At 72.0% G+C, this 57,671-nt stretch carries 45 protein-coding genes (1 of these 45 running past the window's edge); 22 read left to right on the forward strand and 23 right to left on the reverse strand.

The genetic code is table 11. The annotated features are described in order from the left end of the window. The first annotated feature begins 424 nt into the window (after positions 1–424). Complete coding sequence (locus RAN62_RS35735; protein ID WP_305789282.1) at positions 425–1,057, forward strand: DUF3043 domain-containing protein; 633 nt, start codon at positions 425–427, stop codon at positions 1,055–1,057. Between the two features lie 239 nt (positions 1,058–1,296). Here RAN62_RS35735 and RAN62_RS35740 read toward each other — a convergent pair whose 3' ends face one another. Both RAN62_RS35740 and RAN62_RS35745 read right to left on the reverse strand, forming a co-directional pair. Next, positions 1,297–1,602, reverse strand: coding sequence for an AzlD domain-containing protein (locus RAN62_RS35740; protein ID WP_305789455.1), 306 nt, complete (start codon positions 1,600–1,602; stop codon positions 1,297–1,299). A 2-nt stretch (positions 1,603–1,604) separates the two neighbouring features. Beyond that, positions 1,605–2,306: an AzlC family ABC transporter permease gene (locus RAN62_RS35745; protein WP_305789283.1), complete on the reverse strand. Its 702-nt coding sequence runs from the start codon at positions 2,304–2,306 to the stop codon at positions 1,605–1,607. Positions 2,307–2,372: 66 nt separating this feature from the next. Here RAN62_RS35745 and RAN62_RS35750 point away from each other — a divergent pair, with 66 nt between their 5' ends. After that, a complete protein-coding gene (locus RAN62_RS35750) occupies positions 2,373–2,930 on the forward strand; it encodes a helix-turn-helix domain-containing protein (RefSeq protein WP_305789284.1) in 558 nt (185 codons plus the stop codon). Here the strand turns inward: RAN62_RS35750 and RAN62_RS35755 are convergent. Genes RAN62_RS35755 through RAN62_RS35765 form a run of 3 tightly spaced genes read right to left on the reverse strand, consistent with a single transcriptional unit; the run spans position 2,876 to position 5,429 of the window. Then, positions 2,876–3,853: an ABC transporter ATP-binding protein gene (locus RAN62_RS35755; protein WP_305789456.1), complete on the reverse strand. Its 978-nt coding sequence runs from the start codon at positions 3,851–3,853 to the stop codon at positions 2,876–2,878. The genes RAN62_RS35750 and RAN62_RS35755 overlap by 55 nt on opposite strands. A 27-nt stretch (positions 3,854–3,880) precedes the next feature. Then, the gene (locus RAN62_RS35760) at positions 3,881–4,681 is read right to left on the reverse strand and encodes an ABC transporter permease (protein WP_305789285.1); all 801 of its coding nucleotides are present in this window, start codon (positions 4,679–4,681) and stop codon (positions 3,881–3,883) included. Then, positions 4,674–5,429 carry an ABC transporter permease gene (locus RAN62_RS35765; protein ID WP_305789286.1) on the reverse strand — a complete coding sequence of 252 codons (756 nt, stop codon included), beginning with the start codon at positions 5,427–5,429 and terminating at the stop codon, positions 4,674–4,676. Before RAN62_RS35765 ends, RAN62_RS35760 begins: the two co-directional genes overlap by 8 nt. Positions 5,430–5,674: 245 nt before the next feature. On the opposite strand from RAN62_RS35765, the gene RAN62_RS35770 reads away from it, so the two are divergent. Continuing rightward, positions 5,675–10,825 (forward strand): WG repeat-containing protein, encoded by a 5,151-nt coding sequence (locus RAN62_RS35770; protein WP_305789287.1) that lies wholly within the window; start codon positions 5,675–5,677, stop codon positions 10,823–10,825. Between the two features lie 91 nt (positions 10,826–10,916). After that, positions 10,917–11,906: an aldo/keto reductase family protein gene (locus RAN62_RS35775; protein ID WP_305789288.1), complete on the forward strand. Its 990-nt coding sequence runs from the start codon at positions 10,917–10,919 to the stop codon at positions 11,904–11,906. Positions 11,907–11,946: 40 nt separating this feature from the next. Here the strand turns inward: RAN62_RS35775 and RAN62_RS35780 are convergent, their stop codons facing one another. Both RAN62_RS35780 and RAN62_RS35785 read right to left on the reverse strand, forming a co-directional pair. Further along, positions 11,947–12,765, reverse strand: a complete 819-nt coding sequence (locus RAN62_RS35780) for a site-2 protease family protein (protein WP_305789289.1) — start codon at positions 12,763–12,765, stop codon at positions 11,947–11,949. After that, positions 12,762–12,959, reverse strand: coding sequence for a hypothetical protein (locus tag RAN62_RS35785; protein ID WP_305789290.1), 198 nt, complete (start codon positions 12,957–12,959; stop codon positions 12,762–12,764). Before RAN62_RS35785 ends, RAN62_RS35780 begins: the two co-directional genes overlap by 4 nt. A 123-nt stretch (positions 12,960–13,082) precedes the next feature. On the opposite strand from RAN62_RS35785, the gene RAN62_RS35790 reads away from it, so the two are divergent. Together RAN62_RS35790 and RAN62_RS35795 are read left to right on the forward strand one after the other, a co-directional pair. Beyond that, entirely contained in the window at positions 13,083–14,897 is a 1,815-nt protein-coding gene (locus RAN62_RS35790) for a bifunctional adenosylcobinamide kinase/adenosylcobinamide-phosphate guanylyltransferase (RefSeq protein WP_305789291.1), read from the forward strand. After that, positions 14,890–15,618 carry an adenosylcobinamide-GDP ribazoletransferase gene (locus RAN62_RS35795; RefSeq protein ID WP_305789292.1) on the forward strand — a complete coding sequence of 243 codons (729 nt, stop codon included), beginning with the start codon at positions 14,890–14,892 and terminating at the stop codon, positions 15,616–15,618. The genes RAN62_RS35790 and RAN62_RS35795 overlap by 8 nt, the downstream gene beginning before the upstream one ends. Here RAN62_RS35795 and RAN62_RS35800 read toward each other — a convergent pair. Together RAN62_RS35800 and gcvT are read right to left on the reverse strand one after the other, a co-directional pair. Further along, on the reverse strand, positions 15,612–18,497 hold the full coding sequence (locus tag RAN62_RS35800) for a fibronectin type III domain-containing protein (RefSeq protein WP_305789293.1): 2,886 nt from the start codon (positions 18,495–18,497) through the stop codon (positions 15,612–15,614). The genes RAN62_RS35795 and RAN62_RS35800 overlap by 7 nt on opposite strands. 48 nt (positions 18,498–18,545) lie before the next feature. After that, entirely contained in the window at positions 18,546–19,640 is a 1,095-nt protein-coding gene (gcvT, locus tag RAN62_RS35805; protein ID WP_305789294.1) for a glycine cleavage system aminomethyltransferase GcvT, read from the reverse strand. Positions 19,641–19,781: 141 nt separating this feature from the next. Here gcvT and RAN62_RS35810 point away from each other — a divergent pair, with 141 nt between their 5' ends. Next, positions 19,782–21,332, forward strand: coding sequence for a leucyl aminopeptidase (locus RAN62_RS35810; protein WP_305789295.1), 1,551 nt, complete (start codon positions 19,782–19,784; stop codon positions 21,330–21,332). Positions 21,333–21,603: 271 nt separating this feature from the next. On the opposite strand, the gene RAN62_RS35815 is transcribed toward RAN62_RS35810, so the two are convergent. After that, positions 21,604–21,924 (reverse strand): hypothetical protein, encoded by a 321-nt coding sequence (locus RAN62_RS35815; protein ID WP_305789296.1) that lies wholly within the window; start codon positions 21,922–21,924, stop codon positions 21,604–21,606. Positions 21,925–22,075: 151 nt separating this feature from the next. On the opposite strand from RAN62_RS35815, the gene lpdA reads away from it, so the two are divergent. The 7 genes from lpdA (at position 22,076) to RAN62_RS35850 (ending at position 31,346) form a co-directional block, all read left to right on the forward strand. Beyond that, on the forward strand, positions 22,076–23,491 hold the full coding sequence (lpdA, locus tag RAN62_RS35820) for a dihydrolipoyl dehydrogenase (protein ID WP_305789297.1): 1,416 nt from the start codon (positions 22,076–22,078) through the stop codon (positions 23,489–23,491). A 40-nt stretch (positions 23,492–23,531) separates the two neighbouring features. Beyond that, positions 23,532–25,415, forward strand: coding sequence for a 2-oxoglutarate dehydrogenase, E2 component, dihydrolipoamide succinyltransferase (gene sucB, locus RAN62_RS35825; protein ID WP_305789298.1), 1,884 nt, complete (start codon positions 23,532–23,534; stop codon positions 25,413–25,415). Positions 25,416–25,664: 249 nt separating this feature from the next. Further along, the gene (locus RAN62_RS35830; RefSeq protein ID WP_305789299.1) at positions 25,665–26,582 is read left to right on the forward strand and encodes a TIGR01777 family oxidoreductase; all 918 of its coding nucleotides are present in this window, start codon (positions 25,665–25,667) and stop codon (positions 26,580–26,582) included. Positions 26,583–26,658: 76 nt separating this feature from the next. Beyond that, positions 26,659–28,521, forward strand: a complete 1,863-nt coding sequence (locus RAN62_RS35835; protein ID WP_305789300.1) for a DUF6311 domain-containing protein — start codon at positions 26,659–26,661, stop codon at positions 28,519–28,521. Positions 28,522–28,607: 86 nt separating this feature from the next. Beyond that, positions 28,608–30,494 carry a DUF6311 domain-containing protein gene (locus RAN62_RS35840; protein WP_305789301.1) on the forward strand — a complete coding sequence of 629 codons (1,887 nt, stop codon included), beginning with the start codon at positions 28,608–28,610 and terminating at the stop codon, positions 30,492–30,494. Between the two features lie 61 nt (positions 30,495–30,555). After that, complete coding sequence (lipB, locus tag RAN62_RS35845) at positions 30,556–31,185, forward strand: lipoyl(octanoyl) transferase LipB (protein WP_305789302.1); 630 nt, start codon at positions 30,556–30,558, stop codon at positions 31,183–31,185. Further along, positions 31,182–31,346 carry a peptide ABC transporter substrate-binding protein gene (locus tag RAN62_RS35850; RefSeq protein WP_305789303.1) on the forward strand — a complete coding sequence of 55 codons (165 nt, stop codon included), beginning with the start codon at positions 31,182–31,184 and terminating at the stop codon, positions 31,344–31,346. Before lipB ends, RAN62_RS35850 begins: the two co-directional genes overlap by 4 nt. Before the next feature lie 101 nt (positions 31,347–31,447). Here RAN62_RS35850 and aspS read toward each other — a convergent pair whose 3' ends face one another. Beyond that, the gene (gene aspS, locus RAN62_RS35855) at positions 31,448–32,704 is read right to left on the reverse strand and encodes an aspartate--tRNA(Asn) ligase (protein WP_305789304.1); all 1,257 of its coding nucleotides are present in this window, start codon (positions 32,702–32,704) and stop codon (positions 31,448–31,450) included. Between the two features lie 383 nt (positions 32,705–33,087). Between aspS and lipA the strand changes: the two genes are divergently transcribed. Continuing rightward, positions 33,088–33,984, forward strand: a complete 897-nt coding sequence (lipA, locus tag RAN62_RS35860; RefSeq protein WP_305789457.1) for a lipoyl synthase — start codon at positions 33,088–33,090, stop codon at positions 33,982–33,984. 181 nt (positions 33,985–34,165) lie between these two features. Here the strand turns inward: lipA and RAN62_RS35865 are convergent, their stop codons facing one another. Further along, positions 34,166–34,567, reverse strand: coding sequence for a hypothetical protein (locus tag RAN62_RS35865; protein ID WP_305789305.1), 402 nt, complete (start codon positions 34,565–34,567; stop codon positions 34,166–34,168). A gap of 153 nt (positions 34,568–34,720) precedes the next feature. Here RAN62_RS35865 and RAN62_RS35870 point away from each other — a divergent pair, with 153 nt between their 5' ends. The 4 genes from RAN62_RS35870 to RAN62_RS35885 all read left to right on the forward strand — a co-directional run bounded on the left by RAN62_RS35870 (position 34,721) and on the right by RAN62_RS35885 (position 41,350). After that, complete coding sequence (locus RAN62_RS35870; RefSeq protein WP_305789306.1) at positions 34,721–35,413, forward strand: DUF4191 domain-containing protein; 693 nt, start codon at positions 34,721–34,723, stop codon at positions 35,411–35,413. Between the two features lie 166 nt (positions 35,414–35,579). Then, complete coding sequence (locus tag RAN62_RS35875) at positions 35,580–35,957, forward strand: hypothetical protein (protein WP_305789307.1); 378 nt, start codon at positions 35,580–35,582, stop codon at positions 35,955–35,957. Beyond that, positions 35,947–36,837, forward strand: a complete 891-nt coding sequence (locus tag RAN62_RS35880) for a pentapeptide repeat-containing protein (protein ID WP_305789308.1) — start codon at positions 35,947–35,949, stop codon at positions 36,835–36,837. Before RAN62_RS35875 ends, RAN62_RS35880 begins: the two co-directional genes overlap by 11 nt. A gap of 112 nt (positions 36,838–36,949) precedes the next feature. Beyond that, complete coding sequence (locus tag RAN62_RS35885) at positions 36,950–41,350, forward strand: hypothetical protein (RefSeq protein WP_305789309.1); 4,401 nt, start codon at positions 36,950–36,952, stop codon at positions 41,348–41,350. A gap of 16 nt (positions 41,351–41,366) precedes the next feature. On the opposite strand, the gene RAN62_RS35890 is transcribed toward RAN62_RS35885, so the two are convergent. Further along, a complete protein-coding gene (locus RAN62_RS35890; RefSeq protein WP_305789310.1) occupies positions 41,367–41,750 on the reverse strand; it encodes an RDD family protein in 384 nt (127 codons plus the stop codon). 223 nt (positions 41,751–41,973) lie between these two features. Here RAN62_RS35890 and glnA point away from each other — a divergent pair, with 223 nt between their 5' ends. Together glnA and RAN62_RS35900 are read left to right on the forward strand one after the other, a co-directional pair. Continuing rightward, entirely contained in the window at positions 41,974–43,398 is a 1,425-nt protein-coding gene (gene glnA, locus RAN62_RS35895; RefSeq protein WP_305789311.1) for a type I glutamate--ammonia ligase, read from the forward strand. 667 nt (positions 43,399–44,065) lie between these two features. After that, on the forward strand, positions 44,066–44,593 hold the full coding sequence (locus RAN62_RS35900; RefSeq protein WP_305789312.1) for a hypothetical protein: 528 nt from the start codon (positions 44,066–44,068) through the stop codon (positions 44,591–44,593). Between the two features lie 37 nt (positions 44,594–44,630). Here the strand turns inward: RAN62_RS35900 and RAN62_RS35905 are convergent, their stop codons facing one another. Genes RAN62_RS35905 through RAN62_RS35940 form a run of 8 tightly spaced genes read right to left on the reverse strand, consistent with a single transcriptional unit; the run spans position 44,631 to position 53,690 of the window. Next, the gene (locus RAN62_RS35905; RefSeq protein ID WP_305789313.1) at positions 44,631–45,029 is read right to left on the reverse strand and encodes a VOC family protein; all 399 of its coding nucleotides are present in this window, start codon (positions 45,027–45,029) and stop codon (positions 44,631–44,633) included. A 26-nt stretch (positions 45,030–45,055) separates the two neighbouring features. Then, positions 45,056–45,541, reverse strand: coding sequence for an ASCH domain-containing protein (locus RAN62_RS35910; RefSeq protein ID WP_305789314.1), 486 nt, complete (start codon positions 45,539–45,541; stop codon positions 45,056–45,058). A 9-nt stretch (positions 45,542–45,550) separates the two neighbouring features. After that, on the reverse strand, positions 45,551–47,635 hold the full coding sequence (locus tag RAN62_RS35915; protein ID WP_305789315.1) for an esterase-like activity of phytase family protein: 2,085 nt from the start codon (positions 47,633–47,635) through the stop codon (positions 45,551–45,553). A gap of 29 nt (positions 47,636–47,664) precedes the next feature. Next, a complete protein-coding gene (locus RAN62_RS35920) occupies positions 47,665–48,825 on the reverse strand; it encodes a glycosyltransferase 87 family protein (protein ID WP_305789316.1) in 1,161 nt (386 codons plus the stop codon). Further along, the gene (gene mptB, locus RAN62_RS35925; protein ID WP_305789317.1) at positions 48,822–50,156 is read right to left on the reverse strand and encodes a polyprenol phosphomannose-dependent alpha 1,6 mannosyltransferase MptB; all 1,335 of its coding nucleotides are present in this window, start codon (positions 50,154–50,156) and stop codon (positions 48,822–48,824) included. The genes RAN62_RS35920 and mptB (RAN62_RS35925) overlap by 4 nt, the downstream gene beginning before the upstream one ends. Then, positions 50,153–51,589, reverse strand: a complete 1,437-nt coding sequence (mptB, locus tag RAN62_RS35930) for a polyprenol phosphomannose-dependent alpha 1,6 mannosyltransferase MptB (RefSeq protein WP_305789318.1) — start codon at positions 51,587–51,589, stop codon at positions 50,153–50,155. The genes mptB (RAN62_RS35925) and mptB (RAN62_RS35930) overlap by 4 nt, the downstream gene beginning before the upstream one ends. After that, the gene (locus RAN62_RS35935) at positions 51,586–53,055 is read right to left on the reverse strand and encodes a hypothetical protein (protein ID WP_305789319.1); all 1,470 of its coding nucleotides are present in this window, start codon (positions 53,053–53,055) and stop codon (positions 51,586–51,588) included. Before RAN62_RS35935 ends, mptB (RAN62_RS35930) begins: the two co-directional genes overlap by 4 nt. Before the next feature lie 38 nt (positions 53,056–53,093). Beyond that, on the reverse strand, positions 53,094–53,690 hold the full coding sequence (locus RAN62_RS35940; protein ID WP_305789320.1) for a TetR/AcrR family transcriptional regulator: 597 nt from the start codon (positions 53,688–53,690) through the stop codon (positions 53,094–53,096). A 101-nt stretch (positions 53,691–53,791) separates the two neighbouring features. On the opposite strand from RAN62_RS35940, the gene RAN62_RS35945 reads away from it, so the two are divergent. Then, the gene (locus tag RAN62_RS35945) at positions 53,792–54,475 is read left to right on the forward strand and encodes an SDR family NAD(P)-dependent oxidoreductase (RefSeq protein WP_305789321.1); all 684 of its coding nucleotides are present in this window, start codon (positions 53,792–53,794) and stop codon (positions 54,473–54,475) included. A gap of 126 nt (positions 54,476–54,601) precedes the next feature. Here the strand turns inward: RAN62_RS35945 and RAN62_RS35950 are convergent, their stop codons facing one another. Together RAN62_RS35950 and RAN62_RS35955 are read right to left on the reverse strand one after the other, a co-directional pair. After that, on the reverse strand, positions 54,602–57,613 hold the full coding sequence (locus RAN62_RS35950; protein ID WP_305789322.1) for a bifunctional [glutamine synthetase] adenylyltransferase/[glutamine synthetase]-adenylyl-L-tyrosine phosphorylase: 3,012 nt from the start codon (positions 57,611–57,613) through the stop codon (positions 54,602–54,604). 1 nt (position 57,614) lies between these two features. After that, positions 57,615–57,671, reverse strand: partial view of a type 1 glutamine amidotransferase gene (locus RAN62_RS35955; protein ID WP_305789323.1) — the 3' portion only. 729 nt of this gene lie beyond the right edge of the window; the window shows 57 of its 786 coding nt (coding positions 730–786); its start codon lies beyond the right edge, outside the window — the gene reads right to left on this strand; its stop codon occupies positions 57,615–57,617.

The following is a 57,671-nucleotide window of genomic DNA, read 5'->3' on the forward strand; positions in this document are numbered from 1 at the left end:
GGGGGCGCCCCCCCCGCGCCCCCCCCCCCCCCCCCCCCCCCCCGGGCGGGGCGGGGGGGCCACCCCCCCCCCCCCCCCCCCCGCCGCGTTTTCCGGGGCGAGCGTTGTCCATGCGCTCAGGCAGCGAGTTGCCGGGGTTTCGTCCACCCGCCCGGCCGAAGATCGCCGGCGTTGTCCACAGCTGGGAGTTGTCCACAGGGCGCCCGCACGAGTGCCCGCCTCTCCGTCACACTGTCCAGCGGGGGAGCCCCCAAGGGCGGGCGGGTCAGGGAGAAGTAGGGCGACGGGCCGACTTGTGCGATGCGAGTGCGGACCTCGCCTCGGCGCCGCTTGATCGGCAGGACAGACTCCGGGGCGGGCGGCCCGGGGCACCACGAGGCGGCGCGGTTTCGGATTTGTGACCTGACTTGGCTACGCTGCGGGGGTGTCCTCGCTGTTTCGCCGCAAGTCCGCCGATCTCGTCGCCGACTCCACCGCCACGGTGACCGAGCCCGACCGTGCCTCCGAGCCGGTGCGCAAGGGTTACACGCCCTCGAAGGAGGAACTCGGCCAGCAGACGCCCAAGCGGCAGAGCAGCCAGCGCCGCCACGACACCGCCGCCGCGCCGGCCAACCGTCGCGAGGCGTACAAGTCGATGCGCGAGCGCCAGCGGGTCGAGCGGGCCGAGGCCCAGGCCGGCATGCGGGCCGGTGACGAGCGTTACCTGCTCGCCCGCGACCGCGGCCCCGAGCGCAAGCTGGTGCGGGACATCGTCGATTCCCGGCGTACGGCCGGCACCTGGTTCTTCGGCGGCGCGATCCTCGTGTTCATCGGCTCGCTCGGCAACATGCCGATCCAGGTGCAGCTGGCCGCCAACCTGCTGTGGGCGCTGCTCGCGATCAGCGTCATCGTCGACAGTTTCCTCATCTCGCGCCGGATCAAGAAGCTCGTGACCGAGCGCTTCCCGGACTCGAAGGAGCGGATGGGGTCGCTCTACCTCTACGGGATCATGCGCGGCATCTCGTTCCGCCGGATGCGCGTGCCCAAGCCGCAGGTGGAGTTCGGCGCCAAGATCTGACCCGGCGCCGCGCACGAGCCGAGCCGAGCGCCACGCACCGCCGGACCGACCGCCGCGCCGCGCCGCGCACGAGTCGAGCTGAGCGCCGCGCCGAGCCGCGCACCGCCGAGCCGAGCGCGCCGCCGACACAGGCTGCGACGCACCGGCCGAGCGTGGACGGCGCGGCCTTGAGGCGAACCCGCTGCTACAGGACTTTGGCCAAGCGGAGCAGAGCCAAGCGTGAACGGCGCCCCCAGCCGCTACTGGACTCCGGCCAGGCGGAGCAGGGCGGCGGTCGCCGCAGCGGCCACGACCACCACGACGAAGGGCGCACGGCGGGCGGCCAGCACCGCCCCCACGAGTACGCCCAGAGGCCGCGCCAGCCCCGCGAAAGCCGCACTCTCCATGAGCGCCGCCGTGGTGGCCAGCGCCGCGAGCAGCGTGGTCGCCGCCATGGGCAGCAGGCGCTGGACCGGCTCCGACAGCTCCAGCCGGTCGCGCAGCAGCACGCCGCTCAGCCGCATCGTGTAAGTCCCGGCGCCCAGCACGAGAATCGCCACCAGCAGTGTCACGAGTCACTCCCACCTTGGACGCCGGCGAAGCGCGGCAGGAACAGCACCAGCAGCCCGAGCAGCGCGCACAACACCGGCAACCCCGCGGGCAGCACCGGCGTCAGTACGACCGCGAGCCCCGCCCCGGTCAGCGCCGCCGCCCGCGTGGCCCGGTCCTGCAGCGACGGCAGGATCAGCGCGATCAGCCCGGCCGGGAACGCCGCGTCCAGCCCCAGCACGTCCGGATCCCCCGCCGCCGTGCCGATGAGGACGCCCAGCGCGGTGCCGATGTTCCACGAGGTGAAGAGCGTCAGGCCGATCATCCAGTACGTGCGGCGGCGCCGGCCGGGGTCCTCTTCGCGCAGCGTGAAGGCCACCGTCTCGTCGGTCATCAGGTGACTGCCGAGCAGCCGGTCGCGCCAGCGGGGGCCGATCGTGGACGCGACCGCCATGCCGAACGGCAGGTGCCGGGCGTTGAGCAGCAGACCCGCGAGCACGGCCGCCACGGGGTTGCCCGCCGCCAGCAGACCAGCCGCGAGGAACTGGGCGCCTCCGGCGAAGACGAGGGTCGACATGGCGAAAGGCACCCACAGCGGGAGCCCGTACGCCACAGCGATCGCCCCGAACGAGCCGCCGACCGCGATCATGGCGGCGGCGATGGCGGCCGCGTCGCGGAGCAGGGCGCTGTCCCGAGGCGGTGTTCGCTTGGACGTACGCATGGTTCAAAATAATGAACGGAGCCGCCGCCGTTCGTCAAACCGAACGACCCGACCGACGGAGTGAACATGGATCAGTCCGCGCCGCCGCTCGCCACCATCGCCACGGCCCTGCGCCGCGAGCGGGAACGCGCGGGCATCTCGCTCGCCGAGCTGGCCCGGCGCGCGGGCATCGCCAAGTCCACGCTCTCCCAGCTCGAGAACGCCACGGGCAACCCGAGCATCGAGACGCTGTGGTCACTCGGGGTGGCTCTGGGCGTACCCTTCAGCAAGCTGGTCGAACCGCCCACGCCGGCCGTGCGGGTGATCCGCGCGGCCGAGCAGACGCGGCTGCACGCCGACCGCGCCGACTTCGTGGCCCGGGTGCTGGCGACGGGGGCTCCGCAGGCGCGGCGTGACCTCTATGTCCTCGAGCTCGAGCCGGGATCGCCCCGGGAGGCCGAGGCACACATCCCGGGCACGGTCGAGCACATCGTCGTCGCGGCCGGCCTGCTCCGGACGGGCCCGGCCGGCGAGACCGCCGAGCTGGCCCCGGGCGACTACGCGTCGTTCCCGGGTGATGTGCCGCACCACTACGAGGCGCTGGCCCCGGGGACGTGGGCGGTGCTGGTCGAGGAGTACCGGTAGAGGCGGGCCACCACGTCCTCGATGTCCGGCTCCTGGAGCGACAGGTCGCGCAGGCCCACGGCGGCGAGCGCGGCGGCGACCGCCCCGGCCGACGAGGAGACCAGGTCGAAGGTGACCCGATGCCCGTCCGCCGCGGTGGTCACCAGGTCGGCGCCCGGGACGGCAAATCCGGACGGCAACGGCGCGTCGAGGTCCGCGACCAGGCGGCGGCGGGAGCCGTACCGGGAATGCAGGTCCTCGATCGTCCCGTCGTGCACCACGTGACCGTGATCGATCACCACCAGGCGGCGGCAGAGGCGCTCGATGTCGGCCAGGTCATGCGTGGTGAGGACCAGCGTGACGTCGCCGCCCGCGCCCAGCTCGGCGAGGAAGCCACGGACCGCCTGCTTGCTCACCACGTCCAGCCCGATGGTCGGCTCGTCGAGAAACAGCACTTCGGGGCCGTGCAGCAGCGCCGCGGTCAGCTCGCCGCGCATCCGCTGCCCCAGGGACAGCTGGCGAACCGGGGTGTCCAGGAACTCGTCCAGGCCGAGCAGATCCCGGCAGCGCCGCAGGCGGGCGGCGTGATCAGCGGCCGGAACGCGGTAGATGTGCCGCAGCAGCGTGAACGACTCGCGCAGCGGCAGGTCCCACCACAGCTGCGAGCGCTGGCCGAAAACGACCCCGATCCGCAGGGCGAGGCGGGTGCGCTGCGGCACCGGCGTGAGGCCGCAGACCGACACCTCGCCCGCGGACGGGGTCAGGACGCCGGTCAGCATCTTGAGCGTGGTCGACTTGCCGGCGCCGTTCGGGCCGATGTAACCGACCATCTCGCCCCGGGCGATGCTCAGGTCGACGCCGTCCACGGCCGCCACCGTGCGTTTCTCGCGACGGAGGGCACCCTTGCGGACGCGTACCGTGAAGTCCTTGCGCAGGCCCCGCATGTCGATGACGCTGGTCACGCTTCCCCCTCAGGATCCCGTACTCCGGTAGTGCTTGATGCCGGCCCGCCACACCAGGGCCGCCACGCCGGTCATGAGCAGCGCGAGCAGCGGCGACAGGAAGCCCGCCCAGGCGGGCAGACCGAGCGGGTCCGCGCGGCCCAGCAGCGTCACCGCCGGCTGGTAGGCCACAAAACCGAAGCCCAGCGCGTACGCGAACAGCGCCCGGAACCAACCGGAGTAGACCGGCACGGGGTACGACGTGAAGTCCCGCCCGCCGTACGTGAACGCGCTTCCGACCTCGCCCGAGTCGATCCACCAGAACGCGGTACTCGCACTGATCACGAAGATCGCCCCGAAAAGCACGGCGCCGGCAGCGGGAGCGGTGACGACGAGCACGACGCGTGACGTGTCCCACGGGATGTCGTTCAGGTTGAGCGCCACGATCAATGCGCCGAGGCCGACGAGCAGTCGCAGCGCCTTGCGGATCGGCAAGTCCATGAGCAGCAGCTGAGGCAGCGCGCGCAGGGGCCGGACGAGGACAGCGTCCAGGGTGCCGTTCCGCACGTAGGTCTTGAGGTGATCGACGTTACCCACTACGAAGTCGGCCAGCGCGAACGACAGCGACGAGAGGCTGACAACCAACAGCCCCTCCGGAAGGGTGAATCCGCCGACGGTCCGGGTGGCGCGGAACAATACGAGCACGGTCAGCACGTCGAGCGCCGACGAGAGGATGTTGCTCACCAGGTCGACCACGAAGGAGGTCCGATAGGAGAAGACCGACCGCCACTGCGCGCGGGCCAGGGCGACGTACGGGTTCGTGTCAGCCACCCTGTGCCACCAGTCGCCGCTGCGCCCGGTGCTGGACCAGCCGCGCCAGCCCGAGCAGCAGGAACACCCAGATCAACTGCAACCCCACGAGACCCCACTGCAGCGGTACGGGGTCCCGCTCGACGAGCACGTCCGCCGGCGTCTGCATGAGCCCGGGGAACGGGGTCGCCACGTAGAGGACAACGGTCAGCCAATCGGGGAGAAAACGGAGCGGGAAGTAGAGGCCGACCAGCACACCGGACGAGAGTGTCCAGAACGTCATCGGTCCGCGCGCGTCGTGCAGCCAGTAGGCACTGGCGTTGACCAGGAAACGCAGCAGGAACGACGCGACGGTCGCCAGGACGATCGAGACGGCGAAGAGGGGGACGGTGAACCAGCGCTGGGGGACGTACAGATCGAAGAAAAGCGCACCCGCCGCGAGGGGCGGCAGGAAGCGGAAGATCAGCGCGTGCAGGGCCCGGCCCAGGTCAGCGGCGAGATAGCTGGTCACGGGGTGGACCGGCCGGAGCAGGTCGGCCGTCACCTCGCCGGTGCGGATCCGCTCGGCCAGCTCGGTCCAGCCCCACAGCAGGATCACGGCGAAAAGACCCTGACCCACCCAGACGTACGACACCAGCTGTCGCGCGTCGTACCCGGCCGCCTGCTGCCCCGCCGCGCCGGCCGCCACCGCGAGCAACACGTAACACCGGAGGAACCCGAAGACGATATTGGTGAACGATCCGGCTATGGTCGCCTGCCGGTAGGACATGTAACGCCGGAAACCCGACCACGAGAGGGCACCGAACGTAGTGACCCACTCGCGTAACGGTTGGACTCGTGAGAGCAGGGGCACCCTGGCGTCGGGCAGGTCCACGCCGTTAATCTCCTTTCACGCACCCCGCAGCGGAGCCCGGCGACACTACCCGGCGCTCCGCGACGCCACCATGCAATTTCGACAAGGCGGATCGTCGTGACGCTCAGTAGCCTCCTGTCCGGTACCTGCCCAGGTGCCCGATGAACGGCTGGAGCTCGCAGGGCGGCTATCCGTACGGCGGCTGGGAGGACGAGCCCGCCTGGGTCTACGAGATCACCTGGGAATGGGAACCCCTCCCGGGCCAGCGCTACCCGGGCGACCCGGGCCGCCGCCGCGCCGTCCACCACCCGGTCTACGACGCCTCGGCCGCCGCGTCGGCCGCGGCTGCCTGGGACGCCGACTTCAAGACCATCGCCCAGGCCTCGTCCCCACCGTCTTTCGGCGCCCCGACGTCCGGCGCCCCGTCCTATGGCGCCTCCTTCGGCGCCCCCACCTCGGGCGCACCTTACGAAGGCATGCCGATCTCCGGCCCGCCCGCCTCGGGCCGCGCCGTCCCGCCGGTCTCGGGCGCCGGATACGCCGGCGGCCCTGTCTCGGGCGCGCCGGGCCGTGGCGCCCGCCCGGTGTCCCCCGCGTCGGGCCGAGCCTCGGTCGGCCGTCCCCCGCAGCCGCCGCCCTCGTGGGAGGGCCCGGGCCGGGGCGGCCAGGGCTTCGGCGGCCCGGCCGGCGGTGGGCAGCCCTCGTGGAACCGGCCTGTGCCGCTGCCGGACCGGCTGCCCGAGCCGCCCTACCGCCAGGCCGGTGGACCGGGCTCAGCGCAGCCCGGTCCCCAGCAGCCTGGTCCCTACCCGCCGGGCCCGCAGCAGCCCGGGACCTATCCGCCGGTTTCCCAGCCGCCGGGGTCCTATCCGCCCGGTTCGCAGCAGCCGGGTCCCTACCCGCCGGGTGGCTCCACGTCCGGGATTCCCGGGCCGGGGGCTGCCGCGCCCTACCAGCAGCCGCGCCCGCCGCAGTCGCGCCCGGGTTACGAGCAGCAGCGCCCGTCTTACGGCCGTCCGCCTGCTCATGAGCAGTCTGCTCCCCCGGCCTGGGACCAGCCGCAGCCCACTTCCTGGGAGCAGTCCGGGCGGTCGTCGCAGGCTTCCCGCTGGGACGAACCGCAGGGACAGTGGGACCAGCCCCGGACCCAGCAGCCGCCCTGGGGCCAGCAGCGACCCCAGTCCCCGCCGCACCAGCCCGGCCCGATCGACTCGCGGCCGCTCCGACCCGGCCCGACCGACCCGCAACAGGGTCGGCAGGGCCCGATCGACCCGCAACAGGGTCGGCAGGGCCCGATCGACTCCCGCCACGGCCAGCCGGGCTCCCGGCCCGCGCCGCAGGACCACCGTCAGCCTGCCCAGCCCGGCTGGCAGCAGGGCCCGGACACCCGCCACAACGCACCGGACCCGCGCCACGCCGGACCCGACCCCCGCCTCGCCGGCCCGGATCCCCGTGTCGCCGGCCCCGAGTCACGCCCCGTGAGCCCGGATCCGCGCCACGCCGGCCCGGAGTTCCGCCGCCCGCCGCAGCCGTTCGCCCAGCAGGCGCCGACAGCACCGCCGGTCACGCAGCAGGGCCCGGCGGCCACGCCGTTCGCGTCCCAAGGCCCGGCGGCCACGCAGCAGGTCCCGGCCGCCACGCCGTTCGCGTCCCAAGGCCCGGCGGCCACGCAGCAGGCCCCGGCCGCCACGCCGTTCGCGCCGCAGGGTCCGGTCACACCGCCGTTCGCGCCGCAGGGTCCGGTCACACCGCCGTTCGCGCAGCAGCGACCGGAGGGTTCACCCGCATCGTTCGCGCCGCAGGCAGGAGTCGGCGCACCCCGAGCACGCGACATCGAGCCGCCGACCGAGACCCGCCTGCCCGCGCCGCCCCAGGAAGTCCCGACCTCCTCCGCGCCTGCCCCCACGTCAGCGGCCGCCGCTCCCGCTCCGCCGTCGGTCAGCCCGATCGCGCCTGCGTCCGCGTCGCCTGCCTCTCCCGCCTCGGCGCCTGTGTCGGCCACTCCCCCGGCAACCGGCGAGCGGCAGACGCCTGCGGCTGGTGGCCCCTTGTATCCGGGTTCGCCGGCTGCGGGGACCGGACATCATGGTGCTGTGTCCGAGGTGGCCGGTTCGTCCGGTGCGCCGGTGGGCGGAGACGGTTCTTCGCTCGAGGACACCGCCGTCACGGAGCTGCCCGAGGACACAGCGGCCAGGCTGCCGGACAGCTCGACGGCTGACTCTCCCGAAACTGCGACGGACGCGGACCCGCGGCGAAGCACGACGGCCGGGCCGGTGGGGAACGCGGGCACCGGATCGCTGGAGGACACGGCGATCACCGAGCTTCCGAGCGAAATGCCCTCGGCCGGCCAAGAGCCGTCGGCTGGTGCGGCGAAGGCAGTCGAGCCCGTCGGCAGTGCAGCGGAGGCCGGTGAGCCCGTCGGCAGTGCGGCGCAGGCGGGTCAGCCCGCCGGCAGTGCGGCGCAGGCGGGTCAGCCCGCCGGCAGTGCGGCGCAGGCGGGTCAGCCCGCCGGCGGCGCTGCGGAGGAGAATGCCGGGGACGAGGAGGAGCGCGGGCTCGGGTGGCTGCTCAAGATGAGTGGGCTGGGGGCGGCTACGGCTGATCCCGACTCGTTGCCCGTTTCGCCGGCGCCGGAGGCTGTGCTGCCGGTTGCGCCGGTCAGTCCGGATGTGCCCAAGCGGGTCGACTGGTTCTTCGGGACCGGGGAGAACGCGCTGGCCACGGTCGGCACTTCGGCGCCGGAAGAGCCTGTTGCACCGCCTTCGGAGGAAGAACTCGTCGCGGCGACGCCGGAGGACGAGCAACCCGCCGCAGCGACGCCGGAGGAGGAACGGCCCGCCGCAGCGACATCGGACGAGGAGCAGGCCGGCGCGGCGCCATCGGACGAGCAGCCCGTCGCAGTGGTCTCGGAGGAAGAGCCCCGCGCAGCGACGTCGGAGGAGGAGCAGCCTGTCGACGTTGCCGCGGACGAGCGGAGTCTCGATGTCACGGCGGACGGAGTGCGGACCGAGGCGGTCGGGGACGACGAACTCGATGACGGCGTCAGGGACCCGGAGCCGGTCGAGGCGGTTGAGCCGGTCGAGGCGGTCGAGGCGGTCGAGGCGATTGAGGCCGCCGAGCGCGTTGACGTCGTCGAGACCGAGGAGCCGGTCGAGGTTGAAGAGCCGGTCGCAATTGAGCCGGGCGACGTTGAAGAGCCGGTCGAGGTTGGCGATCAGGTCGAGCCTGAGCAGGTCGAGGCTGCGGAGTCGGTCGAGGCTGAGCAGGTCGACGCCGCGGCGCCGGTCGAGCAGGTTGAAACCGCGGCGCCGGTCCAGCAGGTCGAGGGCGCGGCGCCGGTCGAGCGGGTCGAGGTCATCGAGCCGGTCGACGCGGTTGGGCCGGTCGAGGCCGTCGAGGCGGTTGAAGCGATCAAGCCGGTCGAGGATGACGCGCCCGACGATGGCGGGGTGGGCCGCGGGCCGGTCGAGGCTGTTGCGGAGGTCGAGGGCGGCTCGGACCTGGGCGACGTTGCGGAGGGTGACTTCGCGGCGGAGGAGGAGCGCGCAGAGGAGACGCCGGCGCGAGACGAGCAGGGGGCCGAGGACGAGCCCGCCCAGGAAGAGCCCGCCGAGACAGCGGACGCCGAGGAAGAGCCCGCCGCGAAGAAGTCCGCCGAGACACCGCACACCGAGACACCGCACACCGAGACAGCGCACACCGAGACAGCGCACACCGAGGAAGAGCTGTCCGAGGAAGAGCCCGCCGAGGCAGCACACGCCGAGGAAGGGCAGGCAGAGGAAGGGCAGGCAGAGGAGCGGCGCGCCGAGGACGACGCGGGCGAGGCGGCTGCGGAAGCGCCGGCTGCGGGCGACGAGGCCGTGGAGACGCCGGTGGACGACGTGAGGGAGGCGCCCGCAAGCACCGAGGCCAGGACCGTAGAGGCGGTGCGGGCACCCTCGGTGCAGCTGCCGGTTCTCTCGGTGGCGCCGGCCCCTGAGCCCGTCGTCGAGGTCGAGCGGCGGCGGGCGGATCCTGAGGAGGTGCTCTCGGCGTACGCGTGGGTGGTCGATCCGGTCACGCTGCGGGAGCGGGCCGATGACCCGGACCTGCTGCTGGGTCTGCGGGACCGGTTGAGTGACCGCCTGGAGTACGCCGAGCGGGATGCGATCCGGGCCCGGCTGCTCAGCCTGCGGGCGGTGACGAGCCGGCTGCTCGGGGAGTTCGGGCGGGCGCTCGCGGACGGGCGGGAGGCGCTGCGGCACGCGGAGGCGGCCGGGGAGCTGGAGTTGACCGCGCTGGTGCAGGCGCGGGTCGCCGGGGTGCAGCATTGGCGGGGTGACTTCGCGGAGGCGGATCGGCTCTACGCGGAGGCGAACTCGGTGGAGCTGCCCGCGCGGCTGCGGGCCGAGATGCATGTGAACGCCGGCCGGTCGTGTTACGAGCAGGGGCGTTATCTCGAGGCGTGCAACCACTTCGAGCGGGCGCTCGAGTTGCGCCGGGTGGAGGATCCCGAGCTTGTTGCCCGTACGGGCGCCGCGCTCGACGCCGTGATGGCGCGCGTGCAGGAGACCGGGTGGGGGCCGTATCCGCGGTCGCCGGAGGAGATTCTGCAGCAGAGTCGCCCGCCGCAGCCGTCGGCGGACCACGAGACCGGGCTGCACGGGTACGCGGACAGCAACGGTGACCTCGTCGTGCCGGCCCTCTACGCGGAGGCGAAGACTTTCGCCGAGGGTGTCGCCTGGGTGAAGAAGCCCGGCGCGGACGCGTGGGAGCTGATCGACGAGTCGGGCGCGCTGCTGATCGATGACACGTCGGCGTACCGGCAGGTGGGGCCGTTCTCGGACGGGCTGGCCTGGGTGTCGCGGGAGGACGAGGGCGGCTGGATCGCGGTCGACTGGCACAACCGGGTGCTCGTGCCGGGCGGGTTCGACGAGGTGCGGCCGTTCCGGCGGGGTGTGGCTCCGGTACGCCGCGGCGGCTGGGGCGCCGTCGACCGGCACGGGCGGATCGTGGTGGCGCCGCGCTACCAGGGGTTCGCGACGGTGCTGACCGGCGGGGGCCCGGTGGACGGGTTCACCGAGGAGGGGCTGGCCGTCGTGGACGCCGGGGACGGGGTCGGCGTGGTCGACGCGGCCGGCCAGGTGGTCGTACCTCCGGTGCATGCGAAGCTGCTCATCCACCCGGTGGCCTTCGTCGTGGCAGATGCCGACGGGCGGTGGGGGGCCCTGGACCGCCGGGGCGAGCCGCTGATCGAAACCGGTCACACCGACCCCGCCGACGTGGCGCGGGAGATCGAGCGGCGGCGCGCGGAGACGCGGCCCGTCCTGTAGAGGGACGCACAGAAACGCGCGAAGGACGCGTAAAAACGCGCCCGGTCCGGCCCAGCGTTTTGTGAAGGAACCGGCGGGTAGCCTCCGGTCCATGGAATATCGTCACCTGGGCCGGTCGGGCCTCATGATCAGCGAGATCGCGTACGGCAACTGGATCACCCACGGCTCGCAGGTCGAGGAGGACGCCGCCCACGCCTGTGTGCGCGCCGCCCTCGAGGTGGGCATCACCACGTTCGACACCGCGGACACGTACGCGGGCACGAAGGCCGAGGAAGTCCTGGGCCGCGCGCTCAAGGGCGAGCGCCGCGAGGGGCTGGAGATCTTCACGAAGGTGTTCTGGCCGACCGGGCCGGGGCGCAACGACCGTGGCCTGTCCCGCAAGCACATCCAGGAGTCGATCAACGGCTCGCTGCGCCGGCTGCAGACCGACTACGTCGACGTCTACCAGGCGCACCGCTACGACTACGAGACGCCGCTCGAGGAGACGATGCAGACGTTCGCCGACGTCGTGCACAGCGGCAAGGCGCACTACATCGGCGTCTCCGAGTGGACCGCCGACCAGATCCGGGCCGGCTGGGAGCTGGCCCAGGACCTGAAGATCCCGTTCGTGTCCAACCAGCCGCAGTACTCGATGCTCTGGCGGGTCATCGAGGCCGAGGTCGTGCCGACCAGCATCGAGCTGGGCGTCGGCCAGGTGGTCTTCTCGCCGATCGCGCAGGGCGTGCTGTCCGGCAAGTACGAGCCGGGAAAGCAGCCGCCGGCCGGCTCCCGCGCCGAGTCGAACTCGCAGATCATCCAGCGCTACATGAGCGACGAGATGCTCACGACCGTGCAGCAGCTCAAGCCGCTGGCGGAGCAGGCCGGGCTGTCGATGGCCCAGCTCGCCGTGGCGTGGGTGCTGCAGAACGAGAACGTCTCGGCGGCGATCGTCGGCGCCTCGCGCCCGGAGCAGGTCTTCGACAACGCGAAGGCGGCCGGCGTCAAGCTGGACGACGACCTGATGAAGGCCATCGAGGGCGTCGTGGGCGGCATCGCCGAGCGTGACCCGGCCAAGACGGTGAGCCCGGCCCAGCGTCCGTGAGCGTGCAGGGGGTCCCGCGCCGGGACCCCCTGACAACCAACTAGCTCCAGAAGCGCATGAACGCCAGCCCGACCTGCCCGAGATCCCCCGGGATCCCGATCAGCGCGCACAGCCAGTCGACCACGTCGAAGAAGATGACGTTGATCCGCGACTGCCAGAGCAGGACGAAGAGCAGCAGGAAGCCGTACGGCGCGAAGAGGTCGTACGCCCGCTGGTAGGCCGGGCTGAGCCAGGGCCGCAGCATGTTGCCGCCGTCGAGCCCGGGCACCGGCAGGAAGTTGAGCAGGCTCGCGGTGACCTGGAGGAAGCCCAGCGCCGCGAGGCCCAGCCAGAACTCGCCGTGCGGGCCGAGCGCCGCCGTCCCGCCGCTGATCACCAGCGCGTCGTCGGCGGCCCCGAACCAGAACGGGATCGCCAGCAGCAGGGCGAAGAGCACGTTGGTGCCCGGCCCGGCCGCGCTGATCAGCGACTCCTTGACCTTGTTGCGGATGTGCGCGTGATCGACCCACACCGCGCCGCCGGGCAGGCCGATGCCGCCGAGCACCACCGCGATCAGGGGGAGCACGATGCTGAGCACCGGATGCGTGTACTTGAGCGGGTTGAGGCGCAGGTAGCCCCGGTCGGCCACGCCCCGGTCGCCGGAGAAGTAGGCGATCACAGCGTGCGCGTACTCGTGCAGGCAGAGCGACAGGATCCACCCGGAGATGACGAGCAGGAAGACGTCGACGCGGATGTTGCCGAAGCCGGTCCACGTCATCCACCCGCTGACCAGGACCAGCGCGACGATGCCGACGAAGATCGGGCTCGGCAGGAAGGCGCTCCGGGGCGCCCCGCGGCTCACCTGGAAGCTGCTGCTCACTCGCCCGGCAGCAGACTCATCTTGTAGTCGACCCGGTCGTCCTCGACGAGGCTGACCTGGGTGACACCGGCGGCCGTGAGGTCCCGGTGGACCTGACCCAGCCACGACTCGGCGTCGGCCTGGCTGCTGAACGACTCCTGGGGACCGGCCACCGGCTGCCCGTCGACGCCCTCGTACCGCCAACTCCACGGCATGTGCTGTCGCCCTCCTCGAATGAGCTTTCGTCCCACCCTACGGTGTGCGGCGCGACGCGCCCGTGCGGGCGCGCGGGCGGGGTGCGCCACGGCAACGACCATGACCGCTCTAAGGTACGGGTCATGTCGTGGAATTCGGTTCTGGTGCTCGGCGGGATCCGGTCGGGGAAGTCCGCGTTCGCCGAGGCCCTGGTCGCCGACGCGCCCGCGGTCCGCTATGTCGCGACGGCGGCCGGCGGCCAGGACGACCCCGAGTGGCTGGCCCGCATCGAGGCCCACCAGCGCCGCCGCCCGCAGGCGTGGAGCACCGAGGAGACCGGCGCCGACCCGGCCCGGCTGACGGCCCTGCTCACGGAGGCCAAGCCGGACGACACGCTGCTGATCGACGACCTGGGCGGCTGGGTGGCCGCCCTGCTCGACCCCGCGAACCAGCCCAACGACGACGTGGCGACGGTCACCGCGCTGGCCGACGCCGTCCGCACCTGCGCCGGCCGGGTCGTGCTGGTCAGCCCCGAGGTCGGGCTGTCGCTGGTCCCGCAGACGCCGCTCGGTCGCGCTTTCGCTGACGCGGTCGGTACGGCCAACCAGGCGCTCGCCGACGCCTGCGATCGCGTGGTCCTCGTCGTCGCCGGCCGCCCCGCCTGGCTCAAGACGTCACCGGACGAGCCCGGCATCGTGACCGATGTCCAGGCCGAGGACAGCAAGAGCGACGAGCCCGGCATCGCGACGGATGTCCAGGTCGAGGAAAGCGCCACGGTCGAGCCGCCGGCGGCAGTCAGCGCGGCAGTGACGGCCCAGCCGCTCACGGAGGCGACGGCCGCGGAACGCCCCGGCATCGTTGCCGTCGCGGCGACCGGCGACGACGTCCCGGAGATCGAGCCGGGCATGGACCTGCCGCTGCCGGACAGCGACGCCGGCCCCGACGCCCGCGACCGCCTGGTCCGGCTCGACCTGCCCGGCACCGGCGTCGGCGCGTTGCTCGAAGCCGTCGAGTTCGCCGCGGCGACGCAGGGCACGGCAACCCCGCGCGCCTGGGGACCGGTCCGGGTGCTGTTGATCAATGGTCACCACACGGGCGGTGCGGCGAGCGGCAGCGACCCCGCGGAGGCCGAGCGCCGGGCCGCGCAGGCGGAGGCCGGGGAGGGCGCGCTGGCCCGGCTCGCGGGGAGTGCCGGAGCGGATCTGGCCGTGGTGCGCGTACCGGAGAGCGGCGCGATGGAGGACGGCCCGGTGCTGACCGCCGAGGCCGTCGACGCCGCGCTGCGCCAGGGGTGGAGCCTGGCCGCGCAGGCCGCCGCGGACGGGCGCGAGGTCCTGGTCATCGCCGCCTGCGGCACGGGTACGGACGCCGCGGCCACCGCCGTCCTCGCCGCGACCACGGGCGCCGAGCCGGTGGCGGTGCTCCCCCGGGTGCTCGTGCCCGGCGGCTTCTACGACGACGAGGCGTGGATGCGCCGCTGCGCCGCTGTCCGCGACGCGATGCACCGCATCCGCCAGGAACCGCGCGGCGCCAAGGACCTGCTCGCCCAGCTCGGCGGCGCCGACCTCGCCGTGGCGGCCGGCGTGCTGCTGGGCGCGGCCGCCGTGAAGCTGCCGGTGCTGGTCGACGGTCCGGTGGGCATCGCCGCCGGGCTGATCGCGCGGGACCTGGGCGCGCAGAGCCGGCACTGGGCCCTGCTCCCCGACGCGGGCAAGCTCGCGCTGGTCCGGCAGGGCGCCGACGTGCTCGGCCTGACCCCGGTGCTCGAGCTCGGCCTCGACCTCGGCGAGGGCGCCAACGCGCTGGCCGCGCTCCCCCTGCTGCGCACCGCGATCGCCCTCGCGGGTGCCCTGCCCGTCCACCCCGCGCTGCTGGCGGAGCCCGGCGACGGCGGCCTGGACGACGACGCCGGCTTCGTGGAGCCCGAGCCGGACGGTCCCGGCCCCGCGAGTGTCTGACGCCCTGCGGCTGGCCTTCACGACGCTGACGGTCCTGCCCCTGCGCGGCGGCCGCATCGACCGCACGGTCGCCGCCGGGGCGATGACCCTCGCTCCCCTGGTCGGCGCGCTGCTCGGCCTGGTCCTGGCCGGAGTGCACGAGCTGCTGCCCGCCGGCCTGCTCGGCGCGGCCGTCACGGTCACCCTGGGCGTTCTGCTCACCCGCGGCCTGCACCTGGACGGTCTGGCCGACACGCTCGACGCCCTTGGCTCCTACCGCCGCGGCGAAGCCGCCCTGGAAATCATGAAAAAGTCGGACATCGGGCCGTTCGGGGTGGCGGGCATCGTCCTCACGCTGCTGCTCCAGACGGCAGCCGTCGCCCAGCTCGGCCCCTGGGCCATCGTCGCCGCCTGGACCACCGGCCGCCTCGCCGTCACCCTCATCTGCCGCCGCGGCGTCCCGGCCGCCCGCGCCGACGGCCTCGGCGCACTGGTCGCCGGCACGGTCGCCCCCTGGCGCGTAGCCCTGATGCTCCTGCTGACCATGGCCGTCGCCGTGCCCGCGGTGCCGGCCTTCCCCTGGCTCGGCCCACTCTTCGTCGCCCTGACCGCCCTGGCGATCGTCGTCCAGCTCCGCCGGGCCGTGGCCCGCTTCGGCGGCATGACCGGCGACCTCATCGGCGCGGGCGTCGAACTCGCCACCACCCTCATGCTGGTGGCGTTGGCGCTAGCCGCTCAGTAGGTCAGCGTGATGTCGGCCCGCCGGTTCCGAGCCATCCCGGCCGCGGTCTTGTTGCTAGCCGCCGGGTTGGCCTGCCCCTTGCTGACCACCACGGTACGCACCCCGAGCCCCGCCGAGACCGACGAGCACACCGCCCGCGCCCGCTTCCGTCCCAGCACGAGCCCGGCGGCCCGGGACCCGCGGTCGTCGGTGTAGCCGGTGCACGTGACAGTCCGCACCCCGGCCAGCTGCCGGCGCACCCCGGCGAGGTACCGCGCCTGGGCCGTGCCGATAGCCGTCGAGCCCGAGGCGAAGGAGACCGCGCGCGGCAGCGTGAAGGAGCTGAGCACCAGGTGCGTACGACTGGAAGCGCGCAAAGTCCGCCCGCTCGAAGGCACCGTGGTGATCGCCACCGCGACCGGATACCCGCCCGGTCGCGCGGCCAGCGCCCGCCCCGCCGCGTTCAGCGTCACCGGCACCACCACCCGCCGGGAAGCCGTGGTCGTCACGACAGCCCCGCGCCCGAGCGTGAGCCGTCGCCCGGACACCGTGCTCCACAACAGCACGGTGTTCCGCCCCCGGACCGCGCTGCTGAACGTGGCAGTGGCCGTCATCGTGGCGCGACTCGGGCGACCATTGGTCACGACCCGCTGGCCGACGATCACGCGCGCCGAGCCGGTGGACGGCTGAGGCCCCTCGGGCTCGTTCCCGGCGGCCGTGACGACGGCGGTGTAGCGGCCGGTGACCACGGAACCGACCGCGTCGGTGAGCCGGTAGGTGACGGCGGTCGCCCGGCCGGTGAAGCCCGCCCGGGGGACGAACGTGATCGTGCCCGTCGTGGCGTCCAGGGCGTACGTGCCTTGCGCCACGGTGACCGTACTCACGGGGGAACCGGAAGCGTCGAGCAGCGTGACCGCACCGCCCGCCGGCACCGGCACCGTGGCCTGCTGGCTCGTCTCCCCGCTGCCGGAGCTGCCGGTCGTGGTCGGCGCGACGGTGACCGGCAGCGCCATCCGGCGCGTCGTGCCCTGCGGGTCCACGCCCAGCGCGAGGAACGTGTGCGCGCCCGCGTCCAGCGTCGCCGGCACCGTCACCGGCAGCGCGAAGGCGCCCTGCGCGTCGGTGGTGACCGTACCCAGCACGATCGGATCGGAATAGATCGTCACGCGGGCGGTCGAGTGCGGCGCGAAGCCCGTGCCGATGACGGTGATCGTCTGCTCCGGCGCGGTGAGCGCGACCGGCCCCTTGTCGGTGGTCAGCGTGGCGGGCACATCGGCGGGCACGGCCGGCGGCGCCACTGGGGCGACCGGCGTCACAGCGTTCGAGGCCGGCGACGGGGCGGACGAGCCGCCCGGACCGCGCGCGACCACGGTGACGGTGTACCTGGTGCCCGCGACTGCGCCGATCACACAGGTCAGGGCGGAGGTCGAGCACGAGTTGCCGCCCGGCGTGGCGTAGGCCGTGTAGCCGGCGACGTTCCCGGAAGCGGCCGGCCACGACACATTGATCGACGAGGTGCCCGCCGTCGCCGTGGGAGCCGCCGGGGCACCAGGCGGCGTGTAGACCACCGGCGCCGAGGGCGTGACCGGCGCCGACGGGTCCGACTGGTTGCCGGTGCCGATCGCGTTGGTCGCGGACACCCGGAACGTGTAGGCCGTGCCCGGGGTCAGCCCCGCGATCTCGCAGGTCAGCGCGGTGCCCGAGCAGGTCGCGCCCGGGACCGCCACATTGCCCGCGTAGGCCTGGACCGTGTACGACGTGATCGGTGACCCCCCGTCGCCCGGCGCGGACCAGGTGATCGTGGCCTTGCCCACACCGGCCGTGGCCGTGGGCGGCGCGGGCTCACCGGGCGCCGACTGCGTGCCCAGCGCGACGATCTGGTTCGTGCCGCTCACCACCACATGGAGGGTCCGGCCGGGCCCGAACGCCAGGGCGACCGCGCCCGGGGTGTGCGAGCTCAGCGCGGGCCCCTCGGTCACCGGCCCGCTGACGTAGTCGCCCGCCACCACCGGCGCCTGACCGAGGGAGGCCGGGGTCACGCCGACCCACTGGACCGAGCCGTAGCCGTTCGCGGTGTAGAGGCTGCCGTCGGTGTCGAAGGCGATCGCCTCGGCGGAGACCGACGACTTGACCAGCTGCGTGAGGCCGCCGACGATCCGGAAGATCGAGCCCTTCTCCACGTCCGAGAAGTAGACGGTCCCGGCGGCGTCGACGGCGACGCCCGTCGGCCGGCGGATCGGGGTGGTGAGGGGGTTCTGCCCGGCCACGGTGTCGCCGTAGTTGCCGGTCCCGGCGACGATCGTCAGCTGCCCGGTGCCCAGGTCGATCGCGCCGACCTGGTGGTTGCCCTCGTCGCCGACGTAGAGGGTGCCGTTCGCCACGGTCAGCTGCCGCGGCGAGGCCAGCTTGCTCGCGGCGGCCGGCCCGTTGGTCATGAGACCCCCGACGCCCGTGCCCGCGAGGACCGTCAGCTGCCCGGCCGCGTCGATCCGGTAGATCGCGGCGTTCTGGTGGTCCGCCACGTACAGGTTGCCGCCGGACCACGCGACGCCGCTCAAATCACCGAGCACGGCACTCGCCGCCGGCCCCGGCGCGGGCAGCCCGGCGCCGCAGGTCGTCCCGGCGACAACGCTGATCACCCCGGCGGCCGTGATCTTGTCGACCCGGCAGTCGGCGCCGGTCACATAGACGGTGCCGTCCGGGGCGACCGCCACGCCCCGCGGACGGTCGAGCGGCGACTGCCGGGCCGGGCCGGGCACCACCGCGCCCGCGACGCCGGTGCCGGCCACCACGCGCAGGGTGAACGTGCGCGGTTCGATGTCGGCGAGCGCCGGGGCGGGCAGGGCGGCGCCGATCAGAGCGGCGGCGAGGGCGGCAAAGGTGAGGCGGCGGACAGACATGCCCGCACGGTAAGCCCCCCTAGTCCCGATATTTCGGGAAAAGCGGAATTACTTCACGGACGTCTGCACGAACGGCGGCTTCACGACCCGCGCGGGCAGCCGGCGCCCCCGCACCTCGATCTCAACCTCGTCGCCCTCCTTGAGCGACGCGGCCGTGTCGAGCAGGGCCAGGGCGATGCCCACCTTCTTCGTCGGCGAAAACGTGCCACTGGTCGTCTCGCCCACGAGGGTGTCGCCTGCGAAGACCTGCATGTGCCCGCGCGGCACCCCGCGACCGGTGAGCTCGAGCCCGCGCAGGGTGCGCCGGGGCCCCGCCGTCTTCTCGGCCGTCAGGACCTCCCGGCCCCAGAACGCCGGCTTGGACCAGCCGACCGCCCATCCCGAGCGGGCCTGGACCGGCGTGATGTCGAGGGAGAGCTCCTGGCCGTGCAGGGGGTAGCCCATCTCCGTACGTAAGGTGTCGCGCGCGCCCAGACCGCACGGCTGGACCCCCGCGGCCACCAGCGCGTCCCACACCCGGACCGCGTCGCCGGCCGGGACGACCAGCTCGTAGCCGACCTCACCCGTGTAACCGGTGCGGCAGACGATCAGGTCGACGCCGTCGAGAACGGCCGGCGAGAACGACATGTAACCGTGCTCGACCGGCAGGCCCAGCGCCTGGACGATCTCGGGCGACCGCGGCCCCTGGACCGCGAGGACGGCGTGATCCTGGTGCTCATTCGTGACTTTCACAGCGGAAGGCGCCGCCGCCTGCAGCCGGCGCACCACCTCGGCCGTGTTGGCGGCGTTCGGGATGAGGAAGACCTCGTCGGGCCCGATCAGATAGGCGATCAGGTCGTCTACCACGCCGCCCGAGGCGTCGTCGCAGCACAGCGTGTACTGCGCCTGGCCCGGCGCGATGCGGCCCAGGTCGTTGGTGAGGCAGGCGTTGACGAACTCCGCCGCGCCCGGGCCGGTGACCCGGGCCTTGCCGAGGTGGGAGACGTCGAACACACCGGCGGCCTCGCGCACCGACGCGTGCTCGCGCAGGACACCGCCGCCCGCGTACTCGAGGGGCATTTCCCAGCCGCCGAAGGCCGCGAACTTGGCTCCCAGAGCGCTGTGGCGCTCGTGCAGGGGGGAACGGAGCAGGTCTGTGGACATGAGTGGCAACTTACCCGTGACCTTGCATGTGGTTAGCATCGGCGGGACACCACCTGTGTCCGGCGCGACCCGTGCCGGACACACCACGCCACCGGGGCGTCCCACGAGACAGCTCCGGCCCAGTGACCGCGGAGAGCCCGAGTGACCCACCCCTCCCCCACTTTGCGCCTGGCCGACGGCGACCCCGCCGAGCTGACTGTCGACGCCCTCGTCATCGGGCTGCACAGCCAGCCGGAGGAGGCGGGCGCGCTGCTGCCCGCGGCCGGCGCCGAGAGCATCGCCGCCGCGTTCGACGGCAAGCTCACCGCCACGCTGGCGCTGCTCGGCGCGACCGGCGCCCCCGGCGAGGTGACGAAGCTCGCCACACTCGGCACGGTCGCCGCGCCGCTGATCGTCGCCGTCGGCCTGGGCGACGAGCCGTCCGGGTCCGCCCCGGGCACCGAGACCCTGCGCCGCGCGACCGGCGCCGCCGTGCGCGCGCTGGCCGGCAGCGAGTCGGTCGCGCTGGCCCTGCCGGTGCCCGACGACGCCGACGCGCCCGGCGTGCTGCGCGCGATCCTCGAGGGTGCGCTGCTCGGGTCGTACAAGTTCGCGGGCTACAAGACCAAGCCGCAGCCGGCCCGCCGCGACCCGGTGAAGAACATCACGGTGACCGTCGCCGACGCCGCCGACGAGGCCGCGCTCGCCGAGGTGACCCGGGCCGAGATCGTGGCCCGGGTCGTGCGCCTCACCCGCGACTGGGTCAACACCGTGCCCAACGAGCTGCGCCCGCCGTCGTTCGCCGACGCCGTGTCCGCGGCCGCCGAGGGCACCGGCCTGGAGGTCGAGGTGCTCGACTTCGACCAGCTCAAGGCCGGGGGCTACGGCGGCATCGTCGCGGTCGGCCAGGGCTCCGAGGCCCCGCCGCGGCTGGTCAAGCTCTCCTACACCCCCGCCGGCGTGGCGAACCCGAAGCGCGTCGCGCTCGTCGGCAAGGGCATCACCTTCGACACCGGCGGCCTGAGCATCAAGCCGACCGCCGGGATGTGGGAGATGAAGTCCGACATGGCCGGCGCCGCCGCCGTCGGTGCCGCGATGCTCGCCGTCGCCGCGCTCAAGCCGGGCGTGGCCGTCAGCGGCTATCTGGCCATGGCCGAGAACATGCCGTCCGGCACCGCCTACCGCCCCGGCGACGTCATCACGATGTACAACGGCAAGCGCGTCGAGGTCCTCAACACCGACGCCGAGGGCCGCATGGTGCTGGCCGACGCGATCGCCCGCGCCTGCGAGGACGGCACCGACTACATCTTCGAGACCTCCACGCTCACCGGCGGCCAGGTCGTCGCGCTGGGCAAGCGCATCGCCGGCGTCATGGGCACCCCGGAGACGATCGAGCGCGTCAAGGTCGCCGGCGACAGCGTCGGCGAGCCCGCGTGGCCGATGCCGCTGCCCGACGACGTGCGCAAGGGCATGGAGTCCGACATCGCCGACATCAGCCAGGTCAACTCGTCCATGGACCGCGCCGGGCACATGCTGCAGGGCGGCGTCTTCCTGCGCGAGTTCGTGGCCGAGGGCGTGCAGTGGGCGCACATCGACGTGGCGGGCCCGGCCTACCACACCGGGGAGCCGACCGGTTACTGGTCGAAGGGCGGCACGGGCGTCCCGGTCCGCACCTTCCTCGCGCTCATCGAGGACATCGAGAAGAACGGCTGATTGCCCGCTCGCCCTCCGCGGCACCGTCCGGCTTCCCGGGCGGTGCCGCTGCTTTTCCGAATACGGGTGCCGGGGCCGGCCGCGAAGCCCGGGGCCGCCGTGGTGTGCAGCGCCGGCCGCTGCCGTCCCGGCCTCCGTACGCTGCCGCCGCCCGGGTCGGTGGTTGCGCCGAAACGGCCCGGCAGGCTCCGGAAAGCGACAGACTAGGCGGGCCGGCGCTTCCGGCCGGCGTCTCGCTCAGGCGGGCCGGCGCTTCTGGCGGGCGTCTCGCTCAGGCGGGGCGGCGTTTCCGGCGGGCGTTGAAGTCGCGCATGCGCTGGGGGTAGCCCATGAGCCGGATGTCGTAGACCGGCATCGCCAGCTCGTGGGCGAAACGGCGGGCCGCCTCGGGCGATCCGATGCGGCGGCGGGTCCACTCGCCGTCGTGGGCGATGAGGAGGATGGTGGTCTCGGTCACCGTGGTCTCGGGCTCGATGAAGGCCTCGACCCCCCGGCGGGAGCGCACGAACTCCGCCAGGTGCTCGAGGTCGGCGCGATCGACCGTGCGGCCGCCCGGGCGGGACGGCTGCCTGCGCCGCCGGAACCAGGCCACGGGCAACTCCTTCGTTCTGTCCGCGGAAGCGGGGTCGGCTGCCGCAAGGGTACGTCCCGGCGTCCGTGTCGTGGGGCACCTGACTGCACTGAGCGCTTCCTCAAGTGACAAGATGGCCAGGACAGCTGTGACCGTTTCCATCATGTGACCCATGAGGCAACGACGCGATCTGGGAGTAGACGTGAGCCAGCCTGGCGGAACCTTCGACATCGTGATCCTCGGCGCCGGCAGTGGCGGCTACGCGGCCGCTCTGCGCGCGGCCGAGCTGGGTCTGAGCGTGGCGCTGATCGACAAGGCGGAGCTGGGCGGCACCTGCCTGCACCGCGGGTGCATCCCGACGAAGGCGCTGCTGCACGCCGCGGAGCTGGCCGACCAGACCCGCGAGAGCGAGCAGTTCGGCGTCAAGGCCGACCTGGTCGGCATCGACATGGCCGGGGTCAACGCCTACAAGGACGGCGTGGTCGGCCGGCTCTACAAGGGCCTGCAGGGCCTGCTCAAGCAGGACAAGATCACCGTGGTGCAGGGCGCCGGCAAGCTCGTGGCGCAGGACACGGTCGAGGTCGACGGCCGGCGTTACACCGGCCGCAACGTGATCCTGGCGACCGGCTCCTACTCGCGGACGCTGCCGGGCCTCGAGGTCGACGGCACCCGCGTGCTGACCAGCGAGCACGCCCTCAAGCTGGACCGCGTGCCGAGCTCGGCGATCGTGCTGGGCGGCGGCGTCATCGGCGTCGAGTTCGCCAGCGTGTGGAAGTCCTTCGGCGCCGACGTCACGATCCTCGAGGCGCTGCCCCGGCTCGTGGCCGCCGAGGACGAGGAGGTCTCCAAGGCGGTCGAGCGCGCGTTCCGCAAGCGGAAGATCAACTTCAAGGTCGGCAAGCCGTTCGAGAAGGTCGAGCACACCGAGAACGGTGTGCGGGCCACCCTGACCGGCGGCGAGACCGTCGAGGCCGAGATCCTGCTCGTGGCCGTGGGCCGGGGCCCGACGACGGCCAACCTCGGCTACGAGGAGCAGGGCGTCACGCTCGACCGCGGCTTCGTCATCACCAACGAGCGGCTGCACACCGGCGTCGGCAACATCTACGCGGTCGGCGACATCGTGCCCGGCCTGCAGCTCGCGCACCGCGGCTTCCAGCAGGGCATCTTCGTCGCCGAGGAGATCGCGGGCCTCAACCCGGCCGTGATCGACGAGGCCGGCATCCCCCGCGTGACCTACTCCGACCCCGAGGTCGCCTCGGTCGGCATCACCGAGGCCAAGGCCAAGGAGAAGTTCGGCGCCGACAACGTCGAGACCTACAACTACAACCTGGGCGGCAACGGCAAGAGCCAGATCCTCAAGACCCAGGGCTTCGTCAAGCTCGTCCGGGAGAAGGACGGCCCGGTCGTCGGCGTGCACATGGTCGGCGCGCGGATGGGCGAGCTCGTCGGCGAGGCGCAGCTGATCTACAACTGGGAGGCCTTCCCGGCGGAGGTCGCCCAGCTGGTCCACGCCCACCCGACGCAGAACGAGGCGCTCGGCGAGGCCTTCCTGGCGCTCGCGGGCAAGCCCCTGCACGCCCACAGCTGATCGAGAACACGCTTACAAGCGGTTAAGGAGTTCGAAGAAAATGCCGACATCGGTCACCATGCCGCGGCTGGGCGAGAGCGTCACCGAGGGCACCGTCACGCGCTGGCTCAAGCAGGAGGGCGAGCGGGTCGAGGCGGACGAGCCGCTGCTCGAGGTCTCCACCGACAAGGTGGACACCGAGATCCCCTCGCCCGCCACGGGCATCCTCTCGCGCATCGTCGTCGGTGAGGACGAGACTGCCGATGTCGGCAGCGAGCTCGCCGTCATCGCGGGCGACGGCGAGGAGGCGGGCAGCTCCGCGCCGGCGCCCGCCCAGCAGCAGGCCGCCGAGCCCGAGCAGCAGCCCGACCCGGAGCCCGCCGCGCTCAACACCCCGTCGACCGAGAAGCCGGTCGACCAGGAGGCCCCGGCCCCGCAGACCGGCGCCCCCACCGGCGGCGGCGAGGGCACCGCGGTCAAGATGCCCGCCCTGGGCGAGAGCGTCACCGAGGGCACCGTCACCCGCTGGCTCAAGCAGGTCGGCGAGACCGTCGAGGTCGACGAGCCGCTGCTCGAGGTGTCCACGGACAAGGTCGACACCGAGATCCCGTCGCCGGTCGCCGGCACGGTCCTGGAAATCAAGGTCCAGGAGGACGAGACCGCCGACGTCGGCGCGGACCTCGCGATCATCGGCTCGGCCGACAGCGCGCCCGCGGCGGCCCCGGCCCCGCAGCAGCCCGCCCCGCAGGCCGAGGCGCCGAAGCAGGCCGAGGCCCCGAAGGCCGAGGCCCCCAAGCCCGCCCCGCAGCAGGCGCCCAAGCCCACCATCGAGTCCAAGCCGGCGCCGACCTTCGAGCCCGGCGGCTCCTATGCGGACCCGGCGCCCGAGGCCGAGACGGCCAAGGACCCGTCGGCCGCGCAGGCCCAGTCCGAGCCCGCCCCGGCGCAGGCTTCGGCCCCGGCCGCCGAGACGGTCCGCAGCAACGGTGCCGGCGACGCCGGCTATGTGACGCCGCTGGTGCGCAAGCTCGCCGCCGAGAAGGGGGTCGACCTCGGGTCGATCACCGGCACCGGCGTCGGCGGCCGCATCCGCAAGCAGGACGTCATCGAGGCCGCCGACAAGGCCGCCGCGGCAAAGGCGGCCGCCGCTGCCCCGGCGGCTCAGCCGGCTCCGGCCGCCGCGCCGGCCAAGGCCGCCCCCAAGCCCGAGGCGAGCCCGCTGCGCGGCCGCACGGAGAAGCTCACCCGCACCCGCGCCACCATCGCCCGGCGCATGGTCGAGTCGCTGCAGATCTCCGCGCAGCTCACCACGGTCGTCGAGGTCGACGTCACCAAGATCGCTGCGCTGCGTAACAAGGCCAAGGCGGACTTCCTGGCGAAGAACGGCGTCAAGCTGTCCTTCCTGCCGTTCTTCGCGCTGGCCGCCGTCGAGGCGCTGCGCCAGCACCCGGTCGTCAACTCGTCGATCGACCAGGAGGCCGGCACGGTCACCTACCACGACGCCGAGCACCTCGGCATGGCGGTGGACACGCCCAAGGGCCTGATCGTCCCGGTCATCAAGGACGCCGGCGACCTCAACCTGGCCGGCCTGGCCCGGCGCATCGCGGACGTCGCGGAGCGCACCCGCAGCAACAAGATCAGCCCGGACGAGATCTCGGGTGGCACGTTCACGCTGACCAACACCGGCAGCCGCGGCGCGCTCTTCGACACCCCGATCATCAACCAGCCGCAGGTCGGCATCCTCGGCACCGGCGCCGTCGTCAAGCGCGCCGTGGTCGTCGACGACCCCAACCTGGGCGAGCTGATCGTCCCGCGCTCGATGGTCTACCTGGCCCTGAGCTACGACCACCGGATCGTGGACGGCGCCGACGCCGCCCGTTTCCTGGTCACGGTCAAGGAGCGCCTCGAGGCCGGCCACTTCGAGGGCGACCTCGGTCTGAGCTGAGTTGATGGCCTCGCCTTCGGCTCGGCGGGGATTCCGCCCCGGACAGCCGAGGACTTGAACACCCGGGACCGGCGAAGAAAACCGCTTCACCGCTCCCGGGCGCCCAAGTCCTCGACGGGCGGAATCCGACTTGGGCCCGGGGCTGGCGCCCCTGACTCGTGAGCAACGTCAGGTGCCGCTCGTCTCTCTGGGGAGAGGCGGGCGGCACTTCTGTTTTGCGGGCCGGTTTTCTCGGGAAGAATGATGACCATGCGGATTCTTCTGGCGGGCGGCAGCGGGTTCCTGGGCACGCGCCTCACCGAGCGGCTGCGCGCGAGCGGTCACGACGTCGTCCGGCTGGTCCGGCGCCCCGCGAGCGCGGCCGACGAGGCCACCTGGCAGCCGTCCGCGGGCCAGCTCGACCCGGCGCTGCTCGTGGCGGCCGACGCCGTGATCAACCTGGCCGGGGCGGGCGTGGGCGACAAGCGGTGGACGGCCGGCTACAAGAGCCTGATCCGCAGCAGCCGGGTCGACAGCGCCGGCACGATCGCGCACGGCATCCGCAAGCTGCCCGCCGGGGACCGGCCGCAAGTGCTGCTCCAGTCGTCCGCCGTCGGGTGGTACGGCGACACCGGCGACCGGGAGGTCACCGAGGAGGCGCCGGCCGGCACGGGCTTCCTGTCCGACGTGTGCCGGGTCTGGGAGGCCGCCGCCCGGCCCGCCGAGGACGCGGGCGTCCGGGTGGCGCTGTTGCGCACCGGGCTGCCCCTGGACGCCGAGGGTGGTCTCCTCAAGCCGCAGATGCCGCTCTTCCGCCTGGGCGGGGGCGCCAAGCTCGGCGGCGGCGGCCAGTGGGTGCCGTGGATCGCGCTGTCCGACTGGCTCGGCGCCACCGAGTTCCTGCTCGCCCGCGACGACCTCAGCGGCCCGGTCAACCTGGTCGGCCCCGAGCCGGTCACCAACGCCACCTTCACCAAGGTGCTCGGCAAGGTCCTGCGCCGCCCGGCCCTGCTCCAGGTCCCGGGCTTCGCGCTGCACGTGGCGCTGGGCGAGTTCGCGGGCGAGGCGCTGCGCAGCCAGCGGGTGCTGCCCGGGGTGCTGACCCGCGCCGGGTTCCCGTTCCGGCACCCGACGCTCGAGCCGGCCCTGCGCGAGGCCGTCGGCCAGGAGGTCCCCGCCGCGGCCTGACCGGGCTCGCCGAGTTGTCCACAACCTGACGAGCACAATTCCCAGGCTGCCCCGGTTTCTTGCTAACGTCCGGCTCGTGTCCGTCGTCGAAGCCGCTCCGCCCGAGCCCGCCGACCCGCCGGCGGTTGAGGACCGTCGCGGCGGCCGGCTCCGTGCCTGGCGCCCGCACCTGATCGTCGCGCTGATCGCGCTCGCCCTCGCGGCGTGGGTGATCAGTGGTCTGTGGCGCGACCCGGAGGGCCGGGTCATCGCGGAGAACAAGGGCGACCAGGCGTTCTTCGAGTGGTTGCTGGGCTACGGGGTCTACACGCTCGGCCACGGCGCCGACCCGTTCTACACGTGGATGATGAACGCGCCTCAGGGCGTCAACCTGGCCGCGAACACCTCCATCACGGTCTACACGATTCTGTTCTCACCGCTGACGTTCCTGGCCGGGCCCCAGGTGAGCTTCGCGACGATCCTGACGCTCAACCTCGCCGGGTCGGCCTTCGCGTGGCACCTGTTCCTGCGGCGCTGGCTGGTCCGCAAGACCGTGCCCGCGGCGCTCGGCGGGCTGTTCATCGGCTTCGCGCCCGGGTTCGTGTCGCACGCCAACGGCCACCTCAACTGGACGGCCGGCTGGGTCGCGCCGGTGGTGCTGTGGTGGGTGCTGCGGCTGCGCGAGCCCGGGCGCTGGCTGCGGCACGGGGCGATCCTCGGCGTACTCCTCGCGATCGGCTTCTCCATCGCCGCCGAGGGACTTTTCTTCGTGGCTCTGGCCAGCGGGGTCTTCGTCATTGTCTGGTCGCTGCTGCCGGCCACGCGCGGCGAGGCCCGGGAAGCGGTGCGCACGGTCCTGGCCGGGCTCGGTGTCGCCGCCGTCGTGGCGGGCGCACTGCTCGCCTATCCGCTCTACATGCACTTCGGCGGGCCCCGCACCTTCACGGGGACGGGCTTCAACCAGTACCACTACGCCGAGGACGTGGCGGCCTGGTTCGGCTATCCGACCCGGTCGGTGGCCGCGTGGCTGGGCCTCGGGAGCGACCTCGCCCCGAACCCCACCGAGGAGACGTCCTATCTGGGCGTACCGCTGATGGTCCTGATGGTTGTGGGTCTCGTCACGCTGTGGCGGGCCGCGGCCCCCGGCCGGCGCTCCACCCTGGTCGCGGTGGCGGCCGTGGGCCTGGTCTTCTTCGTGCTCTCGCTCGGGCCCGGGCTCAAGGCGGGCGGGCAGCTGACCACCGTCAAGCTCCCGTACGCGGCCCTGATGCACCTGCCGCTCTTCGACTCCGCCCTCCCGGCGCGCTTCGCCCTCGTGGTGGCCGCCGTCGCGGGGATCGTGCTGGCGCTGCTCGCGGACAAGCTCCTGGCCGAGCCGCTGCCGTCGGTGGGCGAGCACACGGTGTGGGCCTGCGCGTTCGCCGTGGCGCTCGTGCCGCTGGTTCCGCTGCCGATCACGACCGACGCCCGCTCGCCGGAGCCGGCCTTCATCGCCGGCGGCCTGTGGAAGAAATACGTGAACGACGGCGGCGTCATGACGGCCCTGCCGATCGCGACCACGGACACCGCCGACGGGCAGCGCTGGCAGGCTTACACGATGGCCCGGGGCGGCGCGCAGTTCCGCATCCCCGGCGGCTATTTCCTGGGCCCGGGCGGGCCCGACGGCACCGGCCGGATCGGCGCGGAGTGGCGGCACACCGACTGGACGTTCTTCCAGGCGGCGTTCTACGGCATGGTGAAGTCGGCCGACGACTTCGACCGGGAGCAGGCCCGCGCGGACTTCGCGTACTGGGGGGTGGAGGCGGTCTTCCTGCCCGACGAGATCCAGGGCTCGCACACGCAGCTCTTCCACTCGGCGGTGGAGTCGACGGCGCGTTCGCTGCTCGGCCCGCCGGAGCGGGTAGGTGGCGTGCTGCTGTGGCGGATCCGGCCCGGGATCGACCCCGCCGCGCCCGAGTAGCACGCCGAGCTGGACGCTCGATGAGAGCGCGGCGACGGGCGGGATGCCGGACTGTGGCTGTCGCACAACACTGCTAACTTCTGCGCGTGGCCGTAGCTCCCACCGCCCCCGCCGTCGCCGACGAGCGACCAGCACCGCCCGAGCCGCCCGCCCGGCGCCGGGCCGCCTGGCTGCTCGACGTGGCCGCCGCCCTGGTCTGCCTGGGCCTGGGCTACTGGATCACGTCCGGGATCTGGGCCGACCCGGCGCGGCGCGTGGTGAGCTACAACCCCGGTGACCACGCGTTCTTCGAGTGGCTGCTCGGCTATGGCGTGCAGATCATGGAGCACGGGCTCGACCCGTTCCACACCACGCTCCTGAACGCCCCGGACGGCGTGAACCTCGCCGCGAACACCTCCGTCACCGTCTACGCCCTGCTTTTCGCTCCCCTGACCGCCTTGGCCGGGCCGTCGGTTGCGTACGTGACGATCCTCACGCTCAACCTCTCCGGCTCGGCCTTCCTCTGGTACCTCTTCCTGCGCCGCTGGCTCGTCGGCCACCGGGGTGCGGCGCTGATCGGCGCGCTGTTCTGCGGCTTCGCCCCGGGCTGGATCGCGCACGCCAACGGCCATCTCAACTGGACGGCCGGCTGGCTCGCCCCGGCGATCCTGTGGGCGGTCTTCCGGCTGCGCACCACCCGGCGCTGGTGGCTCGACGGGATCGTCCTCGGGCTGCTCATGGCGGCCGGCTTCTCGATCGCCGCCGAGATGCTCTTCTCGATCGCCCTCGCGACCACGATCTTCGTCCTGGTCTGGGCGAGCTCACGCGCCACCTTCCGCGAGGCGATGCGGGCGGCGCCCCGGGCCCTGGCCGCGGTGGGCGTCGCGGCGGTGCTCGCGGGCGCGCTGCTGGCCTATCCGCTCTACATGCACTTCGCGGGCCCGGGCTCGTTCAAGGGCACCGGATTCGACCAGCGCAAGTACGTCGAGGACGTCGCCGGCTACCTGGTCTATCCCTTCCGTACGCTGGCCGGGGCCCTGGGTTTCCAGCGCGGCGACCTGGCCTCCAACCAGACCGAGGGCGCCTCCTTCTTCGGCGCGCCGCTGGTGCTGCTCGTCATCGTCGGCACGGTGCTGCTGTGGCGCCGCGCCCCGCGCTCCCGCAAGGCCGTGCTCCGGGCGACCACGATCGTCGGCGTCCTCTTCATGCTGCTGTCGTTCGGTCCCCGGCTGAACTGGTTCACCAAGGAATATCCGGCCGTCCCCCTGCTCTACGCCCCGCTGGCCCACTGGCCGATCTTCGACTCCGCGCTGCCGGCCCGCTTCGCCCTCGCCGTCGTCTGCGTCACGGGCGTGCTGCTGGCCCTGCTCGCCGAGCGTGTGCTGACCGGATATCGGAGCCCGCGCCGGGTGATCGCGTGGACGGCCGCCTTCGCCGTGGCGCTGGTGCCGATCTTCCCGACCCCGGTGCTGACCAAGGAGCGGTCGCCGGAGCCGCGCTTCATCGCCGACGGCACGTGGCGCGACTATGTCGCCGACGGGCAGGTGATGACGTCGCTCCCGTTCGGGGCCAGCTCCGCGCCGGACGCCCAGCGCTGGCAGGCGTACACGATGGCTCGTGGGGGCACGCAGTTCCGCATCCCCGACGGTTACTTCCTCGGACCGGGTGGCCCCGACGGCACCGGCCGGGTGGGCGCGCTCCCCCGCCGCACCGACTGGATGTTCCTGCGCTCGGCGCTCACCGGCTATGTCGAGGACATCGACAACTACGACCGGGCGCGGGTGCGCGAGGACATGACGTACTGGGGGGTGCACGCGATCTTCATCCCCGAGGAGATCACCGGCAAGGACGGGCCGCTCTTCCGGCAGTCGCTGATCGCGACGATGAACGACCTCTTCGGGCCCGGGCAGCAGGTGTCGGACGTGCTGCTGTGGCAGATCCGGCCGGGGATCGACCCCGTCTCCGTACCGGGCGACGGGAGCGACAACTGGTGATGCCCCTGGCCGGCGTGACGGCCCTCGGCCGTTACGCCGGGATGCGGTCTACGCTGGCACGGTGAGCACCTCCACGTTGCAAATTCTCCGCCCCGGTCTCGTCGACTACCGCGAGGCCTGGGAGGAGCAGAAGCGCCTGCACGACGCCGTGGTCGCGGGTTCGCAGCCGGACACGATCCTGCTGCTCGAGCACCCGAGCGTCTTCACGGCCGGCAAGCGCACCGAGCCCGCGGACCGCCCGTTCGACGGCACCCCGGTCGTCGACGTGGACCGCGGCGGCAAGATCACCTGGCACGGCCCGGGGCAGCTCGTCGGCTACCCGATCGTCAAGCTGGCCGACCCGATCGACGTGGTCGCGTACGTGCGGCGCATCGAGCAGCTGCTCATCGACGTCTGCGCCGAGTTCGGCGTCACGGCCGAGCGCGTCGAGGGCCGCAGCGGCGCCTGGGTCCGCGCCGACGACCGTGGCCCCGACCGCAAGGTGGCCGCCATCGGCATCCGCGTCGCCCGCGGCGTCACCCAGCACGGCTTCGCCATCAACTGCGACTGCGACCTCGACAACTTCGGCCGCTTCGTCCCCTGCGGCATCCGCGACGCCGGCGTGACGTCGCTGTCGCAGGAGCTGGGCCGCCCCGTGACTGTCGCCGACGTCCTCCCGGTCGTCGAGAAGCACCTCCCCACGCTGCTGTGAAGCTCTACAACAACCCGCGCGACAAGCGGGTCTTCGTCCCCAAGGACGGCGGCGGCGTCGCCCTCAACTTCGGCCACCCGGTCGCCTGGTGGATCTTCATCTGCATGACGGTGGTCCCCCTGATCATCGTCGCCGTGGTGACGGTCGCCGTCCTCGCCTGAGTTATCCCCAGCCGCGAGTTGTCCACAGGTCGCCCCGCGCCGGACAGCGACTTCGCGCGACAATGTCCAGCGGGGGCGACCCCGGGAAGGGTGGGCTCTCGTTACGGGGTCACGCGGTGGAGGTCGCGCGGGAAGGCCGTGACCTCGCGGACGTTCGACGCCTCCAGCAGGCGGGCGACGAAGCGTTCGAGGCCGATGGCGAAGCCGCCGTGCGGGGGCATGCCGTACTTGAAGCCGTCCAGGTAGCCGGCGATCGCGCCGGGGTCGGGGGCCACGGCGAGGTAGTCCTCGTACCGGTGCAGGCGCTGGCCGCCCGTGGTGAGCTCCAGGCCGCGGAAGAGCAGGTCGAAGCTGTTGCTCCAGCGTGGGTCGGACGGCTGCGGGTGCGTGTAGAACGGGCGTTTCGCCATGGGGTAGCCGGTCACGAAGACGAAGTCCGAGCCGTGCTCGCGGCGGGCCCATTCGCCCAGGGCCCGCTCGTGCGCCGGGGCGAGGTCCGGCTCGTCGGCGGGGGCGCCAGCGATGCGCAGGGCCTCGCTGAAGTGCACGGCCGGGATCTCGGACGGCACCGGCGGGACCGCGATCCCCGTACGCTCGGCGACCGTTGCCGTCATCCCCGCCACCACCGTGGTCAGCACCGCCATCACGTCGCGGTGGTCGGTGACGAAGCCCAGTTCCGCGTCGAGCGACGTGTACTGGGCGAGGTGGCGGGAGGTGTCGTGCGGCTCGGCGCGGAAGACCGGACCGACCTCGTAGACGCGTTCGAAGACGCCGACCATGAGCTGCTTGTAGAACTGCGGGGACTGCGCCAGGTACGCCGGACGGCCGAAATAGTCGAGCGTGAAGACGGTGGCACCGGACTCGGTGGCCGTACCCACGATCTTGGGGGTGTGGATCTCGACGAACCGCTGGGCCTCCAGCGTCGCGCGAAAGCCCGCGGCCGCGGCGGCGGCCACGCGCAGGGCGGTCGCACGGGTGGGGTGACGCAGGGCCAGGGCGGCGTGGTCCAGCTGGGTGGCGAGGCCCGCGCCGAGTGCGGGGCGATGCAGTTCGAACGGCAGCGGTACGGGCGGAGCACTGCTCAGCACCCGTACGGACGGAGTGGTCAGCTCGACCCCCGCCGGAGCCGCCGCGTTGGCGGTGACCTCGGCCGTCACCTCGACGACGGTCTCCTCGGACAGCGCCTCGATCGCGGCGCGCGGGCCGGGTTCGGTGACCACCACCTGGCTGAGGCCCGCGGCGTCGCGGACGATCAGGAAGGCGACCGACTTGAGCAGCCGGCGGCGGTGCACCCAGCCGGCGATCGTGACGGTGGTGCCCACGTGGGCGGGCAGCTCGGTGGAGAGGATGCGTTGCATGGCTTGGTGACCTCCTCGGGACTCTGCAACGCGGCCCCAGGGAGGTGTGGGCGAGCGGGATCCTCGCGGTGCCACCACACCTTCACGCCCGTACGGGCGCCTCTTTGTCGTGCTCGGCTCAGGACTGTCTTCGCGCCCCGGCGCCGGGCCACCTTCACAGCGGGCGGTGGCTCTCTCGGCCGGCGGGATCGGGGCGTTACTTGGTTCCGTCACTGCCGTGAGCAGGACGTTAACAGTGGGGTTCGAGAGGTTGCATCGCATTTTCGGCACAAGGGTGATCGCCCTCACAGATCTGGATACGTGAGCCTCGTCGCCCCTGCTCCGCTTGATCTTGCTTCCGGCGTAACCTCGGGGTTGTGACTATTGCTCCCGAGGGCCGCCGCATGCTGCGCATCGAGGCGCGCAACGCCGAGACTCCCATCGAGCGCAAACCGCCGTGGATCAAGGTCAAGGCGAAGATGGGCCCGGAGTACACGCAGATGCGCGGGCTCGTCCAGAAGGAGGGCCTCCACACGGTCTGCCAGGAGGCCGGCTGTCCCAACATCTACGAGTGCTGGGAAGACCGCGAGGCCACCTTCCTCATCGGGGGCGACCAGTGCACCCGGCGCTGCGACTTCTGCCAGATCGACACCGGCAAGCCCGCCGAGTTCGACGCCGACGAGCCGCGCCGCGTGGGCGAGTCGGTCGCCACGATGGGCCTGCGCTACGCGACCGTCACCGGCGTCGCCCGGGACGACCTGCCCGACGGCGGCGCCTGGCTCTATGCCGAGACGGTCCGCCAGATCCACAAGCTCCAGCCGGGCTGCGGCGTCGAGCTGCTGATCCCCGACTTCAACGCCGACCCCGAGCAGCTGGCCGAGGTGTTCGGCGCGGCCCCCGAGGTGCTGGCGCACAACGTCGAGACGGTCCCGCGCATCTTCAAGCGCATCCGCCCCGGCTTCCGCTACGAGCGCTCGCTCGACGTCATCACCCAGGCCCGCGCGGCCGGGCTGGTCACCAAGAGCAACCTCATCCTGGGCATGGGCGAGGAGCGCGCGGAGATCAGCCAGGCCCTGCGCGACCTGCACGCCGCCGGCTGTGAGCTGATCACCATCACGCAATACCTGCGGCCCACGCCGCGGCATCACCCGGTGGAGCGCTGGGTCAAGCCGGAGGAGTTCGTGGAGCTGAGCGCGGAGGCCGAGGAGATCGGTTTCGCGGGCGTGATGTCGGGGCCGCTGGTGCGCTCGTCCTACCGGGCCGGGCGGCTCTACCAGCAGGCGCTGGCCGCTCGCGGCTGACGCTCTCGCCTTTCCGGCAGCCGGTGCCTTCGCTTCGCGGCCGGCGCTCTCGTTCTCGGACAGCCGGTGCCCTTCGCTGGGGCACCGGCTGTTGCCTTTCCAGCCGCCGGCCGCTCGACGTCGGGCCACGCGGTGCTCGCGGACCCTTCCGGCCGCCGGCCGCTTCCGGCTTTCCGCGCGGTCAGCGGTGCTCGCGGACCTTTCTGACCGGCCAGCCGGCGACGGTGGCGACGTCGTCGTCGGGGGTCGAGGGCGCGAAGACCCACTCCTCGATCGCGTGGCTCAGCGACACCGGCAGCCCCGGAGCGACCGGAGCGACGCCCTGCTCCTCGGCATAGAGTTCGTCCGCGTGACAGGCCCCGGCCAGAGCCGCGCGCAACCCGGCCGGCCCGTCGTCACCGCGGGCGATCAAGGCACCGGTCAGCCAGTCGCGCAGCTCCCAGCCGGTGGCCGAGGTGCGGCTGTCCTGCACCACGCGGCGGCCGGAGCGCACGATCTCCCGGGCCCGGCGCAGGCGCTCCTCGTCGGCCACGAAGGGCGCTTCCAGCAGGGCGCGGACGTACTCCCTGACGAGGTCGTCCATCGGCGCACCCGCTCGTTCTCTCCATCATCAACTAACTAGGCAATCTAGCTAATTTGCCGGGCGGGAGGCAAGAGCGGCCGCAGCTCCCGGGCAGGCACCGCAGCACGGTCCCTGCCCAGCTGACGCGACGCGCCGACCCTTACACTTTCGGGTATGGCAAAGCCCCAGGAGAAGGTGTCGTTCGGTGAGCGCCTGAAACAGATCGGCCAGGTGTTCACGTTCACGGCGCGGCAGGACAAGTGGTTCGTTCCGCTGGTGATCGCGGCGGTGCTGATCCCGGTCGCGCTGACGGTGACCTTCGTGCTGCTGGGCTGGGGCTGGGTCTGGATCCCGGTCGGCGTCATGGTCACGCTGCTGGCCGTCCTGATCGTGCTCAACCTGCGCTCCAACGCGGCCATGATGAACGCCGCCGAGGGCCAGCCGGGCGCCGCCGCCTCGATCATGGAGAACCTGCGCGGCGACTGGCGCGTGCGCCCCGCGGCGAGCTCCACCACCCAGTTCGACATGGTGCACATCGTCATCGGCCGCCCGGGCGTCATCCTGCTCGGCGAGGGCCAGGCCCAGCGCGTCCGCGGCCTCATGGGCCAGGAGAAGCGCCGCCTGTCCAAGGTGATCGGCAACGCCCCCATGTACGACTACGTGATCGGCCAGGACGAGGGCGAGCTCTCGATCCGCAAGCTGCGCACGACGATGCTCAAGCTCCCGCGCAACCTCACGGGCAAGGACGTCAACGCGCTCGACAAGCGCCTCGCCGCCCTGATGGCCCGCCCGCAGATGCCGAAGGGCGCCATCCCCAAGAACATGCGCCCGTCGAAGGGTGCCTTCCGCCAGCAGCGCCCCCGCTGACGTCCAGCAACGCCCCGCTGACGTCCAGCAACGCCCCGCTCATGTCCGGAAGAGCCTCATTGACGTCCGGCAGTGCCCCGCAAACTGACCGTTTGCGGGGCCGGTTCTTAGTGACCGGCAGGTAAAGTTTGTCCCTCATTCGCCGAATCGGTGCTGGGAGACATGCGTGTCGGAAATTTCCCTCGAGGCCGCGCTCCGCGCGCTGGTGGATCAGATCGGGCGCGGTGTCCCGCGTGGCGCGATCCGCGGACCTGTTCGAGTGGACCTCACGGTTGCGGTCACCGGTGACGCCGGCGACGCTCGATGGGAGCTCAGCTCGTCCGGGCAGGACAACGCCCACCGGATCAGTCTGATTCTGGCCGTGCCGGACGGATACGGGCCGGCAGCCGCGGGCACGTGGGAGGCGGCGGACCGGTCCGCGCCGATCCCGTACGGGGACCTGCCGGACGAGACTCCGATCGGAGAGAGCCCGGGCGGCCCGTACGATGCGCTTCCCCCCATCGTCCGGCCGAAGCCGGGCGTCAAGGACGACCGTGACAACTGAGCGCTTCCACAGCCTGCCTGCCGCCGATCTCCCGCCCGCACCCAGTCCGCTGGAAGTCGCCAACAACCGCATCCGGGACGCGGCGAAGTGGCTGGTGGCCAGTTCGGCCGCCGTGGGCGCGGCCATGCTGGCGGGCAGTCAGCTCTCGGACATCGGCGAGCTGCCCCCGGCGCTGCCTGACTCCGTGGAGCACGCGCGGCTGTGGGTGGCGGTCCTGGGCGCCGTCCTGGCGCTCACCTCGGTCGTCTTCGCCATCTGGACGGCTGTGCGGATCCTGCTCCCCCAGCTGATCCACCTCAGTGATCTGGCCGAGGCCTGGGACGCACCGGGCAGGGCGATGGCCCCGGTAGTCCAGCAGTTCCGCCGAAACCCCAAGTATCTGCAAGGTTTCCCCGCTCCCGCGGAGCTCGCCCGGCGGCGCGAGGAGCTCGTACGGCAGCAGCGGGAGGAGGCCGCGGAGCCGACGGACCCCGCCCGGGTGGTCGCGGCCATCGCCGACGTGGACGAACGCATCACCGCGGTGGAGGACATCGCCACCCACGAGGCGCTCAAAACCCAGTTCGGCCGGGCGATGCGGCGCTTCGTCGCGGCGGCGGCGATCGCGGCAACAGGCATCGTGGCCTTCGCCTGGGCTGCCAATCCCCCGGACAAGACGCCGGTGGCGGATCTGCGGAACGGCCGATTCACCGGGTCGGTGCTGCGCGACGCGGACCTCACGAACGCCAAGCTCGATCACGCCGATTTCACCGGCGCGGATCTGACCGGCGCCGACCTGACCGGTGCCTCGGTCACCGGCGTCGTCTGGTCCCGCACGATCTGTCCGGACGGGACGCGCAGCGACGTGGACGGCACCTGTGCCGGCCACTTGTCGCCGGAGTGATGCCGTGACCGGCGCTGAGCAGCGGATCTGTGCCGTCAGCGGCACCCTGGACGGCTCGGGGCATGCCCTTTCCCCCACCCTGGTGCTGACCGCGGGTCACGTCGTCGGTGAGGTGAGCGACGACGTGACCGTGACGCTGGCCGATGAGACGGTTCCGGGGCGCGTGGTCTGGCGCGGCGACCATCTGGACGTGGACGTTGCGGTGGTCCGGACGGCTCAACCTCTGCGGCAAGTGCCGGACGCGGCCGTCCGTTACGGGGAACTGCGCGGCACGGACCCGGTGGAGTGCCAGGCACTGGGCTATCCGGCTGTCCTCAGGAACAACGCGGGCGACCGGCGCCTCGATCACCTGCGCGGCCCCGTGCTGCCCATGGTGGGGACCGAGAACGACCGGTACGCGCTCAACTCCACCCAGGTGGCCCCGAACCCGCTGCCTCCGGTGACCGACAAGACCGGCCGGACCGTGTACCCGACCTGGTACGCAGGCATGTCGGGGGCGGCCCTGCTGACCTCCGACGACCCAGGGATCGTGCTGGGCGTGCTCGTTGCCGTGCCCGCCGCCCGGTACGGCCCCGGCCGGCTCGAAGCCGCTCGCATCTCCCCGCTGCTGGCCGACATCACCTTCTCCCGGCTGGTCGGCGCGGGTCCCGACGACGTCGTCGCGTGGCCGGCTACGGCGCTGCCCACGGGAGCGATCACCCATGACGACGCCGTCAGCAGTCTTCCCTCCACCAGTAACCTCCGGAACGAGCAACTGCCCTACGTGGCTCCGGCGACCACCGATCCCCTCCATCCGAGCCGCATCCTGGACCGGCTCTCGGCTCCCGCGGGAGACCCGGCGATCCTGCTGGTCGGCTCGGCCGGCATAGGCAAGACCCGGTGCTGCCTGGAGGTGGGCGACCGGGCCGTGGCCGCAGGTTGGAAGGTCGTCCATCTCCGGCCCAGCGATCGTGTGTTCGGCACCGACGAGCTCATCGCTCTTTTGTCCGGGCCGGGCGTCGACCGGCTGCTACTGATCATCGACTATCTCAACGAGTCCGGTCTGGACTTCCCCGCCTTGAAGCACCGGGTGCTGCCGGAGGCGCGGCGGCGGGGCATCCGGCTGGCCCTCCTCGCCTCCGCCCGGCCGGGCTGGTTCTACCGCGCCGACAGCACGCCCGCGCGCGAGGTCTTCACCCCGCTCATGCTCCAGCCCAGTGAGCAGCACCTCGAGCACATCCAGGACCAGATCATCGCGGCGCTCGCTCCCACCGCACGCACCACCCTCGGCGAGGAACGGCTGCGGACGCTGTGCGGACGGCGACCCATCATCGCCATGCTGATCGCCGCCGAGGCCGAGTCCCAGGCGAGAGAGGGAATGCTGCGCGCGGCGGACGGGCTCCGTCCGGAACAGCTCCTGGACTGGTTGACCCGGCGGCTGACCGAGGACCGGCTCACCCACACTCCGGCTGATCTCGTTTCGGACGACGGTCCAAATGCTGCCCTGCTCACCTGCGCCACCTTGGTGGCGGCGATGCCGCAGGACGGGGAGAGCGTGCTCGCGGCCGGCCGGGTCACGCAGCCGGACAGGCCCGAGGAGGCCGAGCGAATTCTCGGTGTACTGCGCACGATGGGGTGGGTGGCCGACACGCCGGAAGGCGTGTCCACGGTGCATGACATCGTCACCGACCAGCTCATCGAGGGCGTCACCGTGGAACAGGCCAGCGGGAGAGTGCGCCGCGGCGTGACGGACGTCGTTCTCTCCGGCGCCTTGGTGCGGTCCCGTGGCCTCGGCCGCTTCGCAGTCAACTTGGGCCGGCTGATGCGCGACCTTTCCGACAGCGAGCGCGGCAAGGCACTGTCGGAGTACTGCGCCGCCTGGCTGACCGCCAACTCCCCGGGGATCGGGACCGTGCTCGCTACCGACGGGGACGAGGGAGCGTACGCGCTGGGCGCGATGATGGACAATCCGGCGTGGGCACCCGCACTGTTCGACGGCTGGGATCTGCTCGTGGGCTCCTGGCTCGATCACCACGGTGTTTCTGTTTCCGCCCGGCACCTGCTCTACAAGGGTCTGCGGGCGGTTGCCCCGCAACGCGCCGATCACCTCATCGAGATCGCCCTCGAATGGCTCGACCGGCACCGCAACAACCGGTACGCCAGCTTCGTCGTGGCGCCGCTGCTGAACCGGCGCGACATGGCGCCTGACCGAGCCGCACGAGCCGTCGACCACGCCCTCTCGTGGCTGGGCCGGCACAACGCGCTGCCCGAGGCGGTCCGGGTGATTCAGCCTTTGCTGTACCGCCCCGACCTCACGGAGGACCAAGCCGGGTACATCGACCGGCTCGGCTTCTACTGGATGGAGCACCAACCGGAAAGCGAGCATCGCGGTTACCTTCTGCCCGCTCTCCTGGGCAGCACCACCCTGTCCGCGGAGCAGTCACGCATGGTCCTGGCCCACGGCCTGCAGTGGCTGGCCGCGAACATCGTCCATCGCCAGGCGGCGCATGTGCTGGCCCCGCTTCTGAGCCGTGACGATCTCACCCGCGACCAAGCGGCAGTCCTGCTGGACGCCGTCTTCTCCTGGCTCGCCAAGCGATCCATCGACTCGAACGGCCACATCCTCAGCGTGCTCTTGCGGCGCACGGATCTCACGACCACCAAGATCGACGTCGTCATCGGCCATGCGCTCGACTGGCTGGCCGCGAACCAGGATGCGAGCCACGCCAGCTTCGTCCTTCCCCCGTTGCTCGAACGCTCGGAGCTGAGCCCGCAGCAAGCGGAGGCGGCGATTCGGCACGGCATGGCCTGGCTCACCGGACAGTTCATCCAGGACGATGCCGATTTCACGATGCGCAGCATTCTCGAACGGCGCGAACTGTCCGCGGATCAAGCGCGCACGGTGGCGGACTATGCCCTCGTCTGGCTCGGTGAGCACGGCCGCGGCGAGAACGGTGCGTTCCTGCTGCGCTGCCTCCTCCTCCGGACCGACCTCGACGAGCAGCAGTCCGCCCTGCTGTCAGGTCTGGCGATGCTGTGGCTCGACGAGAACGCCCTCACGGAGGCCGCCACCTTCATTTTCGGCGTGCTTCTGATCAGGTGTGCCACCGATGCTGCGAGCACCGACAGGGTCTTCGCTCGTGCGGTCGCCTGGCTGGACGCCAACGCGGCGTCCAGCGCCAACACCGACTTCGTTCTCCGCAAACTGCTCAACTACACGAGCTCGCGGCCGGAGAACAACGACCGGGTCGTCACGCACGCCATCGACTGGCTCTCCCACCACTCCGACCAGGCGGAAGCCAGCTTCCTCCTGGATGAATTGGTGAGCCGTCCCGGCCTCGACGAACGGCAATCCACCGCCTTGGTGGATCTGGCGATGAAATGGCTGGAGCACCACGCTCTCACGGAGGCCGCTTCCTTCGTCTTCGGCGCGCTGCTGACCAGACCCGCCCTTGATGCCTCGACCACCGACGAAGTCTTCACTCAAGCGGTCGGCTGGCTCGACGCCAACGCGGCTTCCAGCACGAGCGCGAGCTTCGTTCTCGTCCGTCTCCTCGCGAACGAGCAGGTCCGGGACCGGGCCGCAGTCCAGGTGGCACCGCACGCGCTGGCCTGGCTGGATGCCCGGCGACCCGATGACGCCGACTTCGTCCTCCGCAAACTGCTCAGCCATGTGAATCTGCGGCCGGAGGACAACGACCGGATCATCATGCATGCCGTCGACTGGCTCTCAAGCCATCTCGGCCAGGCGGAAGCGAGTTTCCTTCTGCAGGACCTGACGGGCCGGGACGACCTGAGCCCCACGCAGGCGGCTGCCGTTCTGCGGTGCGCCGTCGGCTGGCTCGAGCAGCACTGCACGACGGCCCATGCGATCTTCGTCATGAAATACGTGCTCGGGCGGCACGAGGACGCGCCCGAGTCGCTCGGTCCGACCCTGAAGGCCTGGGCGGAGCATTTCCGGGACCCCTTCGGCCTGACCTATGACATGCACTATTCCCCGCAGAAGGCGTTCGACGACGCGATCGCCTCGGTGCTGCTGGACTGGATCGACGAACACCCTGACGACGTGCACAACATGAGCCGGCTCTGCGGGCTCTCCCGCGCCTTGGACCAGTACGGCGAACTGGGCCCGCGCATCGTCCGTGCGGCCGAACGATGGCTCGACAGCGTGCTGGCAACCGCGACGGCTCCGCCCGAGACCGACTTCCTTCTCGAGTTGCTGTGCTCCGCGATCCGGCTGCGGACGGGGATCAGCGGCGCCCTGCTGGACGATCTGCTCGTGCGGTGGGTGACAGAACCGGCTGCGCTACAGGCTGCGGCGCGGCCCACGGTCTCGTACGAGAGCCTCGGCCGGCGGCTGTGTGCCGTGATCCGTACCGGCCGTTTCGCTCCGCCCGCCGCCGAGTCACTGCTGCGGCGGTTGCTTGCGTGGGTTCCCCATTGGCGACCGACGGTCAGCCGCGCCGAGCAGACTCCGCTGGTGCAAGCGGAAGGCCGGGCCTTGCTCGCACTGTATGCCCGGCCGCGCCCTTGACGCGGATTTGTCCGATTTACCGCGGGGCGGACGGGCGGGGCAGGCGGAGGACGATCGAGCCGGCGGCGCGGTCGTGGAGGCCCCGGCCGTCGCCGTCCATGATGACGGCGGGGATGAAGAGGGCCAGCAGGAGCGCGCGGATCAGGGCGCGGCCGAGGCCGATCGCGCCGTTGTCGGCGAAGGAGACGCAGCGCAGGCGGGCCAGGAACATGCCCGGCGTCTGTCCGAAGAGGCCCAGGAAGAACGTGTTGACCGCGACGAGCAGCAGCACCGGCGGCCACGGAGTTTCCTGCGGGTTGGCGAAGAAGCTCGCGACCAGCATGCACAGCGCCCAGTCGATGATCAGCGCCGCAAGACGCCGGCCGAAGCCGCCCAGCTCTGCTTGATCGCGTGTGGCCACGGGCCGAGCGTAGTCGGCGGCGCTTTGGCGGCATTCGGACCCCCGGCCGGTGTGACCAGGGTTAGGGTTCGACTGGTGGCGGCCGTGTCAACGCGGTCCTTAACACGGCAGAAACAATAGAGACACGCCCGGGCAACCCCCACCCCATAGCGTCGCGACCAGCCTAGCCACCGTGGCGGCTCACGCCGCTTCGCTGAACTGAATTTTCGTGCCAGGAGGACGTGTGTTCGCCAATCCCGAGGAACTCCTGCGATACCTCAAAGACGAGGGCGTCAAGTTCGTCGACGTACGGTTCTGTGACCTTCCCGGCGTGATGCAGCACTTCAACATGCCGGTGGAGTCGTTCGACGACAGCGTCATCAGCGACGGCCTTGCCTTCGACGGGTCCTCGATCCGCGGGTTCCAGGCCATCCACGAGTCGGACATGCTCCTGCTCCCGGACGTCACCACCGCCTTCATCGACCCGTTCCGGATCCAGAAGACGCTGGCGCTCAACTTCTTCATCCACGACCCGTTCACGCGCGAGGCGTACTCGCGTGACCCGCGCAACGTGGCGAAGAAGGCCGAGCAGTACCTCGCGTCCAGCGGCATCGCGGACACGGCCTACTTCGGCGCCGAGGCCGAGTTCTACATCTTCGACTCGATCCGCCACGAGACCTCCGCCCACCAGGCGTTCTACTACATCGACTCGGTCGAGGGCGCGTGGAACTCCGGTCGCGAGGAGGAGGGCGGCAACCGCGGCTACAAGACCGCGTACAAGGGTGGCTACTTCCCCGTCGCGCCGCTCGACCACTACTCCGACCTGCGCGACGCCATGGTGCGCCGGCTGATCGACTCGGGCTTCACCGTCGAGCGCTCGCACCACGAGGTCGGCACCGCGGGCCAGGCCGAGATCAACTACAAGTTCTCGACGCTGCTGCACGCCGGCGACCAGATGCAGATGTTCAAGTACATCATCAAGAACACCGCCTGGGAGCACGGCAAGACCGCGACCTTCATGCCGAAGCCGCTCTTCGGCGACAACGGCTCCGGCATGCACACCCACCAGAGCCTCTGGCTGGGCGGCGAGCCGCTGTTCTACGACGAGACCGGGTACGCCGGCCTCTCCGACACCGCCCGCTGGTACATCGGTGGCCTCCTGCACCACGCGCCGTCGCTGCTCGCGTTCACCAACCCGACCGTCAACTCCTACCGGCGCCTGGTGCCCGGCTACGAGGCCCCGGTCAACCTGGTCTACTCGCAGCGCAACCGCTCCGCCTGCACCCGCATCCCGGTGACCGGCAGCAACCCGAAGGCCAAGCGCGTCGAGTTCCGCGTGCCGGACCCGTCGTCGAACCCGTACCTGGCCTTCTCGGCCCAGATGATGGCGGGCCTCGACGGCATCAAGAACAAGATCGAGCCCCCGGCCCCGATCGACAAGGACCTCTACGACCTCCCGCCGGAGGAGTGGGGCAACGTCAAGCAGGTGCCGGGCTCGCTCGACGCCGTGCTCAACAGCCTCGAGGCCGACCACGAGTTCCTCACCGCCGGCGGCGTCTTCACCGACGACCTGATCAGCACCTGGATCGACTGGAAGCGCACCAACGAGATCGACCCGGTGCGCCTGCGCCCGACCCCGCACGAGTTCGAGATGTACTACAACGTCTGACCCTCTCTGAGCCCGTGACCGGCGGAAACGCCTCCTGCTTCGGTCGCGGGCCCACGTAGGGCCCCACGTAGCGGACGGCGGTCACGCTCGGCTCCCAGCCGACGTGGCCGCCGTTTCGCTTGTCGCAAGTGCCCCGTCGACCAGCGGGCGCGTGCGGTTGAGGAGGTCCGGCCACCGTCTTGACGGCGCCCCGACGTGTATCAGCAGCGTCGCGTGGTATTGGCGAAGCCCGTGCACGCAGGGCCGCCTGAGTGCAACAGACATGATTTCGCCATTTGTCGCCGTCGCGACTGTTCAAACCGCCGCAGGTGACCCCTTTGACCGCTTGGGTCGAGATGAACGACAACGTATGACCGCCCTGAGTCCGTGACCAGCGAAGCAGATCTCCGCTTGAATCTTGGGCACAGGTGAGCCCCAATGCAGTGAACGGCGTCGACACCCAGCTCCCAGCCGGCATGGCCGCCGATCAGCGTTCGAGTGTCACGTCCCTGCGGGGAAACAGGACGATCTTTGCCGCTCAATCGTCTTGTTGTGCGCTCATTGCGTGATCGCATCACCGCGCTATGATGCCTCGCGCACTTCAGTCGTTCACGCCTGTCGAAGCGGCTCTCCGCCTATCGCTCAGCTGCGTGTGCCGCTGTCGAACGGGTTCCGGAAGAGGACGATGATGCGGAAGCTCGGCACCAATATGGCCATCGCGTCGGCGACAGTCTTGGTGGCTTACTTCGCCATCCAGTTCACGCCGGGCAACAAGATCGACACGTCGCGAGAGTACCTGGGCCTTCTTGTCTTCCTCGCCATCGCGATCGCCATTTTCGTCACCATGGACTGGCTGACCGACCGACGCCTTCCTTCGAAGCAGGCACAGATCCGCACACCTCGGCTGGAACAGCAGTTGAGCGAGTTGGCCGACGTCATTCGCAATGGCAGCGAGATCATGAACAGGGTGGAGGCGGAGTTACGCCTGCGGGAAAGGCACGCGCAGGAACTGGAAAGACGCACCAGAACCCTGAGCGAAGTCGCCAAGCTGCGCGAGGACGAGGCGAAGATCGTAGGTGAGTTCCTCACCGACCAGCTTCACGCCAAGCTCGCGGACATGGACCGGTCCAGTCGACGGACGAGTTGGATCGCCTTCGGCATGGGTCTTGTCATGTCGATCCCGATCGGCCTGTTCGTCAACGCCGTGTCGCAGTAGCGCCGAAGCCATGGTTCGGCGCTGACCCGCCGTGGCCTCAAGATCGCTGGCGGGCGACCGCGTCGGCGGTGAGCGGGGTGAAGAGGTTGACGAGGGCGCCGTCGGGGTCGCGGAAGAGCAGGGAGCGGTTGCCCCACGGCATGGTGGTCGGCTCCTGGACGATGTCGGTGAGGGTGGGGCGCAGGCGGGCGTACTCGGCGTCGACGTCGGCCACGCGGAACTCGATGATGGCCGAGCGGTTGGCGGCCGGTTCGGCCGAGCCCTCGCCGAAGAGCTTGACCGTGGCGGCGCTGCCGATGGCCAGCGTGGCTCCCGGGAGCGCCAGCTGTGCGAAGTCCGGGGTGAAGCGCTGCGCGGCGACGCCGGTGACCTGCTCGTAGAAGGCGGTCAGCCGGTCGACGTCGGCGGTGATGATGCGTACGGATGCGAAGTTCATGACCATCACGCTAGAGGCAATACCGGTCAGCATCCGCCCGGTTGATCGGCGAACTTCGGCGGGTGGACGACGCGGAAGCGTTCGAGGAGGACGAGGGTGTCGTCGGTGAAGGGGATGGTGAGGGCGGCGCTGCGGCGTTCGAAGTAGCGGCGGTGCTCGGCCTGCCAGCTGGCGAGGGTGCGGTCGTCCTCGCCCTCGTCGTACGCGAAGTCCGCGTCCACGTCGCGGAAGGGCACCAGGCGGAGCTCCGTCGTGCGGAGGATCACGCGCGGGGCGCCGGCGCTGTCGCAGACGATCCAGTACGTGCCGATGCGCGGGAACTCGTCCGGCGCGAACTCGGCGGCCAGGGTCGCCGTGGCGCGCTTCGTGCCGTTCTGCACCAGGTCGAGGAGTTCGTCGGCGAGGCGGGGCGAGTCACCGAAGCGCTCGACCGTGCAGGAAGCGCCGGCGGCCTCCGGGAAAGTTGCCCAGAAGGCCGCCGCCGCTGCCGTGTCGAGGGGGGCGAGGGGCATTACATGATCTTAAAGAATGTGACCGAGCCGCAGGAACACCGTCTCGCCGGTCGCGTCGTCGATGGCGTCGTTGTCGGTCACCGCGTACGCCCGGCCGTTGCCCGTGATCGCCAGGCCCTCGACCTTGTCCTGCACCCAGCCGTTGTCGGCCTGAAGCGCCGGGAGCAGGTCCTTGACCAGCTTCTTCTTGACCGTCGGGACGCCGGTCCACGACCTGGGCACGTCGAACCGGTAGACCTTCTTGATCGCGGCGGCCGGCCCGCGCTGGTTGTCGCGCTCGATGACAGCAAAACCACCATGGGGTACGGCCACCAGCTCCGACAGTCCGGTCCAGCCCACGGCGGGGGTGTCCAGCGGGTACGCCAGCCAGGACCACGTACCCCCGGAGTATTTGCCGATGCGGGTGAAGGTCTCGCCCTTCAGCGGGCGCTGCACGGCGACCCACACGTCCTGGCCGACCACCGTGATGCCTTCGAGGCCGTTGGTCGTGATCGCGGCGGCCACGTCGGCGGGCAACGGGATCTCCTGCCGCACGCGGCCGCGGGTGTCGAGGCGCACGATGAGGTTCGGCGTGGTGGCCGACCCCTCGACCGCGAGCCAGTAGCCGTCCCGCACGGCGGCGATGCCCTCGGCGTCGTACCCGATGGGCCGGCCGTCCTTGGTGACCGTCAGCTCGGACGTGATCGTGGCCGGGGTGCCGGCGACCGAGACGCCGAGGATGCGGGTCGGCGTGTACGCGCTGTCGGTCACGGAGACCAGCGACGACGCGGAGCCGGGCACTGCCGAAAGGCCCGACAGCGTGCCGTACGGAATGGTCCTCGGCGAAACCAGCGACGGGAACGCGCCGGACTTCGGGCCGAAGCCGAAGAGCTGCACCGAGCCGCGGATGTTCGCGTCCGGGATCTCCTCCTCGCTGGACACCACGACGAGGTTGCGCGACGGGACGGCGACGACGCCCTCCGGCCCGTTGGTCGTCGGGAGCAGCTGCTTGAACCGGGGCTTCGACGGCTTCGACACGTCGTAGACGGCGGTGAAGTTGCCGCGCTCCGAGTTCACGAAGACGTACGGGACCCCGCCGAACCGGCCGAACGCCACGTTCTCGGGCTCGATCCCCTTGGCGTCGGAGCGCTTGTCCGGGTAGAGCCCGTGCTGCACGGCGATCCGCTCGAGCGTGTTGCCCGCGTCCCACACGACCTTGCCGCGCCGGTCGAAGACGGTCCAGCCGCGCGAACCGCCCTCGTAGTCGCCCTCGTTGGCGGTGGCGAACAGGTCGTCGGAGATCCAGGTGACGCCGTCGGGCTCACGCTTCGCGGTGATCGAGCCGATGAGCTCGATCCTGTCGTCGTCCAGCGTGTCGACGCCGTCGACCGTGACCGAGCCGGCGCTGAAGTGCGAGACGACCTTTCCGGCGGCGAGGGAGACGACCGCGATGTGGTTGTTCTCCTGGAGGGTGACGACGGCCTCGTCGCGGGAGTTGATGCTGACGTACTCGGGCTCGGGGTCCTCGGGGACGACCGCGGCGAGACCGGTGAGCGACACACGCGACACGGTCCATGTGCGCGTGTCGATGATTGAGAGCCACCCGGCGGGCGCGAGGGGGAAGACGTCCTCGTCTCGCTCGTTTTCGATGGCGACGGCGATGTAGCGTCCGGACGGCGCGACGGCGACCGAGTCGGGCTGGCCGCCGAGGTTGAGCGTCCGCACTGTTTTGCGCGTCCGATCGTCGACCACCACCAGCTTGCCGGACGGCGCGCTGTACGAAGCACTGGTGTTCACCGCCGCCAGCAGCAGGTGACCGAGGTGGGCGACCGACGTCGGCTCGCCGCCCATGGCCAGCGTGCCGGTGGGCTTGGGGCGGGAGGCGTTCGAGATGTCCAGGAAGCCGAGACGCTCGCCCGGGCTGTCGGTGTAGACGACCGTCCGGCCGTCTTCCGTGACGGTCGAGATCTCGGCGGCTGCCTCGTCGTCGATGCTGGAGTTCAGGTAGGCCGGCACGGTCGCGAGCCGGCGGAACTGGCCCTCGTGGGGAACGACAGGAGGATGAGCGGCCGCGAGGCCGACGGCGACCGCCGTGACAAGTGGGATGAAGGCCATGCCGTCTGCCTACGGCAACCGGCGGGCGCTCAGGTGGACGCCCGGGAAACCTCCGGTGTCCCGATCTTGCCGACTGCCTGCTCATGGGGCGCATCATCGCGAAGCGGCAACGCCACGAGCAGCACGAGCCCCGCCAGCACGTACAGGTTGCTGCCCACGGCATAGAGCGGCGGCCTGTTCCCGCCGTCCCACAGCCACAGCGTCCGCGCGCTCAGCACCACGAAGATCCCCGCACCCGCCCACGCCCACCGCCGGCCGGACATGACGCACCGCACCAGCGCCGGCAGCAGCCACACCGAGTGGTGCACCCAGGTGACCGGGCTCAGCAGCAGCCCGAGAATGCCGGTCAGCGCCAGCCCGCCCAGCAGATCCGCGCGCCGCACCCGCCACGCCCAGATGCCGAGCGTCACCAGCACGCACACGATCCACACCTTCGACTCCACGGCGTCGATCGGGAAGCGGGCGAGCATGCCGCGCAGCGACTGGTTGGACACGTACTCGAGGTTGCCGACGCGGTTGGTGTCCCAGAGCGCGGCCGTCCAGAACTCGCGCGAGGCGTCCGGCCACAGTGCCGCCATCACCAGGGTCGTGCCGGCGGCGGTGCCGATCGCGACGCCGAGGGCCCGCCACTGCCGCGTCACCAGCAGATAGAGGATGAAGACGCCCGGGGTCAGCTTGATCGCCGTGGCCAGGCCGATGCCCACGCCCGCCCAGCGCCGCCCGCGGGCCAGGCCGAGCAGCATGTCGCCCGCGACCAGGGCGAGCAGGAGCATGTTGACCTGGCCGAAGCCGAACGTCTCGCGGACCGGCTCGAAGATGAGCGCCAGGCAGGAGGCGACGGCCAGGACGTACTTCGGGTTCCAGCCGCGCCGCTCGGCCCAGGGCGCGACCAGCCACCACATGACCACCACGGTCACGACGATCGTGGCGATCGAGGCCAGCGCCTCCACGGCACCGAGCGGCAGGACCGCCATGGGCGACATGACCAGGGCGGCGAAGGGCGGATAGGTGAACCCGTACGGCGTGCCGGGCGTCAGGTAGTCGTAGATCAGGCCGCCGTCGCGGAACCAGTAGCGGACCGCTCCCGCGTACACGGAGGTGTCGAAGTAGAAGTGGAAGACCGCCGACCAGATCAGGAGGGCGGCGGCCCCGGCACCCAGGACGACGAGGAGCAGGAGGCGGCGGGTCACGCAGCCACCCTACGATCACGACGCACGCGAATAGCTGCCACCACCAGCAGCGCGGTGACGAGGATCGCGCCGGGTACGCGGGTGTAGAGCGCCCAGTTGTAGCCGGCCGGGGTGGTCAGCGTGGCCGCGAAGGCGCACAGGGCGAGGAGGAGGCGGCCGCGCAGGAGGACGGCGAGAGGCCAGACCGCGTACCAGGGGTGGAAGACGGGGGCGCAGAGGACGGTGGCCGCGAGCGCAAGGCCGGCGTGGCGGATGGGGTCGCCATGGCGAAGGGCGCGGAACCAGAGGGCGACGAGAATCACCGCCAGGAGCAGTACCCCGAGGAGTCGGGTCACTTCGATGGCATTTTTGCCGAAAAAAGTGGACAGGACGATGCCGACGGCGGTGGACGGCGAGGTCCAAGCCACGGTGTCACCGCTGCGCAGGAGGCCCCCTACCCACCCGATACCGCGGCCTGAGAGGAGAGTCAACGCGGCCGTCGCCAGGAGGACGCCGCCGCCGACGGAGGCGATCGAGCGCCACAGGGGGCGAGTGCCGAGGATCACGGCGAAGGGCACCACCACGATGGCGGTCGCCTTCACGCCGACGGCGAGGCCGAGCACCGCGCCGGCGGCGATCAGCCAGGGCCAGGCCGGGCGGGACGCCGCAAGCGCCAGGCCGCCCACGATCAGGCCCGCCATCAGGGCGTCGTTGTGCGCGCCGGACACGAAGTGGATCAGCACGAGCGGGCAGGCGAGGACGATCCACAGCGCGCGGGCGGGGTCGAGGGACATGCGGCGGGCCAGCACCGGGACGCCGACGGCGAGCAGGGCCAGGCCGAGCAGCGCGACGATGCGCAGACCCGCGATCACGCCGGCCAGCGTGCCGGCTGCCGCGGTGACGCCGGCTGCCAGCAGAAACAGCGGTCCGTACGGGGCGGGCGACGCGGTCCACGCCGGGTCGACCGAGGTCAGCCAGGGACACCCCGACCCCCCGACCCCACCGGCGTACGGGTCGCCGCCCACGTGTTGCACCCAGCCTTGACACGCGTACGAGTAGACGTCCGCACTGCCCAGCGGCAGCACCGGGAGCAGGGGCAGGTACCAGAGTCCCGCCGTGAGCAAGGCCCAGCGGGTCGAGGGCACGGCGTGGCGGCCGTACCACCAGGCCAGGATCAGCACCGTGATCCCGGTGACCCACAGGATCGGGAGCAGCACGCCGCGCTGACCGCTGAGCAGGGTGCCGGGGTTGACGCTGGGCAGCCGTTCGTAGCCGGCGCCGCCCAGCCACGCGGTGCCGGCCGTGGCCAGGCTGCCCGCGAAGCCGCCCCAGCGGATCAGCCGCGGACTCATGTGACCGGTGTCCGCAGCCGGCGCACCGACCGCCACGCGACCCAGATCACCAGTCCCGTGACGGCGAACGCCAGCGGCACCTGCAGCGGCTTCCACGCGCCGTCGCCGTTGGGCAGGATGAGGAACATCACGGCGATCACGGCCGCGTCCAGCCAGCGGGTACCCGCGGTGGCGACGGCCCACAGGACGAGGGGCCAGTAGAGGTACCAGGGCTGGGTGATCGGTGCGAGGAAGATGACCGCCAGCAGGGCCAGCCCGGCGCCGCTGAGCGGGTCGGCGTCGCGGTAGCGCCACCAGATCACGACGAGGGCGACGAGCAGGACCACGAGCGCGGCTGTCCGGGCGGCCGGGACGACGTCGATGTCCGCCCCTACCAGCTTGCCGACAGCGTTGACGGCGATGCCGACGGCCGTCGCGGGCGAGGTCCAGCTGCGGGACTCGCCCGCCCCGGACAGCGACGTGGCCCAGCCGAAGCCGAGCCCCGAGCCCAGCGACAGCGCGCCGATGAACGCCACCGCGCCGAGGACGACCGCTCCGCCGCGCCGGACAAAAGCCGTGAAGTCCCGCAAGCCGCCGGAGGCCAGCAGTGCGGCGAACGGCAGTACCACGCCGATCGTCGACTTGACCATGATCGCGGCGCCGAGCAGGGCCCCACCCGCGACGAGCAGACCGGCCGGACGCCGGCCCGCGATCAGGGCGAGACCCGCTACGAGCAGCGCCATCGCGAGCGTGTCGTTGTGCCCGCCGCCGACGAAGTGGACCATGACCAGCGGGCAGCAGAGCACGAGCCACAGCGCCCGCCGCTCGTCCACGTGCAGCCGCCGGGCCAGCGGGGGCAGGGCCAGCGCGAGCCCGATCAGCGCCACGACCTCGTACGCGCGGAAGATCCCCAGCGCCACCGCCTGCGACCCGAACGAGGCCGCCAGCCCCGACAACAGGATCCACAGCGGACCGTAGGGAGTGGGAGTCGTGCGCCACACCACGGACACCGACTCGATCCACGGACACGGCTGCGCCGCGATCGGATCCACGGACGGATTGAAGCCGGCGCCGACGAGGGCACCCTGGCACGCGTACGCGTACATGTCCCGGCTGGCCAGCGGCGGCACGAAGAGCAGGGGCACCACCCACAGCGCCGCCGTGACCAGGACCCACGTGCGCGACACGTCGAGCCGGCGCCCCAGCCACCACGCGGCGCACAGGGCACTCAACCCGAGGATCCAGAGCGCCATGATGAGGACGCCATCCGGCCCGCGCAGGATGCTCGCCACCGACACGCCCCGGCGGATCCACGTCGGCGCCCCGAAGAGCACCGCGTCGATCGCGCAGCACACCGCCCCGGCGAAGCCCAGCCACCGCACCCCGGCCGGGGTCCTCAGCGCCCGCATCACCGCGGTTCCGGCGGATCCGCCCGCCCGCAGCGCGGCCGTCACGTCGCCGCTCGCAGGATCGCCACGCCCTCGACCGTCGTGAACGGCTCGTAGAAGGTCGCCAGGTCGGCCGCGATGCCGCCACTCGGATCCACGGCGGCCGGCGGCGTGTCCAGCACCACCAGCTTCGGGCGCTCCGGCGACGCCAGCATCGCGCGCAGCTCCGGCAGCGCCGACGGGATCTTGTCGATCGGTTTCCCCCACAGGTACGGATACGGCGACACCCGGTCGGCCGCGAAGTACAGGTACGCCTCGGACTCGAGCACGTAGATCCGATCGTCCGGCGCCGTGCTCGCCACGATGACCGCGGCGATCCGATCGTCGCGGCGGGCCAGGGCGTCGTACGGGATGGTGTCGGCTCGTCGCTGCGCGGACATGGGCACCAGCGCGACCAGCCAGACCAGCGTGGGCAGCACGAGCAGCACGCCGGCCGCCGGTCCCAGCCATCGCCGCCCCCGCGCCGGCCCGGCGCCATTCGCGCCGGCGCTCGCATCCCCGCCGGTATCCGCATCCCCGGCGGTATCCGCACTCGGGGCGCGGGACAGGCCCGCGACCGCCGCGGCCGCCAGCACGACCAGCGCGGGATACGGCTGCACGAAGTAGTGCGGCCAGTACGACCCCCCGAGGTTGATGCCCACGAACCCGGCGGCCAGCCACCCGCCGAGCACCCACCGCCCCCCGCGGTCCAGCCACCGCCAGCCGAGCAGCGACACCACCAGGACCAGCGTGACATCGAGGGCGATGTCACCGGCGTGCTGCCCGAGATCGGCGAGCCGCGTCGAGCTGTTCGACCCCTCACCGCCGATCGCCGCGAACTGGTATCCCGCCAGCGCGGACCAGTACGCCCCCCAGCCGGTGACCAGTCCGTGCACCGCCGACGCCGCCACGGGCACCGCCGCGGCCCCGCCGAAGACCGCGAGCCGCCGCCACCGGCGCAGCACGATCAGCAGCACCGCGCCGACCACGATCCCGTCGATGCCGGACTGCTTCATCGTGAGCGCCGCCCCGGCGAGCAGCCCGGCGCCCGCCAGCCACCACAGCGACCTCTCCCGGCGCCACCAGAAGATCAGCAGCGCGATCGACACCGTGGACGGCACGCTCGCCAGCAGCTCGCCGTTGAGCGTCATGCCCTCCAGATGCGGCGCGAGCCCGGCGATCGCGTAGATCCACGCCGCCCACACCGCCGCGCTCCGGCCCGCCAGCAGGCCCGCGACGACGGCGACGGCCACGGTGAGAACGGCGCCCGCGAGCACCATGCCGGCCCGGATCGTCCAGCCCTCACCACCCATCGAGAGCAGCAGCCTGTACGTAAGGAGGAGCCCCTGCGGCCGGTCGAGCCACACGGTGTCGTAGAGCCGGTCGCCGCTCGCCCAGCGCCGGGCCACGTACGCGTAGCCGCCCTCGTCCGTCGAAAGCCCGCTGAAGACGAACGGCACCCGCACCAGAACCGCGACAACCACCGCAGCCATGATCGATCCACGCGGCGTGACGCCGGAGAGAAGTCTGTTCACAGAGCCGGGGATTCCGATCGAGGCGTGACGAGCAGGCGGGCGGCGTCGACCACGGCTGTCCGGGAGGCGGCGCGCGAGCCGGCGGACGTGATCATGCGGGCGACCTGGGGGATGGTGACCGGCCAGTTGGCCAGGGACAGCAGCATGAGCAGCAGCTGCGGCGCGGGCAACTCCGCGGCGATCACTCCCCGCCGCTGGGCGTCCGCGAGCTCGGCGATCTTGTCCTGGTAGACGCCGGCGCGGCCGGTCTCCCCGGGCACGGACCCGGTGTCGGCGAGGGCCTCCCAGGCGATCAGCCGGGTCAGCTGCGGATGGTCGAGCTGATAGTCGAAGGTCCGGCCCGCGAACTCCGCGACCTCGTCCGGCGACCCGGCCCCGAAGGGCACGCTCTCGGCGATGCCCGCGAGCTGCTCGAGCAGGACGGCGTCGAAGAGCTGCGCCTTGCCGCCGTAGTTGCTGTAGAGCCGCTCCTTGTTGACCCCGGCCCGGGCGGCGATGCGCTCGACGGTCGTGCCGTGCAACCCGTGCTCCGCGAACTCCTCGGCCGCCGCCCGGCGCAGCAGGGTCCGGGTGCGGTCGGCGTCGCGGGGCATGCCCGCATGGTATCCGTCCCGATCCGCCGGCCTTGCCGCTGACCAGGGGGCGACATATGGTGAACCAACGTTCGCGTTGGTTCAATGCTCAGGAGACACCCGTGCCCACTGCCCTCATCGTCGGAGCGTCCCGCACCATCGGCCTCGGCCTGACCGCCGAGCTGCTGCGGCGCGGCTGGGACGCCGTCGGCACCGTCCGCGGCCCCCGCCGCACCGCCCTGCACGACCTGGCCGGCCGCTCCGACGGCCGCCTCACCGTCGAAGAGCTGGAGATGACCGACGCCGCCTCCCGGGCCGCCCTGCACCGGCGCCTGACCGGCCGGACCCTCGACCTGCTCCTGGTCAGCGCCGCGATCACCAACGGCGACCAGCCCATCGGCGACGTCGACGAGCAGACGTTCACCCGCGTCATGACCACCAACGCGTACGCCCCGATGCGGGTGGTCGAGACGCTGCTGCCCCTGGTGTCCCCGGCCGGCACCGTCGGCGTCCTGTCATCGAGCCAGGGCAGCCTGACCCTCAACACCAACGGCGGCCACGAGGTCTACCGGGCCAGCAAGTCCGCCCTCAACCAGCTGATGCGCAGCTTCGCCGCCCGCCACGCCGGCGACCCCCGCCCCCTCCTGCTGATCAACCCCGGCTGGGTCCGCACCGACCTCGGCGGCCCGGGCGCCGTCCTCACCGTCGACCAGAGCGCAACTGGCGTCATCGACACCGTCCTGGCCCAGCATGGCAAGCCCGGTCTCCAATTCCTCGACCACCGCGGCCAGACCGTCCCGTGGTGACCGCCATCGGCACTTCGGAACATCGCCCACCATGTCGCCGTCGCGGCTCAGGACCTCAACCTTGGTCAGTATCGGTGACTCGATGGCCGTCCGGCTCACTCGGCTCGAGGCGATCGCCCGGACGGATCAGGCTTCGAGGACCCTTTCCATGGCGGCGCGGGAGCGGCGGGTCAGGCGCAGGTAGCGGTCCACGAACTCGCCCGGGTCGCCGCCGCCGAGCAGCTGGACGACTCCGGCGAGTTCGAGGCCGTGGCGGGGCAGCTGGTCGGTCGGGCGGCCCCGGACCAGCGTCAGGGCGTTGCGGACCTGGGCGGCGAGGGTCCAGCCGGCCTCCATCGCGGCGGCGTCGACCTTGCCGACCAGGCCGGCTTCGACCTCGGCGCGGAGGGCGGCCAGGGTGCGGGTGCGGCGCAGCGGGGGCAGGGCGTATGCGTGCCGCAGTTGCAGTAATTGCACGGCCCACTCGACGTCGGCGAGCCCGCCGCGCCCGAGTTTGGTGTGGGTGGTGGGGTCGGCGCCGCGGGGCAGGCGTTCGGTCTCGACGCGGGCCTTGATGCGGCGGATCTCGACGACCTGGTCGCGGGTGAGGCCGCCGTCCGGGAAGCGCACACCGTCGGCGAGCTGCTCGAAGTCGCGGCCCAGGTTCTCGTCGCCGCACACGAAGCGGGCCCGGAGCAGCGCCTGCGCCTCCCACACCCGGGACCAGCGCGCGTAGTACTGGGCGTAGGCGTTGAGGCTGCGTACCAGCGGACCCTGCCGTCCCTCGGGGCGCAGGTCGGCGTCGATGCCCAGCGCCGGGTCGGGGGCGGGCGCGCCGAGCGTGCGGCGCATCTCCTCGGCGATGGCGTGGGCGGCAGCGGCCGCGCCATCCTGCTCCGAGGCATAGACGAACAACACATCCGCGTCCGACGGATAGCTCATTTCGTAGCCGCCGAGCCGGCCCATGCCGATCACGGCGAACCGGAGATCCGGCGGGCCCGGGTGCACATGCCGGGCCACGTGCAGCGTCGCGGCGAGCGTGGCGTCGGTCACGTCGGACAGTGCCATCCCGATGGCGTGCACGTCCAGCGGCCGCGCCGGGGCCAGCTCGCCGGCCCGGCTGAGGATGTCGGCACACGCCAGCCGGAACAGTTCTCGCCGGCGCATCGCGCGCACCGCCGCCACGGCCGGCGCCGGATCCGTGGTGCCCGCGCGCAGGTGCCGGGCGGCCGCGGCGATGAAGCCTTCCCGCAGCGCGTCGCGGTCCCGGGGCAGCAGCTCGGCGTCGTCGGCGAGGAGGCGCAGGGCTTCCGGGTCGCGGGTGAGCAGGTCGGTCGCGTACCGGGAGAGGGAGAGCACCCGGGCCAGGCGGCGCGCGACCGGTCCGCCGTCGCGGAGCAGCCGCAGATACCACGGCGTGCCGCCCAATTTGTCCGAGACGTGACGATAGTTGAGCAGGCCGCGGTCGGGCTCGGGCGCGTCCGCGAACTCCTGCAGCAGCATCGGCAGCAGTGTGCGCTGGATGGCGGCCGTGCGGCTGACGCCACCGGTCAGGGCCTGGAGGTGCCGCAGCGCTCCGGCCGGGTCGGCAAAGCCCAGGATCTCGAAGCGCCGGCCGGCCGACTCGGGCGTCATGCGCAGCGCCTCGGCGGGGACGCGGGCGACGGCTTCGAGCAGGGGCTGGTAGAGCAGCTTGACGTGCAGGCGGCGGACGTGGGCGGCGTGGCCGACCCAGTCGGAGCGGAACTGCTGCACGGCGTCGCGACCGGCACCGGCGCGGTAGCCCAGGGCGGCGGCGAGCCAGCGCAGGGCGGCGGGATCGTCCGGCACGGTGTGCGTACGCCGGAGATTTTGCAGTTGGAGCCGGTGCTCGACGTCGCGCAGGAATTTGTAGCCGCGCAGCAGGGTCTCGCCGTCCTCGCGGCCGACGTAGCCGCCGGCGACCAGCGCGCGCAACGCCGGCAGCGTGCCGGGCAGCCGCAGCGACTCGTCGACACGGCCGTGCACGAGCTGCAGCAGCTGCACCGCGAACTCGATGTCGCGCAGGCCGCCGGGGCCGCGCTTGATTTCGCGGTCGACCTCCTTGGCCGGCACGTTCTCGATGATCTTGCGGCGCATGTCCCGCACGTCGGCGACGGCCTCGGGCCGCTCGGCGGCGTGCCACACCAGCGGCGCGAGATCGTCGACCCACTCCTGCGCGAGGGCCAGGTCGCCCGCCGCCGGCCGGGCCTTGAGCAGGGCCTGGAATTCCCAGGTACGCGCCCAGCGCCGGTAGTAGGCCTGATGGCTCGCCAGCGTCCGGACCAGCGGCCCGCGGTTGCCCTCGGGCCGCAGCGCCGCGTCCACGGGCCAGGCGACCTGTCCGCAGATCTCGATCAGCCGGGCGGCGACCGTGGTGCCCGCGGTGAGATCCTCGTCCCCGGCGGCGACGAAGATCACGTCCACGTCGGACACGTAGTTGAGCTCGTTGCCGCCGCACTTGCCCATGGCGACGACGGCGAGGCGCGGTTCCGGCCGGTCGCCGACCGCCATGGCGTACGCGGCGGCCAGCGTCTCGTCCGCCAGCCGCGACAGGGCCTCCATGGTCGCCTCGAGTGACCGGCCGCCCGTCAGGTCGGCCGCGGCGATCCGCAGAAGCGCTATCCGGTACGCCGTCCGCAGCGCCGGCACCGTCGGAGCGCCCTCGCCCATCGAGTCCTGGAACTCCAGGTGCCCCTCCGCCGGAGGCGCCGTGCCCGTCTTGGTCGTCGCGAGCACCCGCCACTGCTCGTGGTTGGCGACGAGGTGGTCGCCGAGCGCGCTGGACGCCCCGAGCACGGCGACCAGGCGGCGGCGCAGCCCCTCGTCCGCGCAGACGGCGTCGAGGAGCCCGGTGACCCCGGGGCTCTCGGTGAGCGGCTCGCCCGTACCGGTGACCGACCCGCCGGTGCTGCGCCGGTGCGCGCGGGCCGCCGTCTCCGCCATCCGGTGCAGCTGGCGCAGGGCCAGGTTGGGGTCGGCGGCCCGGGACAGCGCCTGCAGGAGCTCGCCGGCGCCGGCGCCCGTGGGGGCCTGCGCCTCGGTGTCCCACAGCCCGAGGCCGTCGGGGCCGAGCAGGTCGGCGGCGCGGGACCCGTTGTCGGCGAAGCCGTACCGGGCGAGCCGGCTCGGTCGGGTCACCTCACTCGCCCAGCAGCGGCAGGGTGCGCCCGGTGCCCTGGACCGGGATGTCGGCGTC

The organism is Symbioplanes lichenis (genome assembly GCF_030709675.1).
GTDB lineage: Bacteria > Actinomycetota > Actinomycetes > Mycobacteriales > Micromonosporaceae > Actinoplanes > Actinoplanes lichenis.

What these genes read in the sequence shown, in the direction of transcription:
- RAN62_RS35770 (WP_305789287.1), top strand. Translation starts at nt 5,675, where the DNA reads ATGAACGGCTGGAGCTCGCAGGGCGGCTATCCGTACGGCGGCTGGGAG.
- RAN62_RS35745 (WP_305789283.1), bottom strand. Translation starts at nt 2,306, where the DNA reads ATGCGTACGTCCAAGCGAACACCGCCTCGGGACAGCGCCCTGCTCCGC.
- mptB (WP_305789317.1), bottom strand. Translation starts at nt 50,156, where the DNA reads ATGAGTCCGCGGCTGATCCGCTGGGGCGGCTTCGCGGGCAGCCTGGCC.
- RAN62_RS35765 (WP_305789286.1), bottom strand. Translation starts at nt 5,429, where the DNA reads ATGTCCTACCGGCAGGCGACCATAGCCGGATCGTTCACCAATATCGTC.
- RAN62_RS35790 (WP_305789291.1), top strand. Translation starts at nt 13,083, where the DNA reads ATGTCGTGGAATTCGGTTCTGGTGCTCGGCGGGATCCGGTCGGGGAAG.
- RAN62_RS35910 (WP_305789314.1), bottom strand. Translation starts at nt 45,541, where the DNA reads ATGCCCCTCGCCCCCCTCGACACGGCAGCGGCGGCGGCCTTCTGGGCA.
- RAN62_RS35915 (WP_305789315.1), bottom strand. Translation starts at nt 47,635, where the DNA reads ATGGCCTTCATCCCACTTGTCACGGCGGTCGCCGTCGGCCTCGCGGCC.
- RAN62_RS35935 (WP_305789319.1), bottom strand. Translation starts at nt 53,055, where the DNA reads ATGGCTGCGGTGGTTGTCGCGGTTCTGGTGCGGGTGCCGTTCGTCTTC.
- RAN62_RS35865 (WP_305789305.1), bottom strand. Translation starts at nt 34,567, where the DNA reads ATGGACGACCTCGTCAGGGAGTACGTCCGCGCCCTGCTGGAAGCGCCC.
- RAN62_RS35750 (WP_305789284.1), top strand. Translation starts at nt 2,373, where the DNA reads ATGGATCAGTCCGCGCCGCCGCTCGCCACCATCGCCACGGCCCTGCGC.
- aspS (WP_305789304.1), bottom strand. Translation starts at nt 32,704, where the DNA reads ATGCAACGCATCCTCTCCACCGAGCTGCCCGCCCACGTGGGCACCACC.
- RAN62_RS35940 (WP_305789320.1), bottom strand. Translation starts at nt 53,690, where the DNA reads ATGCCCCGCGACGCCGACCGCACCCGGACCCTGCTGCGCCGGGCGGCG.
- RAN62_RS35830 (WP_305789299.1), top strand. Translation starts at nt 25,665, where the DNA reads ATGCGGATTCTTCTGGCGGGCGGCAGCGGGTTCCTGGGCACGCGCCTC.
- RAN62_RS35755 (WP_305789456.1), bottom strand. Translation starts at nt 3,853, where the DNA reads ATGCGGGGCCTGCGCAAGGACTTCACGGTACGCGTCCGCAAGGGTGCC.
- RAN62_RS35900 (WP_305789312.1), top strand. Translation starts at nt 44,066, where the DNA reads ATGCGGAAGCTCGGCACCAATATGGCCATCGCGTCGGCGACAGTCTTG.
- sucB (WP_305789298.1), top strand. Translation starts at nt 23,532, where the DNA reads ATGCCGACATCGGTCACCATGCCGCGGCTGGGCGAGAGCGTCACCGAG.
- RAN62_RS35870 (WP_305789306.1), top strand. Translation starts at nt 34,721, where the DNA reads ATGGCAAAGCCCCAGGAGAAGGTGTCGTTCGGTGAGCGCCTGAAACAG.
- lipA (WP_305789457.1), top strand. Translation starts at nt 33,088, where the DNA reads ATGCTGCGCATCGAGGCGCGCAACGCCGAGACTCCCATCGAGCGCAAA.
- RAN62_RS35905 (WP_305789313.1), bottom strand. Translation starts at nt 45,029, where the DNA reads ATGAACTTCGCATCCGTACGCATCATCACCGCCGACGTCGACCGGCTG.
- RAN62_RS35785 (WP_305789290.1), bottom strand. Translation starts at nt 12,959, where the DNA reads ATGCCGTGGAGTTGGCGGTACGAGGGCGTCGACGGGCAGCCGGTGGCC.
- lpdA (WP_305789297.1), top strand. Translation starts at nt 22,076, where the DNA reads ATGAGGCAACGACGCGATCTGGGAGTAGACGTGAGCCAGCCTGGCGGA.
- gcvT (WP_305789294.1), bottom strand. Translation starts at nt 19,640, where the DNA reads ATGTCCACAGACCTGCTCCGTTCCCCCCTGCACGAGCGCCACAGCGCT.
- RAN62_RS35800 (WP_305789293.1), bottom strand. Translation starts at nt 18,497, where the DNA reads ATGTCTGTCCGCCGCCTCACCTTTGCCGCCCTCGCCGCCGCTCTGATC.
- RAN62_RS35775 (WP_305789288.1), top strand. Translation starts at nt 10,917, where the DNA reads ATGGAATATCGTCACCTGGGCCGGTCGGGCCTCATGATCAGCGAGATC.